The 55,573-nt window shown below is 56.3% G+C and carries 51 protein-coding genes and 1 tRNA gene; 31 read left to right on the top strand and 21 right to left on the bottom strand.

The features are described from left to right. The first annotated feature begins 79 nt into the window (after window positions 1-79). The 5 genes from AC0969_RS17865 (at window position 80) to AC0969_RS17845 (ending at window position 3,770) form a co-directional block, all read left to right on the top strand. Complete coding sequence (locus AC0969_RS17865; RefSeq protein WP_479625510.1) at window positions 80-685, top strand: DUF2199 domain-containing protein; 606 nt, start codon at window positions 80-82, stop codon at window positions 683-685. Window positions 686-800: 115 nt separating this feature from the next. Then, on the top strand, window positions 801-1,244 hold the full coding sequence (locus AC0969_RS17860) for a DMP19 family protein (protein WP_479625509.1): 444 nt from the start codon (window positions 801-803) through the stop codon (window positions 1,242-1,244). A 100-nt stretch (window positions 1,245-1,344) separates the two neighbouring features. Further along, the gene (locus AC0969_RS17855) at window positions 1,345-1,734 is read left to right on the top strand and encodes a hypothetical protein (protein WP_479625508.1); all 390 of its coding nucleotides are present in this window, start codon (window positions 1,345-1,347) and stop codon (window positions 1,732-1,734) included. A 260-nt stretch (window positions 1,735-1,994) separates the two neighbouring features. Continuing rightward, a complete protein-coding gene (locus tag AC0969_RS17850; protein WP_479625507.1) occupies window positions 1,995-2,540 on the top strand; it encodes a hypothetical protein in 546 nt (181 codons plus the stop codon). Between the two features lie 918 nt (window positions 2,541-3,458). Beyond that, the gene (locus tag AC0969_RS17845; protein WP_479625506.1) at window positions 3,459-3,770 is read left to right on the top strand and encodes a hypothetical protein; all 312 of its coding nucleotides are present in this window, start codon (window positions 3,459-3,461) and stop codon (window positions 3,768-3,770) included. Window positions 3,771-3,911: 141 nt separating this feature from the next. Here the strand turns inward: AC0969_RS17845 and AC0969_RS17840 are convergent, their stop codons facing one another. The 3 genes from AC0969_RS17840 to AC0969_RS17830 all read right to left on the bottom strand — a co-directional run bounded on the left by AC0969_RS17840 (window position 3,912) and on the right by AC0969_RS17830 (window position 10,474). Next, a complete protein-coding gene (locus AC0969_RS17840) occupies window positions 3,912-4,805 on the bottom strand; it encodes a YihY/virulence factor BrkB family protein (protein ID WP_479625505.1) in 894 nt (297 codons plus the stop codon). A 69-nt stretch (window positions 4,806-4,874) separates the two neighbouring features. After that, window positions 4,875-5,912, bottom strand: coding sequence for an HD-GYP domain-containing protein (locus tag AC0969_RS17835; RefSeq protein WP_479625504.1), 1,038 nt, complete (start codon window positions 5,910-5,912; stop codon window positions 4,875-4,877). Beyond that, window positions 5,909-10,474 (bottom strand): PAS domain-containing protein, encoded by a 4,566-nt coding sequence (locus tag AC0969_RS17830; RefSeq protein ID WP_479625503.1) that lies wholly within the window; start codon window positions 10,472-10,474, stop codon window positions 5,909-5,911. Before AC0969_RS17830 ends, AC0969_RS17835 begins: the two co-directional genes overlap by 4 nt. A gap of 575 nt (window positions 10,475-11,049) precedes the next feature. Between AC0969_RS17830 and AC0969_RS17825 the strand changes: the two genes are divergently transcribed. From AC0969_RS17825 to AC0969_RS17815, 3 genes are read left to right on the top strand one after another with little or no spacing between them, the layout of a single operon-like run. Next, a complete protein-coding gene (locus AC0969_RS17825) occupies window positions 11,050-11,430 on the top strand; it encodes a DUF4398 domain-containing protein (RefSeq protein WP_479625502.1) in 381 nt (126 codons plus the stop codon). A 25-nt stretch (window positions 11,431-11,455) separates the two neighbouring features. Next, window positions 11,456-12,364 (top strand): OmpA family protein, encoded by a 909-nt coding sequence (locus tag AC0969_RS17820; RefSeq protein ID WP_479625501.1) that lies wholly within the window; start codon window positions 11,456-11,458, stop codon window positions 12,362-12,364. Between the two features lie 17 nt (window positions 12,365-12,381). Further along, entirely contained in the window at window positions 12,382-12,963 is a 582-nt protein-coding gene (locus tag AC0969_RS17815) for a BON domain-containing protein (protein WP_479625500.1), read from the top strand. A gap of 130 nt (window positions 12,964-13,093) precedes the next feature. On the opposite strand, the gene AC0969_RS17810 is transcribed toward AC0969_RS17815, so the two are convergent. The 5 genes from AC0969_RS17810 to AC0969_RS17790 are packed head-to-tail and all read right to left on the bottom strand — an operon-like array spanning window position 13,094 to window position 16,518. Beyond that, a complete protein-coding gene (locus tag AC0969_RS17810; protein WP_479625499.1) occupies window positions 13,094-13,594 on the bottom strand; it encodes a dihydrofolate reductase in 501 nt (166 codons plus the stop codon). Next, entirely contained in the window at window positions 13,591-14,403 is an 813-nt protein-coding gene (locus AC0969_RS17805) for a thymidylate synthase (RefSeq protein WP_479625498.1), read from the bottom strand. Before AC0969_RS17805 ends, AC0969_RS17810 begins: the two co-directional genes overlap by 4 nt. 33 nt (window positions 14,404-14,436) lie before the next feature. Beyond that, on the bottom strand, window positions 14,437-14,661 hold the full coding sequence (locus AC0969_RS17800; protein ID WP_479625497.1) for a type II toxin-antitoxin system CcdA family antitoxin: 225 nt from the start codon (window positions 14,659-14,661) through the stop codon (window positions 14,437-14,439). Between the two features lie 4 nt (window positions 14,662-14,665). Beyond that, window positions 14,666-16,105 carry an FAD-binding oxidoreductase gene (locus AC0969_RS17795; protein ID WP_479625496.1) on the bottom strand — a complete coding sequence of 480 codons (1,440 nt, stop codon included), beginning with the start codon at window positions 16,103-16,105 and terminating at the stop codon, window positions 14,666-14,668. 17 nt (window positions 16,106-16,122) lie between these two features. Further along, the gene (locus tag AC0969_RS17790; RefSeq protein WP_479625495.1) at window positions 16,123-16,518 is read right to left on the bottom strand and encodes a DUF2069 domain-containing protein; all 396 of its coding nucleotides are present in this window, start codon (window positions 16,516-16,518) and stop codon (window positions 16,123-16,125) included. A gap of 21 nt (window positions 16,519-16,539) precedes the next feature. Between AC0969_RS17790 and AC0969_RS17785 the strand changes: the two genes are divergently transcribed. Then, window positions 16,540-17,787 carry a YihY family inner membrane protein gene (locus tag AC0969_RS17785; protein ID WP_479625494.1) on the top strand — a complete coding sequence of 416 codons (1,248 nt, stop codon included), beginning with the start codon at window positions 16,540-16,542 and terminating at the stop codon, window positions 17,785-17,787. A gap of 25 nt (window positions 17,788-17,812) precedes the next feature. Here the strand turns inward: AC0969_RS17785 and AC0969_RS17780 are convergent, their stop codons facing one another. Then, window positions 17,813-18,448, bottom strand: a complete 636-nt coding sequence (locus AC0969_RS17780; protein WP_479625493.1) for a phosphatase PAP2 family protein — start codon at window positions 18,446-18,448, stop codon at window positions 17,813-17,815. Between the two features lie 159 nt (window positions 18,449-18,607). Between AC0969_RS17780 and AC0969_RS17775 the strand changes: the two genes are divergently transcribed. Continuing rightward, window positions 18,608-19,060, top strand: a complete 453-nt coding sequence (locus AC0969_RS17775; protein WP_479625492.1) for a CBS domain-containing protein — start codon at window positions 18,608-18,610, stop codon at window positions 19,058-19,060. A 149-nt stretch (window positions 19,061-19,209) separates the two neighbouring features. On the opposite strand, the gene AC0969_RS17770 is transcribed toward AC0969_RS17775, so the two are convergent. Further along, entirely contained in the window at window positions 19,210-20,433 is a 1,224-nt protein-coding gene (locus AC0969_RS17770) for a polyhydroxyalkanoate depolymerase (RefSeq protein ID WP_479625491.1), read from the bottom strand. A gap of 153 nt (window positions 20,434-20,586) precedes the next feature. Here AC0969_RS17770 and AC0969_RS17765 point away from each other — a divergent pair, with 153 nt between their 5' ends. Further along, window positions 20,587-21,243 (top strand): glutathione S-transferase, encoded by a 657-nt coding sequence (locus tag AC0969_RS17765; protein WP_479625490.1) that lies wholly within the window; start codon window positions 20,587-20,589, stop codon window positions 21,241-21,243. A gap of 6 nt (window positions 21,244-21,249) precedes the next feature. Here AC0969_RS17765 and AC0969_RS17760 read toward each other — a convergent pair whose 3' ends face one another. Beyond that, window positions 21,250-21,672, bottom strand: a complete 423-nt coding sequence (locus AC0969_RS17760; protein WP_479625489.1) for a cupin domain-containing protein — start codon at window positions 21,670-21,672, stop codon at window positions 21,250-21,252. 98 nt (window positions 21,673-21,770) lie between these two features. Here AC0969_RS17760 and aroC point away from each other — a divergent pair, with 98 nt between their 5' ends. From aroC to AC0969_RS17680, 16 genes are all read left to right on the top strand, one after another. After that, window positions 21,771-22,868, top strand: a complete 1,098-nt coding sequence (aroC, locus tag AC0969_RS17755) for a chorismate synthase (RefSeq protein ID WP_479625488.1) — start codon at window positions 21,771-21,773, stop codon at window positions 22,866-22,868. 520 nt (window positions 22,869-23,388) lie between these two features. Beyond that, window positions 23,389-24,222 carry an ABC transporter permease gene (locus tag AC0969_RS17750; protein ID WP_479625487.1) on the top strand — a complete coding sequence of 278 codons (834 nt, stop codon included), beginning with the start codon at window positions 23,389-23,391 and terminating at the stop codon, window positions 24,220-24,222. Window positions 24,223-24,226: 4 nt separating this feature from the next. Next, complete coding sequence (locus tag AC0969_RS17745) at window positions 24,227-24,961, top strand: ABC transporter ATP-binding protein (protein ID WP_479625486.1); 735 nt, start codon at window positions 24,227-24,229, stop codon at window positions 24,959-24,961. Beyond that, entirely contained in the window at window positions 24,961-26,343 is a 1,383-nt protein-coding gene (locus tag AC0969_RS17740; protein ID WP_479625511.1) for a phenylacetate--CoA ligase family protein, read from the top strand. The genes AC0969_RS17745 and AC0969_RS17740 overlap by 1 nt, the downstream gene beginning before the upstream one ends. Then, complete coding sequence (locus AC0969_RS17735) at window positions 26,340-27,926, top strand: polysaccharide deacetylase family protein (protein ID WP_479625485.1); 1,587 nt, start codon at window positions 26,340-26,342, stop codon at window positions 27,924-27,926. The genes AC0969_RS17740 and AC0969_RS17735 overlap by 4 nt, the downstream gene beginning before the upstream one ends. Next, window positions 27,923-29,050 (top strand): non-hydrolyzing UDP-N-acetylglucosamine 2-epimerase, encoded by a 1,128-nt coding sequence (gene wecB, locus AC0969_RS17730; RefSeq protein WP_479625484.1) that lies wholly within the window; start codon window positions 27,923-27,925, stop codon window positions 29,048-29,050. The genes AC0969_RS17735 and wecB overlap by 4 nt, the downstream gene beginning before the upstream one ends. Further along, window positions 29,043-30,227 carry a glycosyltransferase gene (locus AC0969_RS17725; protein ID WP_479625483.1) on the top strand — a complete coding sequence of 395 codons (1,185 nt, stop codon included), beginning with the start codon at window positions 29,043-29,045 and terminating at the stop codon, window positions 30,225-30,227. The genes wecB and AC0969_RS17725 overlap by 8 nt, the downstream gene beginning before the upstream one ends. A 54-nt stretch (window positions 30,228-30,281) precedes the next feature. Next, complete coding sequence (locus AC0969_RS17720; RefSeq protein ID WP_479625482.1) at window positions 30,282-31,475, top strand: glycosyltransferase; 1,194 nt, start codon at window positions 30,282-30,284, stop codon at window positions 31,473-31,475. Between the two features lie 2 nt (window positions 31,476-31,477). Next, a complete protein-coding gene (locus tag AC0969_RS17715; protein ID WP_479625481.1) occupies window positions 31,478-32,086 on the top strand; it encodes a histidine phosphatase family protein in 609 nt (202 codons plus the stop codon). Next, complete coding sequence (locus AC0969_RS17710) at window positions 32,083-33,048, top strand: glycosyltransferase family protein (RefSeq protein WP_479625480.1); 966 nt, start codon at window positions 32,083-32,085, stop codon at window positions 33,046-33,048. The genes AC0969_RS17715 and AC0969_RS17710 overlap by 4 nt, the downstream gene beginning before the upstream one ends. A gap of 2 nt (window positions 33,049-33,050) precedes the next feature. Next, complete coding sequence (locus tag AC0969_RS17705; RefSeq protein ID WP_479625479.1) at window positions 33,051-34,214, top strand: glycosyltransferase; 1,164 nt, start codon at window positions 33,051-33,053, stop codon at window positions 34,212-34,214. A gap of 36 nt (window positions 34,215-34,250) precedes the next feature. After that, window positions 34,251-37,823: a glycosyltransferase gene (locus AC0969_RS17700; protein WP_479625478.1), complete on the top strand. Its 3,573-nt coding sequence runs from the start codon at window positions 34,251-34,253 to the stop codon at window positions 37,821-37,823. Between the two features lie 10 nt (window positions 37,824-37,833). Next, entirely contained in the window at window positions 37,834-40,905 is a 3,072-nt protein-coding gene (locus tag AC0969_RS17695) for a glycosyltransferase family 4 protein (protein WP_479625477.1), read from the top strand. A gap of 55 nt (window positions 40,906-40,960) precedes the next feature. Then, window positions 40,961-41,998, top strand: a complete 1,038-nt coding sequence (gene gmd / locus AC0969_RS17690) for a GDP-mannose 4,6-dehydratase (protein ID WP_479625476.1) — start codon at window positions 40,961-40,963, stop codon at window positions 41,996-41,998. Beyond that, window positions 41,995-42,870 carry an NAD-dependent epimerase/dehydratase family protein gene (locus AC0969_RS17685; RefSeq protein WP_479625475.1) on the top strand — a complete coding sequence of 292 codons (876 nt, stop codon included), beginning with the start codon at window positions 41,995-41,997 and terminating at the stop codon, window positions 42,868-42,870. Before gmd ends, AC0969_RS17685 begins: the two co-directional genes overlap by 4 nt. Window positions 42,871-42,895: 25 nt before the next feature. Beyond that, entirely contained in the window at window positions 42,896-44,032 is a 1,137-nt protein-coding gene (locus tag AC0969_RS17680; protein ID WP_479625474.1) for a glycosyltransferase, read from the top strand. A gap of 212 nt (window positions 44,033-44,244) precedes the next feature. Here the strand turns inward: AC0969_RS17680 and AC0969_RS17675 are convergent. The 6 genes from AC0969_RS17675 to ureE form a co-directional block, all read right to left on the bottom strand. Beyond that, a tRNA-Ser gene (locus AC0969_RS17675) sits at window positions 44,245-44,332 on the bottom strand. A gap of 36 nt (window positions 44,333-44,368) precedes the next feature. After that, a complete protein-coding gene (locus AC0969_RS17670) occupies window positions 44,369-44,734 on the bottom strand; it encodes a 6-carboxytetrahydropterin synthase (RefSeq protein WP_479625473.1) in 366 nt (121 codons plus the stop codon). A 15-nt stretch (window positions 44,735-44,749) separates the two neighbouring features. After that, window positions 44,750-45,397, bottom strand: a complete 648-nt coding sequence (queE, locus tag AC0969_RS17665) for a 7-carboxy-7-deazaguanine synthase (RefSeq protein ID WP_479625472.1) — start codon at window positions 45,395-45,397, stop codon at window positions 44,750-44,752. 36 nt (window positions 45,398-45,433) lie between these two features. Next, a complete protein-coding gene (gene ureG, locus AC0969_RS17660) occupies window positions 45,434-46,090 on the bottom strand; it encodes an urease accessory protein UreG (protein ID WP_479625471.1) in 657 nt (218 codons plus the stop codon). A 47-nt stretch (window positions 46,091-46,137) separates the two neighbouring features. Then, window positions 46,138-46,884, bottom strand: a complete 747-nt coding sequence (locus AC0969_RS17655) for an urease accessory protein UreF (RefSeq protein ID WP_479625470.1) — start codon at window positions 46,882-46,884, stop codon at window positions 46,138-46,140. Continuing rightward, window positions 46,884-47,453, bottom strand: coding sequence for an urease accessory protein UreE (gene ureE / locus AC0969_RS17650; protein ID WP_479625469.1), 570 nt, complete (start codon window positions 47,451-47,453; stop codon window positions 46,884-46,886). The genes AC0969_RS17655 and ureE overlap by 1 nt, the downstream gene beginning before the upstream one ends. 66 nt (window positions 47,454-47,519) lie before the next feature. Between ureE and AC0969_RS17645 the strand changes: the two genes are divergently transcribed. Further along, window positions 47,520-47,744, top strand: a complete 225-nt coding sequence (locus AC0969_RS17645) for an AbrB/MazE/SpoVT family DNA-binding domain-containing protein (RefSeq protein WP_479625468.1) — start codon at window positions 47,520-47,522, stop codon at window positions 47,742-47,744. Beyond that, window positions 47,741-48,139: a type II toxin-antitoxin system death-on-curing family toxin gene (locus AC0969_RS17640; RefSeq protein ID WP_479625467.1), complete on the top strand. Its 399-nt coding sequence runs from the start codon at window positions 47,741-47,743 to the stop codon at window positions 48,137-48,139. The genes AC0969_RS17645 and AC0969_RS17640 overlap by 4 nt, the downstream gene beginning before the upstream one ends. 3 nt (window positions 48,140-48,142) lie before the next feature. On the opposite strand, the gene ureC is transcribed toward AC0969_RS17640, so the two are convergent. The 4 genes from ureC to AC0969_RS17620 are packed head-to-tail and all read right to left on the bottom strand — an operon-like array spanning window position 48,143 to window position 50,673. Next, entirely contained in the window at window positions 48,143-49,861 is a 1,719-nt protein-coding gene (gene ureC, locus AC0969_RS17635) for an urease subunit alpha (protein WP_479625466.1), read from the bottom strand. Then, window positions 49,861-50,190, bottom strand: coding sequence for an urease subunit beta (locus AC0969_RS17630; protein WP_479625465.1), 330 nt, complete (start codon window positions 50,188-50,190; stop codon window positions 49,861-49,863). Before AC0969_RS17630 ends, ureC begins: the two co-directional genes overlap by 1 nt. After that, window positions 50,187-50,363, bottom strand: coding sequence for a hypothetical protein (locus AC0969_RS17625; RefSeq protein ID WP_479625464.1), 177 nt, complete (start codon window positions 50,361-50,363; stop codon window positions 50,187-50,189). Before AC0969_RS17625 ends, AC0969_RS17630 begins: the two co-directional genes overlap by 4 nt. 7 nt (window positions 50,364-50,370) lie before the next feature. Continuing rightward, window positions 50,371-50,673, bottom strand: coding sequence for an urease subunit gamma (locus tag AC0969_RS17620; protein ID WP_479625463.1), 303 nt, complete (start codon window positions 50,671-50,673; stop codon window positions 50,371-50,373). A gap of 98 nt (window positions 50,674-50,771) precedes the next feature. Between AC0969_RS17620 and AC0969_RS17615 the strand changes: the two genes are divergently transcribed. After that, window positions 50,772-54,281 carry an ATP-binding protein gene (locus AC0969_RS17615; protein WP_479625462.1) on the top strand — a complete coding sequence of 1,170 codons (3,510 nt, stop codon included), beginning with the start codon at window positions 50,772-50,774 and terminating at the stop codon, window positions 54,279-54,281. Window positions 54,282-54,402: 121 nt separating this feature from the next. Next, a complete protein-coding gene (locus AC0969_RS17610; protein WP_479625461.1) occupies window positions 54,403-55,401 on the top strand; it encodes a response regulator in 999 nt (332 codons plus the stop codon). Window positions 55,402-55,573: the final 172 nt, after the last annotated feature.

Below are 55,573 nucleotides of genomic sequence, written 5' to 3'. Positions count from 1 at the left end.
CCATAATTTGCACCATAGGCAGGGGGAGTTTGAGTAATCCCCTATCCCTCTCACCCACTACCAACGGCCATTGCGGGCGTTGGTTTCAGTCCAACAAGGTTTATCCGCCGCGTATGAAGTTCGCTACTGTTTCTTGCAGCGCTGCGCGGCGGATAAACGCTATTCGTTATGGCTCATGACCGATCCCGCTGATTCTTTCGTTTGCGCCGTTTGCGGAGAGTCGCATAGCGGGCTGCCCACCGATACGGCGTTCACACTTCCGGACGTTGTTTGGGCGATTCCCGAGCCCGAACGCGAGCTGCATGCCAAATGGGACGCCGACCTTTGCCAAATGGGCGAGCGCTATTTCATTCGCTGCATGTTGCCAATCGACTTCATTGATCGACCGGGCTACTACGGTTGGGGGGTGTGGGCTGAAGTCGATTGGCTTGTCTTCAAACGCTACCTTGAGCTCTATGAGGCAGACGGATCCGAAGAACCTCCAGCGGCGGGTCAACTGTCCAACGAAGTTGCCGCTTACCGAGACACCGTCGGACTCCCGGTAAGCATTCAGTTTGGTCCAAGCAGCAAGAGGCCTAATCTCTCGTTTTCCAAAGGTGTGGCCCATAGCTTCGCAATTGAGGCTACGAGCGGCATGTCTGACTCGAGATATCACGAGGTTCTTGCCATTCGGGGGCACAAATGAGCCATAACCCATCGTTCGAGCCGACTCGCAACGGCTGGTCACTGCAGGCCCCCATTTCATTCTGGGCCTTCCGTGCCCAGCCGCCGCTCGCGGCTCAACTTCGACGTTATGCGGCATGAACCAGCAGCTTCTTGATCGAGCGATCGCGTACTCCATCGCATGCGTGGAAGCCGCGTCGGGTGACGTGTTCAAGCTCCCGTTGCCGGTTCAGACGGTTGCGGTCGTCCAAACGGCACAGGGCATCATCGACAACGGCGGGCTTGAGTACTTCTACGAGAGCGACTTCGATGGCACCCCGCCGTACTCTTTCTTTGTCGAGACATTTAGGCGAATTGGCGCAGAGGCCGCTGCCCAGCGTGTTGAGGCTTCTTCGCGGCTGTTCCCCTTCTCTGAGCCGCACTTGCACGAGGAAAAGCGTCAGCGCTGGTTGGACACAGTGAAGGAGAATGAAACGCATGAATTTGTCGTCCTCAGCAAAAAGGCCTGCGGTGACGAATCCGTTTTTGCGAAGCTGGCCGATTATGTGGAGAGGAATCGCGATGCCTTCGCTGCCGCATAACGGGTTCGTCGAATGGACCCACAACGGCGGCCAACTTGGTCGCCATTCTTCAATGCTGAGTGCGCCGTTGCGGCCCATTCACGGCCGACGTTAGATAGCTATGATTTCGCGCATCGTTCTTTATTCAATCGCTCTCATTGTTGGCCTGGTGAGCGGTCCCTGGTTACTGCAAAGTACAGCCCAGAGCGAACCGCCCCTGACTTGGGCAGTACTTCCCATAGTGTTCGTCGGTTGCGTTGTTGGAATTGTCTTTGTTGTCGGGTTTCAAATGGTGGCCGGTAACAGCCGCGCAGCGCTGTTTGCGTCTCGTGCATTTCGGGCAATCGGTATCTTCTTCGCTGGCGCAGGCTTCACAGCCGGAATTTGGGAGATGGTTTTTGGTGGCGGCGCGGTTCCCCACGCCTTCATGTTCCTAGTCATGGGTTTCGGTGTGTCGGTTGGTGTGACCGTCTGCCACTTACTGTTTGCGTCCAAATGGTCCGCCATCTAACTGGTCATCCCATCGGATCGCCTGCGGCGCCCGCTGGATTTCGACGTTAGCTCTCAAAAAACGTCACACATGTGCGCGCGCACAGTAGAAAAGTTCTTGCTGCCTTGGCCGCTGCTCTTTGCCTTGGTATTACAACGCTCTTCTATGCCGCCTATGCCTTCCCCAGTGACGTAGTGTGTCTGTTTGTTAAGTCCGTGGCACTAGAAGCTCTTCCTGATGGAACACTCGTCGAACCGGGCAGTTCCGAGTCGGAACGCGCCATGTTTCTCGAACTCCAATCACAGGCCAGAGTGCGAATAGAAAAAACCTTTGGCGCTCCGCGCTCTCGCCCCATCGTCGCATTCTTTCGTGATTCGCGAACCTTTTGGCCTTTGAAGGTCAACAATTACGGCAGTTCGGGTTCCGTCGGAAATTACACCTGCGTCATCATTGGCCCGAAAGGTCAAAATGTCGATGTTGTCGCTCACGAGCTCGTGCATCAAGAACTACACGAACGGGTTGGCTCTTGGCGTATGTTAAGGGAGGTTCCAGTATGGTTCGACGAAGGCGTTGCAATGCAGGTTGATTTTCGGCCACAGTACACGCTTCCGAAAGAAGCGGGTAGCGCGAGAAATACAAGTGAGGTTCGAGGACTCAAATCGGTTAGCCAGTTCAATCATGGCAACGACGAACAACTAACGCAGCACTACGCATTCGCCAAAGCTGAGGTTGCGCAATGGCTGGTCAATATTGGGCGCCATGATCTTTACCCGCGCTTAGAGCGCATTCGTGCTGGAGAGAGTTTTGATGCGGTTGTGGACAAGTGAGTTGAGAGCTAACTGGTCGGCCCACACTGACAAGCAACGTCAGGATGCCGCTTTGCGGCGCATCCAAGGCGTTTCAAAGGCAAGAAACCACAGCCGCAAAAACTACCCACCGCCGTCTGGATTAACCCGCCTTCAATGGAGAACAATCAACCTTCAATTCCGATCTCTGCACTGTAAATTTATTTATTCGGTGTTGCAAAGTCATTGACAGGTTCCGCCGGTTCAAGATGCGCGCCGAACGATCGGACAGATTTCGCACTCCCTGATCGAGCACGCGAATGTCATCGCAAACCCAGGTGTGCCTTCAGAGGAGGTAATGTGAGAGACGGCGCAACACCTACGGAAGCTGTCATCTCAGTCGCAGAGTCACCTGTATCTGGTCCCGCGCTACACGACTACAGCAAGGGTTTTCGCATTGCCTTCGCGAGACCAGCTCTTGTTGGCCAGCAAGTACCTGATCGGACTCTCAAACAGCGTCTATCGGGCAACAGATCGGGTGTATGAACACAATGCGTCTCGCGTCGAGAATATCTGTGATGCGCTGTCAATTTACATGCCGGATGACGAACGCATTTCAAAGGTGGAGCAGTTACGCCTAACCCCTCGCTCAAGCGGAGCGCCAACGGCAGGCCACCAGGCCCGGGCCGGTGGTACGCGGTACATTTTCGCCAGCCCGGGCCTGGTGGCCTGCCGTTGTCACCCGCTTAGCTCCAACGTTAAACTGTAAAAGTCGTACCAAGTTGCAGTGCAACTTTCACAGCGCGCTGATGTCTCTGTACCTGCTGACACTGTGTGCCAAAGGCGACAAGGCCCATCTATCCGGCACTCCTCCGCTTTCGCCCATCCACCACAAACAACACCCATGCCTTTTACTTTATGCCACCCCACCCGTTCAACAGCCAACCGCAAGGAGCTCGCATGACCCCGCGCAGTTCCCAAAACCTATTGGTGCTGCGCCTGCTGGCCACCCTGATCAGCCTGACGGTGGTGGGCCTGGGCTCCCTGGCGGTGTGGACGGCGCATTACTACGGCCGCACCAGTAAGCTGGGCGGGGCGGAGGTGGTGCTGGACGGCGGGCCTGCGGTGGCGATTGGCTGGGTGCTGGTGTCATTTGGTTTGCTGCCGCTGGCGCTGTGGTTCTCCGGCAAGCGGCCTGCGCTGGTGTGGTGCGGGATGTGTGCGGTGGCGGCGGGTGTTTTCTTGTACCTAGCGCTTTTTGCGGCCCGCTGAAAGACGGCTCCCATGTATTTACGCCGCCTTGTGGCCCTGTGTTTATTCGTGCATCCCGGGCTAAGCGCCTAGAGTAATTTATGTCAAATTGGCCTCAAGCGCATATTCCGTATGCGCAAGAAGCTATAAAAATCATAGTATTCAGTGGAGTGGCTGCACCAGCGGCGGCGGCGCACAGTCTTTGCGTGAGCCAAATGCGTTGGCGTAGCACCAGGTGAATTCGGCCCCAATGAGGAAGATTTGCGCCGAGTAGTACACCCACACCAGCAGCACCACCAGCGAGCCCGCTGCGCCAAAGGCCGATGCCACGCCGCTGCGGCCCACGTACAGGCCGATGAGCGATTTGCCCAGCGTGAACAGCAGGGCGGTGACGACCGCGCCAATCCACACATCCTTCCATTCCACCCGGGCGCGGGGCATGATTTTGTAGATCAGGGCAAACATGGCGGCGATCAGCACGAAGCCGCCCACGGCGTTGGCAATGGCCGCCACGGCCAGCCAGCTGCCAAAGATGGGTTGCAGCCAGCGCTCGGTGGTGGCCAGGGCGGCGCTGACCAGCAGCGACACCATCAGCAGAAAGCCGATAGCCAAAATCATGCCAAACGACAGCAGCCGCGCCCGCAGCATGCCGACCCAGCCCGGCTGGTTGCGGTGGGCGGGCACGCGCCAGATGCGGTTGAGTGCGTCTTGCAGCTCGCCAAACACGGTGGCCGCGCCCACAAACAGCAGTAGCACACCGAGTGCGGTGGCGGCTATGCTTTCGCCGGGTTTGTGCACGCTGACCAGCAGGCTTTGCACGGCGCTGGCGCCTTGGTCGCCCATCAGGGCGCGGAGTTGTTCGGCGATTTCGCCGCGTGCGGCTTCTTCGCCAAACACCAGTCCGGCCACCGAGATGGCGATGAGCAGCAGCGGTGCCAGGGAGAAGGTGGTGTAGTAGGCCAGCGCGGCTCCCATGCTGGGGGCGTAGTCGTCTACCCAAGAGCTGGCGACTTGCTTGATGAGCCGCCCGTACGGGGCGATGGCATTTAACGGCATGGCCGCATCATCGCCTGCGCGGGCGCTGCGGTCTGGCGGAAGCTGCCGCTTTGGTGTGTCAGAAGCGGCCTACACACCCAGGGTGGTGGGGGCGGTAAATTGCACGGTGTGGGCGGTTTCGGCCCAGCGGTCTTTGATTTCGAGGATGGCGGGCAGGTTGGCCATGAACAGTTCGACCAGTTCGGGGTCGAAGTGTTTGCCGCTTTGTTCGCGCAGCAGGCCCAGCGCGGCATCTACCGTCCAGGCGTTTTTGTAGGGGCGCTCGCTGGTGAGGGCGTCAAACACATCGGCAATGGCGGCGATGCGGCCGGAGATCGGGATGTCTTTGCCCTTGAGCCCAAGGGGGTAGCCACTGCCGTCCCATTTTTCGTGGTGGCTGATGGCCATTTCGCGGGCGACTTGCATCAGGCCGGGGGGGTGGTCACCCAGAATTTCGGCCCCGATCTGGCTGTGGGTGCGCATGATGGCCCATTCCTCGGGGTTGAGCGCGCTTTTTTTCAGCAGCACTGCGTCGGGGATGCCGATCTTGCCAACATCGTGCATCGGGGCGGCGTTGAAGAGGTTTTCCACATCCACCGGGCTCAAGCCCGCTGCCTGCCCGAGGATGCGCGAGAAGTAGCTCATGCGGATGACGTGCATGCCGGTTTCGTTGTCTTTGAACTCGGCCGCCAGGCCCAGGCGGCGGATGATCTCTAGCCGGGTTTCGCGCAGCTCGTCTACCTGCACCAGCGACAGGTGGTTGCGCACCCGGGCTTTGACGATGGCCGGGCTGGCGGGCTTGGTTAGGTAGTCCACCCCGCCCACGGCAAAGCCCCGGGCTTCGTCTTCGGTGTCGGCCAGCGCGGTAACGAAGACGACCGGGATGTGCCGGGTCTGGGTATCGCGTTTCAGGGCTTCGCAGACTTCGTAGCCGGTCATGCCGGGCATCATGATGTCGAGCAGCACCAGGTTGGGGTGTTCGCGCTGGGCCAGCTCGATGGCTTTGGGGCCGTCTTTGGCAAACACCAGCCGGTAGTCGTCTTGCAGCACGTGGCGCAGCATTTGCAAGTTGGTGGCTTCGTCGTCAACGACCAGAATTTTGGGACGGTTGTCTGCGGTGTGGGTCATGGTGTGGTTTCCTCTGCTTGGGCGGCCAGGGCTTTCAGCAGTATGTCTAGAAGTGTCTGTGCCGTGTCAAATTCAAAGGCCATCAGTGCGGCCTCTAGCGGTGGCGCATACAGGCCCTGGCCCGTGCTGTGCAGGGCCTGGCCCAGCTGCTCTAGCGTGGCTTCGTCCAGTTCGTTGCGCATAGTGGCTTGCCGCATGGCCTGGGCCAAGGCCCGGCAGCGGGCCCGGTCGGCGTGTGCAGCAGTAGTGGCGGTGGCGGCGGCGGCGGGTGCTGCCGGGGCTGTGGCTGGGGGGTGGGCGGCATCTTCGGTGTCTGACAGTTCCAGGCATACCGCTGTCATGGCGGCAGACACGTCCTCTAGGGCCAGCCGGGCTTGTTCGGGGTGGTCGGATTTCAGCGTGTCTTCCAGCATGCTGCTGCCGTGCAGCAGGCTTTGCAGGCACAGGTTGCCTGCTGCACCGCGCAGTTTGTGGGCCAGGTAGCGGGCGGCGTCCAGGTCGTTTTGCTTGAGCAGGGCGGATATTTGCAGTGGTATGGGCTGGTTTTCGTCCAGAAACCGGCGGATGGCTTTGCCCAGCGTGGCGGCGCTGCCCCAGAGGTCGGTGCCGCGCTCCCAGTCGATGGCGGGGGGGCGGCTTTGGTCGTGCCGGATGGCGTGGGTGGTGGCACCTTCGGCATCGGGCAGCTGGATGCCCATGACGCGGGCCATTTCGGCAAAAAGCTGGGGCATGTCTAGCGGCTTGGTGGCAAAGCCGTTCATGCCCGCGTCGGTGGTGGCGCGGCGGTCTTCTTCCATCACGCTGGCGGTCAGCGCCACGATGGGGGTAGCGCGCAGTGCACGGGTTTTTTCTACTTGGCGAATGCGGCGCGTGGCCTCTAGTCCGTCTACACCGGGCATTTGCACGTCCATCAGCACGATATCGAAGGTCTGCTGGATGAAGGCTTGTACGGCTTCGATCCCGCCGGTTGCGGTGGTCACCATGTGCCCGGCCTGGCCCAGGGCCAGCGACAGCAGCTCCAGGTTTTGCGGCACGTCGTCTACCGCCAAAATCCGCAGGCCGGGTAGCTCGTACAGCAGCACGTCGTGGACGGCTTCCACCCTTTGGCCCGGCTGCAAAGGCAGGCGTACGTGGAAGCTGCTGCCCACATCCAGTGTGCTTTCAACCTGTAACTGTCCGCCCATCAGCTCTACCAGTTGGCGCGCAATGGTGGTGCCCAGACCGGTGCCACCAAAGCGGCGGCTCATGGAGGCATCGGCCTGCGAAAACGGGTCGAAAATTTTGTCGATACGCTCCTCGGCAATGCCGATGCCGGTGTCGGTGACGGTGATGTGCACCAGCCCCAAATCCATGCGCATGCGCATGTGTACCGAGCCTGCGTGGGTGAACTTGACGGCATTGCCCAGCAGGTTGGTCAGCACCTGTTGCACCCGCATCGCGTCGCCTTTGAAGAACTCGGGCAGCGTAGGCGGGTAGTGCACCTCCAGATCCAGGCCTTTGCTTTCGGCGGTCAGCCGCTGGGCATCGGCCACTTCGGTCAGCAGGGCTTTGAGGGAGAAGTCTTGGTGCTCCAGCTCGACCGCGCCTTTCTCCAGCTTGGCGGTGTCCAGAATGTTGTTCAGCAAGCCCAGTAACGAGCGGGCCGACTGGCGCACGGTGGTCATGTGGCGGCGTTGCAATTGCGACAGGTCGGTGCCCAGCAGCAGTTCGGTAAAGCCGATGATGGCGTTCATGGGGGTGCGGATTTCATGGCTCATGTTGGCCAGAAAGCTGGTTTTGGACTGCGCGGCCGCCTCGGCGTTGCGCTTGGCCTCGCGCAGGGCGACCTCCATCGTGTGGCGTTCGTGGATGTCCATGATGAAGGAGTCCACCCACAGCGGCTGGTTGTGCGCATCGTAGGTTGCGGCACCCCGGCCCCACACCCAGCGGTAGCTGCCGTCGTGGTAGCGCAGGCGGTATTCAATGGAGTAGATGGTGTGGGCGGCTATGGCTCTGCCCACGATGGGCAGTAGTGCCGCCAGATCATCGGGGTGGATCAGGGTGGCCAAGTCCATGCTGCCAGACATGAATGTCTCTGGCGCGTAGCCGGTGAAGTCCTCTACCGCGCCGCTGATGAATTGGATCGGCCAGTCGTCTTTGACGATGGCCCGCAAGGCGATACCCGGAATGCTGCGGATCAGCGAGGTGACCTGCGCCTCGCTGCTGACCAGCGCGTGTTCTATGGCCTTGCGCTCGGTGATGTCCAGGGTGATGGAGTCCATCCACACCGGCTCGCCTGCATCGTTATAGCTGGCACTGCCTTGGCACCAAACCCAGCGGTAGCTACCGTCGCGGTGCCCGAGCCGGTACTCAAATACATAGCTGGTGTGGTTGGCGATGGCCTGCTGCACGCAGAGCAGAGATGCATTCCAGTCGTCTGGGTGGACCAATTGGGCGATGGTTTTTTCCCCCACCATGAAGACAGCGGCGGGGTAGCCGGTGAAAGCGTCCACTACCTCGCTGATGTAGTGGGTGGGCCACCGGGGGGTGACCAAGGTGCGGGCAACAATACCCGGAATATTGCGGATCAGCGATTGAAGCTGCCGCTCGTTGTCATGCAGGGCCTGCTTGGTCTCCATGCGCTCGGTAATGTCCATGATGATGCCGTCTACCCACAGCGGCTGGCCTTGGTCATCGTAGGTGGCACTGCCGCGCGCCCATACCCAAAAGTAATGCCCGTCGCGGTGCTGCAAGCGGTGTTCGATGTCGTAGGTGGTGTGCCCTACCAGCGCCTGGTGCAGCTGGGCCAGCACTTGTGGCCGATCGTCTGGATGGGTCAGCATGGGCAGCGACACCTCGCCGGACAGAAATGCCGACACCGACCACCCGGCAATCTCGGTCACCGCATCACTCATGTACTGGATGCGCCATTGCTCGCCGACCAAGGCGCGCAACACAATGCCCGGAATGCTGTGCGTCATGCTCTGCATTTGCTGCTGGCTGGCGCTGAGTGCCTGCTCGGCTGTTTTGCGCTCGGTGATGTCGGTCATCATGCCGTCAAACCAGCGCGGTGTGCCGCTGTCATCGGCCACGATGGAGCCGCGCGACAGCACCCAGCGGACGCTGCCATCGCGGTGAACCAGGCGGTATTCGTGCTCGTAGGCAATGTTGATTTGGCGGGGCTGGTTGATTTTTTCCATCACCCGGTCGCGGTCGTCCGGGTGCAGGTGGTCAAGTAAATCGCGCTGGCGGTGTATGAAATCTGCCGCTGGCCAGCCAATCAGCGTCTGTACGCCATCGCTGACAAACACAATTTTTCGCTCCGCCGTCAGCTCTCGGCGAAACGCCAGCCCCGGTATGTGGCGCAGCAGCGTGCGGTGCTGTGATTCGCTGGCATGCAGCGCCTGTTCTATGGCTTTACGCTCGGTGATGTCGCTGATCAAGCCGTCAAACCAGCACGGCAGACCTTGCTTGTCGCAGACCACGCTGCCGCGTGATAGCACCCAGCGCACACTGCCGTTGCGGTGGACCAGCTGGTACTCCGTCTCATACGGGAGCCGGTGGGCGCAGGCGTGCTCCACGGCGGTGAACACGCGTAGCGCGTCGTCTGGGTGGATTTGGTCCCGGAAGTCGCGCCCCTCGGCCATGCATTCTTGGGCCGTCCAGCCCGTAATGGCCAGCGCGCCGTCGCTCACAAACACTAGTTCGCGGGTGTCCAGACGCCGCCTGTAAGCCAGGCCGGGAATGTTGAGCAGCAGCGAGCCGTACTGTGACTCGCTGGCCCGCATTTGCAGGTACAGCGTGCGGTAGCGCAGCAGGATGTAACTGACGGCGGTAACCGCAATGGTGAGCAGCACGGTTGCCAGCGCAATTTGCAGGGCCATCGCGTTTGATCCTGCCACCCCGGCATGGTGTGCCAATGCGATGGGCGTCGTAAAGTGCGTGGCCAGTATGCCCAGGTAATGCATGCTGGCGATGGCCAGACCCATGACCGTGCCGCTAACCAGAATGGTGCGATTTTCGGCACTCCGGCCTGTGCCAAACCGGCCGCGCAGGCCAAACCGAATCCACAGCGCCAGCATGGCCAGTGCGATGGCCGCTGCGATGGACAGCAAAAACCAACCTATCTGGTAATGCAGCTCGGGCCCCATTTGCATGGCCGCCATGCCGCTGTAGTGCATGCTGCCAATCCCGCCGCCCACCAGCACCCCGCCCAGCACGATGTGCCGTGCGCCCACCTGCGCACGGGCCACCACGCGCAGCGTGACCCACGATGCCAGCAGGGCTGGCAGCATCGACAGCAGGGTGTAGCCCAGGTGGTAGTCCACTAGCGTGCCCAGGTCTAACGCCAGCATGCCAATAAAGTGCATGGCCCAAATGCCGCCCCCCAGGGTGACCGTGCCCGCCAGCCGAGCCAGGTTACGGTGCCGGGTTTCCGTTAGCGCCTGCGCAATACCGGCGATGTGCAAGGCCATGCATGCGGTAAATATGGCGATGAAGACAGACAGCAGCACCAGCCAGATATTGTGGTTGCTATGTAACAGCAGGCTGGCATCTTCAGAGTGGGTAAATAGTAATTGCATGCAGATTTTGTTTTATTTTTTGGTGCATTCTTGATGCGGGTGTATACGAAATATTCTGCACTCCGGGTTGGTTTTTGGCTAGCATGTAAACCAGAAATATAGATCGCGGCTTTTGTAATAGCCGCATACAGAAAGCCACGTGGTTGCCGAGGACGCAGATTCTGCCCCTGCCGTGGCGTGCTTTATGTGGGCTGTTTTTTGTGCTTAGTTTTCGACCTTGGCGCTTGTTCTATATGCGCTTATAGCTATTAAAAATATAGCTATTTACCGCCGTGCCAGCCAGCATCTCCGTGTGGCTGTTGTGCCGTGGAATCCCTGCTCCGGGTGTCTCGCCGCCCCGACATTCCCACCCGCATAAGTGCCGCCCACGCTGTAGGAGGATGCCGATGGCACCTGCGCTGCCCCGTCCTACTGTGCGGCGCGGGGCTGTCTGCTGGGTACCGGGCCGGGCTATTTCTACACTGCATCCACACCAGATTTTTGGGCCACCCCGCCCCCTGCATGTGCTCTGTGGCTGCTCTGGCGACAGGCTGGCACAGGCGGTTCGGCACTTTATTTATCCACAGGAGACAGATATGAAGCAACACACATGGGCCTTGGCCTTGAGCGCCACCGCACTGGCATTGCTGGTGGGCTGTAGCAGCATGAAAACCCCTGCCACGGCCGATGTCGCGGTGTCTAAGGCGGCGGTAGACAGCGCCGTGGGCGCAGGCGGGGCGGAATTTGCCCCGCTGGAGATGGATTCGGCCCGCACCAAGATGGCTGCCGCCAACCAAGCGATGGCCAAGAAAGACTACAAGCTGGCCGCCACCCTGGCCAACGAAGCCCAGGCCGATGCCAAGCTGGCCCAAGGAAAAGCCAACAACGCCAAGGCCCAGGCGGCAGCCGATGCGCTGCAAGACAACCTGCGCGTGCTGCGCGAAGAGCTTGACCGCGCTAGCAAAACCAACCCATAAAACCAATTAATCCAGGACTATAAAAATGAAAAATCTCTACACACCCCTCGCCCTGGCCGTTGCCGTGCTCTTGGGTGCTTGCAGCTCCGTGCCCACCAGCACCAGCCTGCTGGAGCAAACCCACAGCGAGTACCGCATGGCCCAAGCCAGCCCGAACGTGAATCGCTACGCCCCGCTGGAACTCAAGCAGGCCGGTGATGCCCTGGCCCGCGCCGATGCGTCGGCCAACGACAAAGACAAACCCGCCAAGGTGGATGAACTGGCCTACCTGGCCCGGCAAAAAATCGCGCTGACGCACGAAGTTGCCAACCAGAAGTTCGCCGAAGACGAAGTGCTGCGCACCGGCAAAGATGCCGACCAGCTGCGCCTGCAACAGCGCTCGAATGAAGCCGACATGGCCAAGGCCAAAGCCGCCGAGGCCCAGCAGGCCGCGCTGCTGGCCCAGAGCAAAACCGCCGAAGCGCAGCGCAGCAACGATGAAGCCCGCCGGGTTGCAATGGAAGCGCAAGCCCGCAACCTGCAACTAGAAGCCCAACTCGCCGAGCTGGCCGCCAAAAAGACCGAGCGCGGCATGGTCATCACCCTGGGCGACGTGCTGTTTGGCACAGACCTGGCCCGCCTCACGCCTGACGGCATGCGCACCGCCCAGAAGCTGGCCGACGTGCTGCAACAAAACCCGCAGCGCAAAGTGCTGGTGGAAGGCTTTACCGACAGCACCGGCAGCAGTGCCCATAACCAAGAATTGTCAGACCGCCGCGCGGCTGCCGTGCGCAGCGCCTTGACGGGCATGGGCATCGCCAACGACCGCGTGCTCACCCGGGGCTACGGTGAAGGCTATCCCGTGGCCGCCAACGACACCGCCCAAAACCGCCAAATGAACCGCCGCGTCGAGATCGTCTTGTCCGACGCAACCGGCCAGACCGTACAACGCTAATTTTTTAGGAGAACGCTATGCAACTAACCCCTTTTGAACGTTTCGCCGCCATCGCTTTGGTGAGCGCCATGTCCTTGTCTATCGTGGCCTGTAGCAAGCCGGCCGATACCGCTGCCACTGCCTCTGCGCCCAGCACCACCGTGGGCACCGAAATTGACGACACCGTGCTTACCGCCAGCGTCAAGTCGGCCCTGTTGGCCGATGCCGATGTGAAAGGCCTGGACGTGAAGGTCGAAACCCGCAAGGGCGAGGTCATGCTCAGCGGCTTTGTGGACAGCCCAACCCAGATCGAGCGCGCCACCGCCTTGGCCAAAGCCGTGTCCGGTGTGAAGCGCGTGGACAACAAAATGGCCCTGAAAGAGGCCGACACCACCGTGGGCACCAAGGTGGACGACAGCATCGTCACCACCCGCGTCAAGGCCGCGCTGCTCAACGATGCCAGCATCAAAAGCCTGGACATCGCCGTGGTGACCCGCCAGGGCGAAGTGCAGCTCAGCGGCTTTGTAGACAACCAGGCCCAGATCGACAAAGCCCTGCAAATCGCCAAAGCCACGCAAGACGTGAAGAGCGTGGGCAACGAGATGCTGGTGAAGAAGTAGGCTGGGGGGGCGTTGCGGCGCCCCCCATCTTTGCCGTTCCTAGATGACTTTAGGGACGGCTTTTTTTATATGTTTTTTAGGCCTCTAGCGCATATTTTGTATGCGGTAGTAGCTATAAAAAATATAGCGTTTAGTGGGCGCGCAGGTAGCGCACAAAGCTAAAGCCTAACCCGGTGCTGCTGGTGTGCGCCTCGCGGCTGGCCTCGGTCCAGGTAGGGTCGAAGCTGGGGGCGAAGGCATCGCCGTCAAAAGCGGCGTCGATCTCGGTCACCACCGCCGACTGTGCCAGCGGCAAGGCCTGGGCGTAGATCTCGGCCCCGCCAATCACCCAGGCATCGCTGTTATCGCTGTTATTGGGGCACAGCGCCAGCGCTTCGGCGATCGACCCGGCACGCAGCGCACCCTCGGCCTGCCAATCTGCTTGCCGCGTCACCACAATATTCACGCGCCCTGGCAGCGGCCGAAACCGGGCCGGTAGCGAATCCCAGGTCTTGCGCCCCATGATGACTGGGCAGCCCAGCGTGGTGCGTTTGAAGTGCGCCATGTCCTCGGGCAAATGCCAAGGCAGGGTGCCGTGCGCCCCAATCACACCGTTGGCGGCGCGGGCGAAGATAAGGTGCAACTGCGTCATACCGCCACCGGGGCTTTGATGGCCGGGTGGCATTGGTAGTCCACCATCTCGAAGTCTTCAAACTGGTAGCTGAAGATGTCCGCCGGGCGGCGCTTGATATGCAGGGTAGGGTAGGGGTAGGGTGCGCGGCTGAGCTGCTCGTTCACCTGGTCCACGTGGTTGCTGTAGATATGGCAGTCGCCGCCGGTCCAGATGAAGTCGCCCACCGCCAGGTCGCACTGCTGGGCCACCATGTGGGTCAGCAGGGCGTAGCTGGCGATGTTGAAGGGCACGCCCAAAAAGATGTCGGCGCTGCGCTGGTACAGCTGGCAGCTCAAGCGGCCATCGGCCACATAAAACTGGAAAAACGCGTGGCAGGGCATCAGCGCCATCTTGTCCAGGTCGGCCACGTTCCAGGCGCTGACGATGATGCGGCGGCTGTCGGGGTTGGTCTTCAGGGTTTTGATGACTTCGGCGATCTGGTCGATGTGGCTGCCGTCCGCCTTGGGCCAGCTGCGCCACTGCACGCCGTAGACCGGGCCCAGGCTGCCGTCAGCGCGGGCCCATTCGTCCCAGATGCTGACACCGCGTTCTTTCAGCCAGGTGTTGTCGCTGCTGCCGGTTAAAAACCACAGCAGCTCCTGGATGATGGAGCGCAGGTGGACTTTCTTGGTGGTGACTAGCGGAAAGCCCTCGTTCAGATCGAAGCGCATCTGGTGGCCAAACAGGCTGCGCGTGCCGGTGCCGGTGCGGTCGGCCTTATCCACGCCGGTGGTGTGCACCAAGCGCATGAAGTCTTCATATTGGGAGCGGATGGGGCGGTCAGTCATAGCGGAGGGAGTAAACGTCAAATAGGGTCGCACTTAAAAAGTGCGGTACTGTTCTAGGGGAAGGCCTTCGGCTGCGATGCGGGCGTTGTAGTGGTCGATGGCATCTTTGTTTTCGGCGTTCCAGCGCTCCCAGTAGATGTGCTGGACCTCGGCAGTCCGCAGTGCATCCTCTGTTTGCTCCAAGGGGATGCCCAGACTGCGGGCCATCGCCAACATCTTGGTGTTTCCCCGGAAGCCGTGCACAAGGTGCGAGCGCATTATTTTAAAACCCCGCGTTCGCCACCCGCACCACCCGCCCCGGATTCATCAGGTTCTGCGGGTCCAGGGCTTCCTTGATGCTGCGCATCAGGTCCATCGCCACGGGGGATTTGTAGTGCTCCAGGTGGCCCACCTTCAGGCTGCCCACGCCGTGCTCGGCAGAGATGGAGCCGCCATGTGCCATGACGGCATCGAACACCAGGGTGTTGACGTTGTCCTCTTGGGTGCGCAGAAACTCGGCACTATCTCCCTCGTAATCGCCCTCGGCGGGGGCTTGCACGTTGTAGTGCAGGTTGCCGTCGCCCAGGTGGCCGAAGTTGACCAGCCGCACGCCGGGGATTTGCGCGGTCAGCAGCGCATCGGTGCTGCGCACAAATTCGGGAATGCGGGACACGGGGATGGAGATGTCGTGCTTGATGTTCAGCCCCTCTTCGGCCTGGGCCATAGAAATGCTTTCGCGCACATGCCACAGGGCGTGGGCCTGGGCGATGTTTTCGGCCACCACGGCATCGGTCACGCAGCCTTGTTCCATGGCCAGCTCCAGCAGGTGCTCGAAGCGTTCGCGGGCGTGGGTTTCAGACTCGCTGTCGGAGTTTTCCAGCAGCACGCACCAGGGCGTATCGAGGTACAGCGGCACGCGCTGTTGCGGGTAGTGTTTGGCCACCAAACCCAACGCAAACTGGGCCATGACTTCAAAGCCGGTGAGCCCTGCGCCCAGGTGCTGGTGCGCCAGCCCGAGCAGGGTGACGGCGTGGTCCAGGCTGGGTACGGCGGCCCAGGCGGTGAGGGTGGCGGTGGGCTGGGGCACCAGCTTCATGGTGGCGGCGGTGATGATGCCCAGCGTGCCTTCGCTGCCGATGAACAGGTTGCGCAGGTCGTAGCCAGTGTTGTCTTTGCGCAGGCCGCTCAGGCCGCTCCAGATCTCGCCGTGTGCGGTGACCACTTCCAGCCCCAGGCAGAGTTCGCGGGTGTTGCCGTAGCGCAGCACCTGGGTGCCGCCTGCGTTGGTGGCCAGGTTGCCGCCAATGGTGCAACTGCCCTCGGCGGCCAGGCTCAGGGGGAACATAAAACCGGCTTTTTCGGCCACGTCTTGCAGGTTTTGCAAAATGCAACCGGCCTCTACCGTCATGGTCAGGTTGGCCGCATCCACGCTGCGCACGGCTTGCATGCGTTGCAGGCTGAGCACGATTTGCGTGCCGGAGTCATCCGGCGTGCTGCCCACCACCAGCCCGGTGTTGCCACCTTGCGGCACGATGCTGACACCGGCTGCCGCGCAGGCTTTGACGACCGCTGCCACTTCCAAGGTGTTGCCGGGGCGCACCACGGCCAGGGACTTGCCCCGGCTGCGCTTGCGCCAGTCCAGCTCAAAGGCGCTGAGGTCGCCATCGGTGAGTACGTGGGACGCGCCCAGGGTCCGGCGCAGGCTGTCGATCAGGTCTTGCATGGCAGAAATCTCGTGTGTTAAGCGGGCAGGGCGGCGGCCTTGGCATTCTTGAAGCGCAGCCGCACATGCATGGCGCAGGCGACGAACAGGGCCACGCACAGCAGCGCCTCGCCCAGTGCGTACCAGCGGCTGGGCGCGGCATCGCTGTAGGCGCGGACCACGCCTTCGGTGAAGTACAGCCACACCATCAAGCTAACCCAGCGGTAGGTGTACATGCGGTTTTTCAGCAGGCCGATGAGCGGAAAGCACAGCGGCACGGCCTTCAGCGCCAGCACCACACTGCCGGGGCGCAGCGGGGCCAGCACCAGTTCCCAGGCCAGGCTGAGGGCAATCAGGCCCAGCAGGCTGCCGACGGCCAGGGTGCGGGTCCAGCCAACTGTGTGGGCGAGGGGGGCGTGTTCGGTGGTATTCATAGCGGTGGCATCATAGCGGGCATGCGTTTAACCCTATCTGCCTTGTCCCAGCGCTTTGACCAGTTCCTGAAAGACCTGTCCCGCTTCCCCTGGAAAACCACCGCCCACACCTTGCGCGAGCGCTTTCGCGAAGACCAACTGGGCCTCACGGCCAGCAGCCTGACCTTCACCACCTCGCTGGCGCTGGTGCCGTTTTTTACCGTGGCGCTGGCCATCTTCACGGCTTTTCCGATGTTCAGCAAAGTGCAGGGGGTGCTGCAAAAGTGGTTGGTGCAAAGCCTGATCCCCGAGAGCATTGCCCGCCAGGTGCAGGGCTACCTGACCCAGTTTGCCAGCCAGGCCAGCAAGCTGGGCTCGGTGGGGCTGGCGATTGTGCTGTTTACCGCGCTGGCGCTGATTTTGACCATCGACCGCACGCTAAACGCCATCTGGCGCGTGCGCCGCCCCCGGCCCCTGGGCCAGCGGGTGCTGATTTACTGGGCTGGTATCACCCTGGGGCCACTGCTGCTGGGGGCCAGCCTGGCGCTGACGTCCTACCTCATCTCTAGCTCGCAGGGGGTGGTGGACAGCCTGCCTGGCGGCGTGCGGCTGCTCTTCAGCCTGCTGCAAATCACCCTGCTGGCGGGCGGCATGGCCGCGCTGTACCGCTATGTGCCCTACACCCGGGTGAAGTGGGGCCACGCCTGGGCTGGAGGCGTGTTTGTGGCCATCAGCATCGAGCTGGCCAAGCGGCTGCTGACGTTTTATTTGTCCGCCGTGCCCACCTACTCGGTGGTGTACGGGGCCTTTGCCACGCTGCCCATCATGCTGGTGTGGATCTACCTGGCCTGGGTCATTGTGCTGCTGGGGGCCGTGATTGCAGCCTACATGCCCAGCCTGCTGGAGGGCGTGCCACGCCGCTCCACCCCGCACGGCTGGCCGTTTTTGCTGGCCATCGAGGTGTTGCAGCACCTGCACCTGGCCCAGGTGCGTGGTGACAAAGGCCTGAGCGTGGCCCAGCTGGCACAGACGATGCAGGTCGATACGCTGCAACTGGAGCCGGTGCTGGCCACGCTGGGCGCGCTGGACTGGGTGGGCCGGCTGGACGAGGCCGACCCGCTGGACGCAGCCACCACCCCGCGCGAACCGCGCCTGCTGCTGCTGGTAGACCCCGGCACCACCTTGCTGCTGCCGCTGGTAGACCAGCTGCTGCTAACCCCCGCCCCGGCGTTGGAAAATTTATGGAAAAACAGCGGTAGGCGCAGTATGTACCTGCACGAAGTGCTATAAAAATAATAATTTCAGCTGGCTGAATTTACTGGTCTGTGGCATGCAGATCGGCCCGTTTAAACGCCTGGTCATGCGCCGACAGTTGCAGTGCCAGCCGCGTCACCATGTCGTGCGAACGGGAGGGCGCGGCGTGCAGCGGCATCACGGCCAGCCAGCCGAGCAGGCCCAGCAGCACCCAGCGTGGGGGGCCTGGCGGAGGGAGTGCCGGGGCCTGGGCCATGCGCCATACCGTCCAGCCGCTGGCGCTAGCCCCCAGCGCAAAGCCCGCGACCACCTCGGACCAGGAATGCACCTCAATGTGGACCCGGCTCCAGGCAATCAACGCGGCCAGCCCGTAGCCTGCCAACAGGGCGTTGCGGCGCAGCTGGGGCGCCAAGGCGTAGGCCAATACCGGGTAGATCGCTGCCGAGAACATGGAGTGGCCCGAAAACCCGGTGAAATCCAGCGCCGCAATGCCCAGGCCCCAGCCTATAAAGGCAATTTTGGATACCGATGTGATGCCCACTGCCAGCCCCAGCGGCAGCAGCCAGCGCAGCACTGGCCCGAGTGCGCGGGTGGTGCTGGCAATCCATAGCGTGAACACGGCTGCTAGCGGTAAGACGATGCCCATTTCGCCAAAACGGGTGATCCAGAACGGGGCTTTGGCGAGGAAGAATTGCATGCTTCAATTTTATTGCAGTGCAGCAAAAATCCATTTCCATGCGCCAGGGCGTATTTCATGCTGCTCTATGGTTTGCCCTAGGCCTTTGTGGGCTATATTGCAAGTGCATCCGTCACGAATCACCCCATTACCCCACTACTGCGTTACCAGGAGAAAACCATGAAAGTCAGCGACATTCTGCGTGTGAAAGGCAATACGCTCTATACCGCCAATCCCGACGAGCTCCTGGCGACGGCTTTGGCCACCATGGCCGACAAAGACATGGGTTCGTTGGTGATCATGTCGCAAGGCGAACTGGCCGGCATGCTGACCTTTCGCGAAGTGATCCAGCTGGTGGTGAAGAACAGCGGCAGCATAGGCAACACCCTGATCCGTGCGGCAATGGATGCCCAGCCCCTGACCTGCGGCCCCGACACCGAACTCGACGACGTGCGCCGCATGATGCTGGAGAGCCACGCCCGCTATATGCCGGTGATGGACGGCAAGATGCTGATGGGCGTGATCAGCTTCTACGACGTGGCCAAGGCCGTGGTGGACAGCCAGAACTTCGAGAACAAAATGCTCAAAGCCTACATCCGTGACTGGCCTGCGGGCGAAGAAGAAGGCTCTTAACACGCGCCTAAGCCTACTGAGGCGGTATGGGTCTTTTAGGCTGTTTTCGCTTATTCCGTGTGCGGTAGTAGCTATTGAATATGTAGCAATTTATTTTTAACATAAAAAAGCCCGGCTGGTTCAGTCGGGCTTTTTGCTTGTGGGGACGTTCAGCGCTGATTGGCGTAAATCATGTCCCGCACGCGCGGGTAGATGTGCTGGTTCCACTTCTTGCCGCTGAACACACCGTAATGGCCCACACCGGTTTGGATATGGTGGGTGCGCTGGCTGGGTCGCACGTTGCTGGCCAGATCCTGGGCGGCCATCGTTTGGCCTACCGAGCAGATGTCGTCGCGTTCGCCTTCTACCGTCATCAGTGCGGTGCGGCGGATGGCGGCAGGGTTGACGATGCGGTCTTTATAGGTCAGCACGCCCCGGGGCAGGTCGTAGGTTTGGAATACCTTGGCCACGGTTTCCAGGTAGAACTCGGCGGGCAGGTCGTTTACCGCCAGATATTCGTCATAGAAGTTGCGGATGGTGTCGGCCTTGTCGATATCGCCTTCCAGCAGGTATTTGTACATATCCTTGAACTGGGCTTTGTGGCGCGCCGGGTTCATGCTTAAAAACGCACTCAGCTGGATGAAGCCCGGGTACACCCGGCGCATGAAGCCCTTGTGGGGCAGGGGCACGTGGGTGATCAGGTTTTTTTCAAACCATTCGATGGGCTTGCTGGTGGCCAGGGTGTTGACCCCGGTGGGGTTGATGCGGCAGTCCACCGGGCCCGCCATCAGCGTCAGGCTGCGCGGCTGGCAGGGGTTGTCGTCCTCGGCCATGATGGCGGCGGCGGCCAGCGCGGCCACGCAGGGCTGGCACACCGCCACCACATGGGTGCCGGGGCCGATGGCCTCGATGAAGCGGATCATGTGCTCGGTGTAATCGTCCAGCGAAAAACCGCCTTCGGTCAGCGGCACATCGCGGGCGTTGTGCCAATCGGTAATGAAAACATCGTGGTCTTGCAACAGGGTGCGCAGGGTTTCACGCAGCAGCGTGGCAAAGTGGCCCGACAGCGGGGCCACCAGCAGCACCGGGGGTTGGTCGGCCATGTCCACTGCGTCACCGGTGCGCTTGAAATGCAGCAGGCTGCCAAAGGACAGGGCGAGGGTGACCTCTTCGCTCACGGCCACCTCCACATCCCCCACTTTGACCGACGTGATGCCGTAGCCTGGCCGTGCATGCGTGAGCCGCAGCCGTGAAAACACGTCGCAGGCGGCGGCCATTTTGCGCACCGGGCTGTTCTCTGTGTCTTTGAACCAGAGGGCTGAACTAAGGCCTTGTGCCATGAGGCGCAGTGGCGACATCAAGTCGGATTGGAATTGGTAGGCCTGGTAGAGCATGTGTGTTGTTCCTGACTTGGTGCGGGGTGTGCACCAACTACAGGCAAGTTACGGGCCAGTTACTGCGGGTGGCATGTGTTGCGATGCGAATGGGTCGGTGCGCAGGATTTGGCACAGCCCTTGCTCAACACTTTTACAACACAAGGAGATCCCATGCGCAAAGCAGAGTTGACGATCAGTAGCAAAAACTACGGTGCCTGGGCCCTGCGTGGTTGGCTCGCCGCCAAATTTGCGGGACTAGAGTTCACCGAGCACGTGGTCTCGCCCGATGATCCGGCGATGAAGGCCGAGATGATGTTGCTGTCGTCCTCCATGTTGGTGCCCTCCTTGCAGCACAACAAAATCAAGGTCTGGGACACTCTGGCGATTGGTGAATATCTGAATGAAATCAAGCCCAAAGCCGGTTTGCTTCCCGCCGACCAAGCCGCCCGCGCCCACTGCCGCGCCATCTGCGGTGAGATGCATTCGGGCTTTTCGTCGCTGCGCACCGCGCTGCCGATGAACATCAAGGCCCACTTCGCTGAATTCAAAATCTGGTCGCGCGCCCAGAGCGATATCGACCGGATTGTGGAGATCTGGAAAGAGTGCCTGGCCAACTATGGCGGCCCGTATCTGTTCGGCGAGCAAGTCGGCATGGCCGATGCCATGTACGCCCCGGTGGTCACGCGCTTTTTGACCTACAGCGTGGCGCTGGACCCGGTGTGTGCCGCCTACTGCCAGCGCATCATGGCTCTGCCCGCGATGCAGGAGTGGGTGGCCGAGGCGCTGAAAGAACCGGATGAAATCGACGAGTTGGATGCCGAGTTTTAAGGAGCCCTAGGCCCAGGGCGTCGGGTCGGGGATTGCACATACCGGTTCCACGTCGATCGACTTGAAATCGGCCGGCGACACGATCTCCAGGTACTCCATATCCGGCGAGTAATCGAACAGGAAGTGGCGGATACCCGGGCGCTGGTGCACGCAATCGCCCGCCTGCACCAGCGTCTCTTGGTCCTCGTACATAAAGCGCGCCCAGCCCTTGAGCATGATGACAATCTGGAAATCCGCCTCATGCAGGTGCCATCCCGTTCCCTTTTCTGGGGCCATGTTGGCCTTCACCAGGTGCGCAATCACCTTTCCGTGCGTGGCCTCGGCAACCCCCAGGTCGCGGTACAGAAAAAAGTCGCGCAAACCGCCTTGCACGAAGTCGGTATCGCCGGATTTGATGTGGGAAAACGCGGTCGTACGGTGCTCTGGCATGGGACTCTCCAATTTAAATGTGGGTAGACGCGGTCGCATAAGCATGAACCGTTCCCAGCGCCGCGCAGGAGGCCTTGGGTCGGGGATAATCAGAGGCTATGAGCGGAAACACCTTCGGAACCCTATTTGCAGTCACCAACTTTGGTGAATCCCACGGCCCAGCCATCGGCTGCGTGATTGACGGCTGCCCGCCCGGCATGGCCTTGTGTGAGGCCGACATCCAGGCCGACCTGGACCGCCGCCGCCCCGGCACCAGCCGCCACGTCACCCAGCGCAACGAGCCCGACGCGGTGGAAATCCTGAGCGGCGTATATGAGGGCAAAACCACCGGCACCCCCATCGCGCTGCTGATCCGCAATGCCGACCAGCGCAGCAAAGACTATAGCGCCATCGCCCAAAGCTTTCGCCCCGGCCACGCCGACTACACTTACTGGCACAAGTTTGGCATCCGCGACCCGCGCGGCGGTGGCCGCTCATCCGCCCGCCTGACCGCGCCCACCGTGGCCGCCGGAGCCGTCGCCAAAAAATGGCTGGCCGAAAAATACGGCATGGTGTTTCGCGGCTGCATGACCCAGGTCGGCGACCTGGTGATTCCGTTCGAGAGCTGGGACCACGTGCCCCACAACCCCTTCTTCGCCCCGGTAGCCGACGTATCGGCACTGGAAGACTACATGGACGCCCTGCGCCATGCCCAAGACTCGTGTGGCGCGCGCATCCGCGTCACCGCCACCGGCATGCCAGTGGGCCTGGGCGAGCCGCTGTTTGACAAGCTGGATGCCGACATCGCCTTTGCCATGATGGGCCTGAACGCCGTTAAAGGCGTGGAGATTGGTGCCGGTTTTGCCAGCGTGGCCCAGCGCGGCAGCATGCATGGCGACTCGCTGTCGCCGCAGGGCTTTAAGTCGAACAATGCAGGCGGCGTGCTCGGCGGCATCAGCACCGGCCAAGACCTGGAAGTGTCCATCGCCATCAAGCCCACCAGCTCCATCACCACCCCCCGCGAAACGATAGACACGGCAGGCAACCCCACCGAAGTCATCACCAAAGGCCGCCACGACCCCTGCGTAGGCATCCGCGCCACACCGATCGTGGAAGCACTGCTGGCTCTGGTAGTAATGGAGCACGCCTTACGCCAGCGTGCGCAGAATGCCGATGTGGTGCAGGCGGTGGGGCCGATTGCGGCATCGGCGGGGTGATGCGTAGGAATTTGTGCGCAGCGGTTGTTTAGCGGACAACTGCGCTCCTTTGAACTATGGGAGAGGTGATCACAAGCAACGGATTCGTCAACAGCCTGCTGACTAAGTGCATCACCAAGGGTAATGGATGGCTGGCATTGGATATGCCACCGGTTTACGCGTCCGATCTAAATCCAATCCTCAGGTTATGTTCATTGGGGTGGGAGTATCCCAAGAGGGTGTTAAAGCTCTGCATGTGTATCTGGTTTACAACAGACTAAGTTGCGCGAACTGGATGTTACGAAAGATAAGGTAGTTGGCCTGCATGGTATCTGTGCGGCGGTTGCTAAACATGACGTTTAGGTGACCTCGCGTCTGACATAATAGGATTCGATAGGATGGCCGTACTGGTTAAAAAGTCAGGTGGCAGATATGGAATTTAAAGCCCTACTATTAAGCGCCTTAAATGGTTAAATAAGATGTTTATAAAAACGCTCGGTGAAGATGATTTTTTCAGTTTCCAAGATAACTACACTCAGACATGATTTCTGAAGTTGCGACACACAGCAAGGGCGGAGTTGAAAAAGGTCTTGCAGACCACAATCCCTCCAATGATCTTTTTTTGGGTATTGCTGCCTATACAGTTTGGGGAACACTTGGCTGGCATGATATCCGTCAACGTTACCGTCGTTCCGTACTTGGCCCCTTCTGGTTTACGCTGAGTACGCTCATTATGGTGGTCGTTTTGGGATTGCTGTATTCGCAGTTGTTGCATCAGGAAATTAGTACTTACTTGCCTTATTTGGCTGTTGGCCTTGTTGTATGGCAGTATCTGGCCTCGGCGGTAAATGAGGGGTGTACATCATTCATTGGCTCTGCTTATCTGATTAAGCAGATACGGTTGCCTCTTACTGTACATGTATGTCGAATCGCATGGCGTAATTTTGTTATTCTTCTGCATAGTTTACCGGTGGTGATACTTACACTGCTGATGTTTGGGCGTTGGCCGACTACCGAGATACTTTTGCTGCCATTTGCATTGCTTATTCTTTGGTTGCAGGGGGTATGGATAGGTGTTGCATTGGGTGTGCTCTGCGCACGCTTTAGAGATATCGCGCCCATTGTTACAAATCTCGTACAGGTCGCCTTTTTCTTTACGCCCGTGATGTGGTCGCCGGACATATTGGTAGATCGCGCCTGGGTGGCTGAACTTAATCCACTCTACCATTTAATTGAAATTGCGCGGGGCCCAATTATTGGTCGCCCAGTTCCCTTGGAGTCTTGGGTATGGGCTATTGGGCTTCTAGTCGTAGGATTTATTTTTGCGCAATTTTTGATGAAACGGTATCGCAATCGCGTGCCATATTGGTTGTAATAACGTGAGTACTTCAATTGTTGCCAGCGGGTTGTGTGTCGAGTTTCCAATTTATGAAAATTCACACCGCTCTCTCAAAAAAGCCGTTTTAAATATTTCTACCGGTGGAAAAATTGGCCAAGACACGGGTAAGCACTCGATCGTTACCGCACTGGATAGTTTGAACTTCCGGTTTGAAGAAGGTACGCGAGTGGGACTGTTGGGGCACAACGGTTCGGGCAAGACAACTTTGTTGCGAGTCCTATCCGGGGTTTATGCGCCTGTGCGTGGCCAGCTCAAGGTGACAGGGTCGATTGCATCGTTGTTGGATGTGTCCATGGGGCTCGATCCGGATGCCACTGGTTTTGAAAATATCTATCTCCGGGGTATTCTGGACGGATTGAAACCTGCCAAGATACGTTCCAAAATTGACGAGATTGCAGATTTCAGCGAACTTGGCGATTACCTCAATCTACCCGTGCGTACGTATTCCAGCGGCATGATGCTGAGGCTTGCGTTTGCAATTTCGACCAGTATCGAGGCAGACATCATCATCATGGATGAGTGGCTTAGCGTAGGTGACGCAGCATTCAGTGCCAAGGCCGCTATCCGACTTGAAAGTCTTGTGGGTAAGGCTTCGATTCTTGTGGTGGCATCGCATGACCCAAGTCTTATCCAGCGTATCTGTAACCGCAAGATCACCATTGAGCATGGGCGGATTATTTCGGATGAGCCAGTAACGACTGTAGTTGACGCATGATTAGTGCAGACCATCCGGTTCTTCGTGCAGGAGAAATTGCATTCTCCTACCAGCCGCTCAAGTTACTTAAGGGGCTGTTCAGCGCCAACATTGCATATCCGTACGCTGAAAAGCGAGAGCATCGTGAAGTTCGCCCCAAACTTGAAGACCTGAGACGCTTTTATAGCCAAGACAAAGCCCAGCGCCGCAGCATCGCTACCAATCGCTTGGCCGATGCCCTTGGTTTTGCCGGAACTTCGGTGCCTTATTACCGAGACCTTTTTGCCCAGCACGCATTCAATCCCGAGAAGGTCCGCGCGGATGTCCGGTACCTGAATGATCTTCCCTACTTAACCAAAGACATTATTCGCGAACAGGGCGACCGCATGCTGTCGCGCGCGCTGAACCAAACTCGCCACCACATCTGCAAGACGGGTGGTTCAACTGGGCTGTCATGTGTCATTTATTACGATCAGGAAGGTGCTGATTATTCGGCCGCTGTTACCTTGTATGCGCGGGAGCGCATCGGCAAACGCAAGTACAAAACAGAACTGCATTTCGCCTGTCGCTTTCCTGATGCCACTGTGCCCCAATGGCCTACGCGCGAAGACTTCAAATGCTTTGCGATGAACCGCAGCAATATTTTTTTCAGCAGCGTCGATGATGATGGGCTAGAAGAAATATGGCAGACACTTCTTCGCCGTCGCCCCTACTTGGCGCACGCACACCCCTCCACCATTTATGCTTTGGCATGTTATGTGGAGCGTAAATACGGTGGAGGTAAAGCCTTTGAGGTTTTTGAGTCTAGCGGTGAATTGTTGGAGCCTTATCAGCGAGAAGCTATTAGCCGTGCGCTGCGGTGTCGTGTTGTAGACCGTTATGGCCTGGCGGAGTTGGGGGTTGTTGGTTACGAACTGTCTGGCGCAGGTAATGGGCAGCAGGTGCTTGAGTCTGAAGCCTGGCCAGAGTCATTTGAAGTAGATGGTGCGGAAAACGGTGAACATGAACTGGTGTTTACCGGGTTTCGCAACAAACTCATGCCACTCATTCGCTATCGTACTGGTGACCTTGCCAAGGTGGGAGATGGCCCCCAGGGGTTTTTCTTGACCAACGTGGTTGGGCGCATACACGATCTGGTGCCCATCAATGGCGTCGATCATCCAACACACCATATCCAGGACATGCTGGATCATCGTGTGGGCGGTATCCAAGAGTTTCAGATAGACCTTCGATCAACACCGCCTGTACTGAAAATCGTGCCAGAGGTGTTTGCTGATAAAGAAGAAATACGCCGTAAGGTCACCAGTTTTTGGAGGCAAGGTTTTGAGCTACAGTTTGTAGACCACGACGCATTTGTTCGAGTTGGCCGTCACGCTAAATTCAGGCATGTCGTTCATCCATGATTAATGTCATTTGCCCGGGCTCACGCGCCCAAGCGGGAGAGGTTGTTGCTCTTGCATTCGTGCGCAGTTGCAGCACCCATCTGGTGACGCGCTCATCTATCAGCCAGATGGCCTCTCCGGTCCGGGTTGACACATCCTGCTGTTGGGTTCTCATCGACCCTCTGAACGATTGGGTCGACAGCATCATTGCCACATTGGGCGTCACCAACAGTAAGGTCATTGTTTTTGGTGCTTTGCCGCCCAAGTTGGCGCAGTATTTAAATGTTGCAATATCACCTATAAGCGACGCATTGGTGGATGCCGCAAATTGTGCCCCAGCCCTTTCTGGCCGGTTTTCGCAAAGTGCGGCTGCTGTGCGCTATACCGCTGCCTTGGGCAGCAAGGCGTCTCCTGTGCAAGAGCGGCCATTTCTGCGATATGACTTTACCGACGAGTGGAACAATCTGGGCTATGGGCCCATCCACGTGGATGCAACGCATTCTTCCATTTGGGCATTAGCGCAAACTGCCGCTGCCCCTCTTTCCAACGTGATTGCCGAAGTGCACGCCAATCACGTAGTTTTGAGTACCTATGCTGGGGTTTGGGACACTCCCCAAAGCAGCCTGCTGTGGTTTAACCGTGCGGTAGGTCCGGTGGACTCGCAGGAGTGGGCCTTGGTCGAACACTTTATTGCCAGCTACCGATCTGTCGATTTGTCTTGTTGGCCGGTGCTGCGCGAAATACCGTACGGGTTTGATGCTGCCGTCACCATGCGTTTGGATTGTGACGAAGATGTAGAGTCTGCTCGCCCGCTGTGGGAGGCTTACCGTGCGCTGGGTGTGCCGTTTTCATTGGCACTCCACGCCAAAGTGTTAGCTGACACTATCCACCATACATTGCCCAAGGAAGTACTGGCCCATGGCGGTGCGTTACTGTCACATACTGCTACGCACGCACCCGACTGGGGAGGTAGTTACGAGGCTGCATTTATTGAAGGCACTGCCTCTGCGGCATGTATTGATGATGCCATTGCCTATCGGGTCAAGTATGCGGTGTCTCCATTTCACCAAACGCCAGGTTATGCCCGTGCTGCATTGGCTGACGCAGGATATGCCGGTTGTATCGGTGGCATCATCCGCAATGATCCAGATTTTTTGACAGCGCGCTCCGGCCAAGTGCCCGCAGCGGGTGAAGGCTTTATTGGGCACAGCCAACAATGCATGCTGCATGGTGACTGCGTACTACAGGATGCAGATCCACACGCAGTATTCAAGCAAGCGTTTGACATCTCTAAAGCGGGCGGTGCCTTCTTTGGCTATCTAGACCACCCGTTTTCACCCAGGTATCAATATGGGTGGCAGACAGAAGCGCAGCGAATTGAGTTCCACCAGGTGTTTATTGCCTACATGAAGCAGACAAAGAACGTGTTGTTCTGTAACGAGACCGACGCAATGGACTTTCTGCACTATCGCGCCTTTATAAAGCTATCAGTTACAGGCGCTCAATATGCAATAGCTCCTGGTGCCAAGGTGACTCCGTGGGCAGTTGCTGTTGAATATCGCGGTAACCTGCTTGAGGTCACGGAAGATGGTGTTCTGTTATGAAGTTGATGGTCATTTTTGGCACCCGTCCAGAGGTCATTAAGCTTGCGCCTGTCATTGCGGAGGTTCAAAAGCATCCTTCAGCCATCAACTTAATCGTGTGTTCTTCTGGCCAGCATCGCCATATGCTGGACCAGGCGCTGGCCGTTTTTGGTATCACCCCGCAGGTGGACTTGTCGGTCATGCAAGAAGGCCAAACTTTGGCCGGATTGACTGCCAAGCTCGTGGAACGCGTGACAGCCGCATTGCTTGAGCACCGCCCTGATGTGCTGATGGTGCAAGGAGATACCACCACGGCATTTGCATCCGCATTGGCTGCGTTCTATTTGCGCATACCGGTTGCACATGTAGAAGCCGGCTTGCGCACTGGTATTTGGGATAGCCCGTTTCCAGAAGAGTTCAACCGTGTTGCCATTAGCCGCATTGCAAGCTGGCATTTCGCGCCTACCCGTAGCGCGGCAAACTGCTTGCACGCAGAGGCAGTAGATCCGGCAAAGGTTTTTATCACCGGCAACACCGTGGTGGATGCCATTGGCATGGTTCAACGTCGTTGGGCGGAACCGGGCCATGAGCACAAGTTTCCGGTGTACTTTGAAAACAAACGCATGGTGCTCGTCACCACGCATCGCCGAGAAAACTTCGGACAAGGCTTAGGGCAAATTTGTGCCGCTATCAAAATGCTATGTACCCATCATCCGGAAGTCGGTTTTGTGTTCCCGGTGCACTTGAATCCTGAGGTACGCAAGGTGGTGTTCATGGAGTTGGACGGATTGCCCAATCTGAGGTTGATTGAACCCGTGGACTTTGAAGCCAACCTGCATTTGCAAAGCCAGTGCGCACTCATCATCACAGACTCTGGCGGCATACAAGAAGAAGCACCAAGCTTCGGCGTGCCGACCGTTGTGATGCGAGAACACACAGAGCGTAGTGACGGCGTTACGGCAGGTTTTGCCACTTTAACCGGTACAGATACGCGTTTGATTGTTTCTACTGCGGAGCGATATTTGGGTAACCCTGGCCTGAAAGCCGAATTGCAGCAAAGAGGCAACCCCTACGGCGACGGCCTTGCCAGTCAACGTATTGTTGGCATACTTTCGGGCAGCAACGTAGAGGCCTTTAATGGCTGAACCAGAATCACCCAACACCAAAGACTGCGTGTTATTTGCTACGGCAGACTGGGATACCCCCTATTGGACCAACAAGCAGCATACGGCTCACCACCTCGCACTTGCGGGATACCGAGTTTTGTATATCGAGAGCATAGGCTTGCGCGCGCCCACCATGAATGGGCGGGACCTTAAGCGTATTTGGCAAAGGTTAAAGCGGGGGCTGCGACCCGCAAAACTGGTAGAGCCTAATGTGTGGGTTATGTCGCCACTGGCTATACCCTTTAAGCAACACTTGCCGATGGTTCGGGCGATCAACCAAGGCTGGCTCAGAACACGCATAAAGCTGTTTATGCTGCGTCAGGGTTTTAAGTTACCCATGATCTGGACTTACCACCCTTTCATGCGGGAAACGATATCCAAACTACCCCATGGCAAGCTCGTCTATCACTGTGTTGACGACCTGTCGGCTGTACCCGGCATTGATCCTATGGGCTTCAATCAAGAAGAGCAGCGGTTGCTGGCTGAATGCGCTGTGGTATTTGTTACCAGCCTTGCGCTTAAAGAAAAATGCGCACCGTTTAATGCCATTACGCATTATTTTTCTAATGTTGCAGATTTAGACCATTTTGGCCGTGCGCATCACCCTGGCACATTGCCGCCAGATATTGCTGCCATACCGTCGCCACGAATCGGCTACGTGGGGGCACTATCGGACTTCAAAGTGGACTTTGCACTAATGCGGAGCGTGGCTATTGCTCGGCCGGATTGGCATTGGGTGGTGATCGGTGCAGAGCGCGAAGGGCAGCAAAGTCCTTTGGTTGAAGCATTGCGTGCATTGCCGAATGTCCACTTTTTGGGGGACAAACCGTATGCTGTATTGCCCGACTATCTGCGTGGTTTCGATGTCGGCACGCTTCCAACGTTGATCAATGAGTACACCCGATCGATGTTTCCGATGAAGTACTTCGAGTACCTAGCGGCGGGGGTCTCGGTGGTGAGTACGTCACTAGAATTCACGAAAACCAATCAGGCCGGTCTACTGGTGGCAGACACGGCAGAAAATTTCATCGTACAAACAAATGCCCAACTGGTTCGCGGCCGTCTCACTATCCTGGAATCCCGCGAGTTTGTCGGCGACAACACGTGGGCGGCGAGACTTAAAAAAATGCTCGAACTACTATTTGCACATCCATGACAACTCCTACGATTCAAAAAATGCCAGGCCAATACCAGGAAGGGCCTACCGCGAATGTTTAACGGTAAAAAACCAGGGGTCAACTTTTTTGGCCCTTCTGAGACTGCAGACGGCATTGGTCGCGCTGCGTCACTGAACCTACAGTGCTTGAGTGGTACGGAGTTCGGCGTAGAGAAATTTGTGTTGTCTCGACCCGTTGCCCTGCAAAAGACCAGCCAGTTGGTCATCACTGACGTGCTGGTCAAAAGTCTGCCTTACAAGATTAACTACTTTCACTTCAGCGCACGCTGGGTTCCTCACTACTTTGCGCAGCTGTCTGCCGGTGCGCTGGATGGTTTTCACAACATCGGCTACTGGGAATGCGAAGTTCCCGATATTCCCGAGCAATGGGCTAAGCAGTTTCGGTTTTTTGACGAGGTGTGGACAGGTTCAGCTTTTTGTCAGCAAGCCATGTCTCGGTCATCCAACATCCCTATCCTGCTGATGCCTCATCCCATCGAGGAATTTTCGGTCACCGATCGAATGATCGATCGCAGGGCTGGCGTCGATTGCGGAGTGTTTTCATTTCTCACTATTGCCAACGTCTATAGCGATGCAGAACGTAAGAACATCCTGTTCACCGTTCGCGCTTTCCTCAATGCTTTTGGCGACCGCCAGGACATCAGGCTGGTTGTCAAGATCAGCAACCTGGAATACGACGCGCTGCTCGAAGCCAAGCTTAAGTCGATAAGCGAAAAGCACCTTAATGTCCTGGTAGTCCCCGGGTATGTCGAAAACGAAGTGATCCATGGCCTGTATGACGAAACGGATGCCTATGTTTCGTTGCATCGGGCAGAAGGCTTTGGCTTCACTATCTCGGATGCCATCAGTCGTGGCATCCCTGTGATCACTACGGGCTACTCCGGTAATGTTGACTTCTGCGATGGTGCCGACACCATGCTGGTCGCCTACAAACTTCGAGAGATCGGCCACGAACGTCTTCGTTACAAAAAACAAGACACGTGGGCCGAACCAGATATGGCATCCGCAACGCGATGCTTCGTCGATATGGTTGAGTGTTACGGAGAGCGTTTGATTTTCGCTGACCATGCAAAGATTCGCGTAAATCATGACTTTTCCTTGCGCAGCGTAAGCAAGCTCATGCAAGCCAGACTCTCATTGATCGACAGACAGTTCAATTTTGACAATGACCTTGATGGCCGCGTTCTGGACCACGAAGTCGGCGTCAACGAAACATACGGCTTCTGACCATGAACATTTACCTGTTGCGACACGGAATCAGTGTCTCCAACGAAAAGCGCATTGTTTGCGGAGCGTCTGACTACCCACTTTCCATACGCGGTCTAGCCCAGGCCGTAGCCATCTGCACTGAACTCGACAAGCTGACCTTTTCCCGCATCTATTGCTCGCCGCTGCAACGCGCCCAACAGACCATTGCGCACCTGAAGCAACAGATCACAGTTACATCGGTTCCTGCACTGGTCGAGTTGGACACTGGCGACGTGAGTCACATCACCGTGGCTGAGTTGTATGCGCACTCTCCGCGCTACCAGTACCAAGGCCTGAGTCCGGACCTCAAATACCCAGGTGGTGAATGCCTCAACGACATGATGTCCCGTGTCACCGGCTGGTTCGACCATGAAAAGAAGAGCTGGACCGATGACGAGGACATACTGATCGCAGGGCACGAAGGCACTGTGTGCGCCATCCTGCATCACCTGCTTGACCTCGATATCAGCAACTACCCCACGTTTGCCATTGGCAACTGTGACCATGTCCACATCCATGTGGCAGCTGGCGGGCAGACACGGTATCGCTTCGTTAATTTCGACGATCCGACTTTGAGGGCCATGCCATGAAACGTATCTTGCTGACGACTTACCCCGGCGCCTACCTGTACCACGGTGGCGGTGAGCGGGAAATCTTTCTGCTGCGAGACGCCTTGAATAAGGTTGGCCTTATTGCGGACCTTTACGGCCCCGATTCACGTCCGGTTTCCGAATACGACACTGTGATTCATTTCTCCCTAGCGGGTGGTACTGAGCAGTTGCTAGACCAGTTAGCGGGAAACGACCGCCAGATGATTCTGTGGCCGAACCTATGGTTTGTAGAAGAACCGTCAAAAGACACCGTGGCACACGTGCAAAAATTGGTAAACCGATTTGACGTGATGGTGTTCAAGTCCAATGCTGAATGTATACACTTTAAAAAGTACTTCGCTATTGAGGATAAAAAAATTATTTTTGTGTTGCCGGGGGTTTCGAATGAGTTCGCGACCGCCAAGCGGACCACGCTCTTCACAGACGTCTATGGTGTGAAGGATTACATATTTTGGCCCGGTATCATCGAGCCACAGAAAAATCAGCTGAAAGCCATTCGGGCACTTTCTGATCTAGATGTCCCTTTGGTCATAGCGGGTAGTGTTAGAGATAAGGCTTATTTCAAACTTTGTCGTGAAAGCGCCGGAACAAATACGATATTTGTTCCGGAAATGCCTTTTGGCTCCGAGATCTATATTTCAGCACTAACAGGTTGCAGAGTATTCTTGGAGTTACCCCTAGACTTTCCTGGTGTTTCCGCTGTGGAGGCCTACCAAGCAAATTGCGAATTGATTCTTTCGGAGTGTGATTGGTCAAAAGAATTTTTCAATGAGACGGCTACGCTCGTAGATCCAAGATCAGAGATCGAAATACGCCAAACTGTACTACAGTATTTGGAGAAGATACCTGAAACTGTTTTTCGAAAAAAATCAGAAAATTTCCTTCTTCCACGTGCTTTCTCCAATCTTTACGATTACTTAGCTCAAGAACCTCGCACCTAATAATGCCGACAATTTTTTATGATGTGACGGAGATTTCACGCCTGAATAGAAAGACGGGAATTCAGCGTGTCACTTGGGAAATATACCAAGCATTAGAAGGCATGATGTCACTTGGACCTTGGAAAATAGAGCCAGTGATCGGTAGCGCCGGTTCAAAGAACTTTTATAAAGCCGATATCGATACAAGGGCAGAAAACTTCTTAGCTACTGTCGACAAGATCGCTATCTACCCGTCATCTTTGGATATATTTCTGGGGGTCGATCTTCATTACAAAATAGAACCAGAACTTGTGTCGGTGCTTGATAGCTATAGAAGTAATGGATGCTCGATATTCTTTGTTGTCTATGATATTCTTCCTATGACACATCCGGAACTATTTTCCGTCAGTGATAAGTGGTTTGGCAACGAAGACTTCCTGGCTCAATTTATTTTCTGGCTATCTGCTGCCGCGACCTTATCCAGTGCATTGATCTCCATTTCTAGTACCACCCAGTCTTACGTTGAAACTTGGCTTGATAGGCAGCTTATTTTCAAAAATAAACGCCCACGTTTATCTCACTTTCGGCTGGGTACCACTCAATCACAACGCCTCGAAAAACCACACACAACCCGGCTTATTAGTGCCTTTGAATCGATAACGACATTTCTTATGGTCGGAACGCTTGAACCCAGAAAAGGGCATGCACTGGCTCTCGATGCTTTTGATTTACTCTGGAGTGAAGGGGGGAAACAAAAACTTGTGGTTATTGGAAAACCTGGCTGGAAATCCGAAGCACTGATACTGCGGATTAATACCCATCCCCATCTGGGGCGAAATCTTGTTTACATGGATTCGGCTACGGACGAAGAGCTTGCCTACAGTTATATCAACGCGAATGCCCTTTTATCAATCTCTGAAGCCGAGGGTTTTGGGTTGCCGAACATTGAGGCTGCGTCATATGGTTTGCCAATACTGGCACGGGACATTAATGTATTTAGGGAGGTCTGTGGTGAGGGTGCCTACTATCTGCCAAATGATTTAAATTCAGGCATCCTAGCCCAGCACTTGCAAACTTGGATTAAGCTTGCTGCTGCAGGTCATGCACCGTCCTCTCTCCATGTAAAACTGCTTTCATGGCGAGCCAGTGCGCTTGAGTTACTCAATGCGATGAACGTAAAAATTTGATGCATGCCCATAGCATGTCTGCCTTAGATTATAAAAATGAATATTCTATTTAATACCTATCCGATGGCATTTCATACTCCGGGCGGAGGTGAGGTTCAATTAAAATCCTATCAAAAATATCTTCCAAAGCTTGGTGTGTCTGTCGAGTTATTTGATCTTTGGAATCCGCGATTCCATGAGTTCGATCTTGTGCATTTTTTTTCTTGTATTTCCGGTAGCCAGCAGTTTTGTGCGTATGTAAAATCACTTGATATACCACTTCTGATATCGCCAAATTTATGGATTACTGAAAAAACTAAGCATCTTTATCCGATGGAGGAAATTCGTAATCAACTGCTTACGGCTGATCTAATCGTGACGAACTCAAATATGGAAGGAGACAAACTGGCTCAGATTTTTAATATTCCGAGAGAACTATTCGCTACCGTATACAACGGTGTAGACGAAGATTTTTATTCCTATGTTACTCCCGATCTGTTTCGAAAATATTTTGGAATAAATGGACCTTTTGTCTTGAATGTTGGAAATATTGAACCAAGAAAGAATCAGTTAAATTTGATTCGCGCTATGAAGCTGTTGCCTGAGTATACGCTGGTACTGATTGGATATAAGCGTGATATAGAATACGCAAATGCTTGTATTGAAGAGGGCGGTGCGCAGTTGCGTTACCTTGGCGCGTTACCACATGACTCTGAATTGCTGCGGTCTGCATATGCAGCTTGCAGCTTATTTGCGTTACCAAGCACCCTAGAAACCCCTGGACTAGCTGCGCTAGAGGCTGCAGCGGCGGGCGCTAAAGTTGTGGTGACTTCTGAAGGCAGTACGAGAGAGTATTTTGTAGATGCGGCTGAGTATGTTGCACATGAAGATTATGAAAATATCGCTAGAGGTATTAAAAATCTCTTAGAAAAAGATAAATCCTTAATTAATAATGATTGTCTAAATTCTTCATTTACATGGACTAATGTTTCGGCTACATTAGCTGGATTGTATAAAGCTGTTAAATCGGGGGAGATAGGCGGTCGATACATTTCAAAATTTCATGCTATTAAGCAAAATTTTAATGAGTATTATGCCTGGGGGCAGAATTTAGTCGAATTTGACTCGCCAGCGGGGCGTCTATACTTTATTTGGCGCTCGTTAAGCGGTGCAATAGTTAATGTTTATATTGATGGACGACTAGCTTTTGAAAAATTGGAGGTTGGAGCGGCGTGGATAGAATTTCGCCTAGATCTATTGGTACATACCGAAAAAGACATTATTCATGTAAAAATTGATGCAGGCCCTATTTCGGAAGAAATTAATAGTAATACGCGGTTTTTGGGTGTCGATATCAAAGACCTTGCATCGGTGCATTGGACTGCGCTTGAATTAGATAATTTGATACGAGCAGACATTGCTTGGAATAGATCGAGTAATAGCTCCCTAGAGGAGGCGGGTCCGATTAAATTGGACGTGAAGAATAATGCGCTCATCTCTAATTTTTACCCCATCGAGAATGATGGAAATAATTTTTTCGCGTGGGGTAAATATCATATTGAGTTTGAATGGCCAAAGGGACGCCTATGCTTTTGGTGGCGTTCAGCGAATGGAGCTTCAGTTCAAATTTCCTTAAATGGAGCTTCAATTCTAAATCCAATTATGGTTGGAAAAGAATGGTCGGAGTTCACGTTAAATCTAGCTGCTGAAAATTCAGATTCTGAAACCATTCATGTGCAATTAAATGTTACCCCCACAATACTTCCCGCTAATGGTGACTCTCGGGAATTAGGTTTCGCTCTTCGTGATGTTATTTTTTTTCGTGAAACCAGTTTAGATAAAATTCTGCTAGCGAGTTCTATTTGGAATAAGTCAGATCTAATCTTGGATACGGAAACACGATCAATCCATGAAAATGAGAACAATGAAAAAAATTTGACCGGATTTTATCCTATAGAAAAGAACGAAAACGGATTTTTTGTATGGAGTAAGTCTCATGTTGAGTTTGATTGGACAGCAGGCCATCTGTCCTTTTGGTGGCATTCAGCTAGTTTAGCTTCAGTCCGAATTCGCTTAAATGGAGTGTCAATTCCAAATCCCATCATGGTGGGGACAGAATGGTCTGAGTTTACGTTAACTCTAGCTGCTGAATCTACAGAGTCTGAAAAAGTTCATGTCGAGATCGATGTCACTCCTGAGATACCCACGACTAGTGGTGACTCTCGTAAATTGGGTCTCGCTATCCGCGATGTTGTTTTTTTTCGTGAAACCACTTTAGATAAAATTCTGCTGGCGAGTTCTATTTGGAATAAGTCAGCTCTAATCTCTGATATGGAAACTCGATCTATCCATGCAAATGAGAATGATGAAAAAACTGCGACCGGATTTTATCCCATAGAAAAAGATGGAAATGATTTCTTTGTATGGAGTAAATCTCATGTTAAGTTTGATTGGCCAGCAGGCCATCTTTCCTTTTGGTGGCATTCAGCGAGTTTAGCTTCAGTTCGAATTCGCTTAAATAGAGTTTTAATTCCAAACCCCATCATTGTGGGGACAGAATGGTCTGAGTTCACGTTAACTCTAGCTGCTGAATCTACAGAATCTGAAAAAGTTCATGTCGAAATCGATGTCACTTCTGAGATATTCACGACTAGTGATGATTCTCGTAAATTGGGTCTCGCTATCCGCGATGTTGTTTTTTTGTGTGAAACCACTTTGGATAGGATTCTGCTGGCAAGTGCTGTTTGGAATAAGTCTGCTCCTCTCATGCAAAAGGGAGTTCAATCAATCTCCGAAAATATGGACGATGACAAAAATTCGTCTGGTTTTTTTCCTATAGAAAGAAATGGAAATAACTTTTTCGCGTGGAGCAAATATCGTATTGAGTTCGACTGGCCGGTGGGCCATCTTTGTTTTTGGTGGCATTCAGTCGATGACGCTACAGTTCGCATTCAAGTGAATGGAAAGCAGCATCTTGATGTAATCAAGGTTGGAAAAGAATGGACCGAACTCACACTACCTCTTTTTGCTGATGATATTTACTCTAATAGCGTTCATCTTCAAATGGATGTGATTTATGTAATGCCGATAGTGCATGGTGACACGCGTCAGTTAGGTGTGGTGATACGTGACGCTGCATTTCGACCCAAGACTGAACTCGATAGAATTCTAATTGCAAGCTCTATTTACAACGAATCCAATATTCAAATTTCAGAGACGGCTAGTCTAGAGCAGTCGGCCGTGATAGAGCAAAAATTATTTTTCGGGTTTTATCAGATAGAAAAAGATGAAAGTGATTTTTTTGCCTGGAGTAAATATCATGTCCAATTTGATTGGCCCGCAGGTGATTTATCTTTTTATTGGCGTTCCGCCAGCGGAGCTGCTATTTACATTTTTTTAGATGGCGAACTTGTCTTTGACTGTATAGAGGTTGGATCCGACTGGACTGAATTTATCTTAAATCTTCCCGTCAAAAAGGCACTGCCTGGAACTATTCACATCCAAATGAATGTTACTCCAGCTATACCAATTGTCAATGGTGATGCTCGTTACTTAGGGGTTGCCATAAAAGCCGTTAGGTTCGCACCGAGTTCGCTGCCTTTTGCTAATTTGGCGTCCAATTTTAATTAGGAATGATTTAATGCGTATTATTATTGATCTCCAAGCATGCCAATTTTTGAGTCGTTTTCGTGGTATCGGTCGGTATTCAATGTTGCTCGCCCAAAGCATGGCGAGTCAATTAACTAAACGGGACCATGAAGTATGGTTGCTGCTTAATGATAAGTTTCCTGAAACTATAGAATTAATTACCTCGTGCTTTTATCCATGGATCCCTCATAATAAAATTGCAGTATTTTCTACTCCTCATTCAGTTGAAAGTGTCAACTCTGAAAATCATTGGCGCATAAGAGCGGCAGAACAAATTCGTGAGCATTTTATTGCGCAACTTGAACCGGACTTCGTTCATGTTGCGAGCTTGATGGAGGGGTGGCTCGATGAATCGGTGGTTTCCATTGGTCTCAGCGATATCAATCAGGCCACTGCTGTGACGCTTTACGATCTAATTCCGCTAGTTTTAAAAGATAGTTACTTAACTGATCCTGCATACAAAGAGTATTATTTTCGTAAAATTGAATCAATGAAAAGGGCGGATATTTTATTTGCCATTTCGGAAAACTCACGGCATGAAGTCGTTGAGTTGTTGAACTTTGCGCCCGAGAATGTTATTAACATTTCTACCGCTATAGATAGCAAATTCATACGGACCGTGTACACCCAAGAAGAGCGTGCAGAAATATTTGACCGTTATAAAATAACCAAAAATTTCGTTCTTTATGTGCCGGGTGGTTTTGATCCGCGCAAGAACTTTGATCGACTTCTTGAGGCCTTTTCCGCTCTTCCTGAGCCGTTAATAAATACGTATCAATTGGTTTTATCTAGCAAACTACACGGTAGTGAAAGAGAATTTATTGAGACATTAGCAACGAAGTATGGACTTAATTCTGAGCAATTTATACTCACGGATTACGTGTCCGACGACGATCTTATCGCGCTATATAATCTTTGCTCTCTAAAGGTATTTCCCTCACTTCACGAAGGATTTGGCCTTCCCGCACTCGAAGCCATGGCTTGTGGCGCACCAGTCATTGGATCTAATACAACCAGTATTCCGGAAGTAATCGGCCGTAAAGATGCCTTATTTGATCCCCACTCTGTTGAAAGCATAACTAATAAAATTTATGAAGCCTTGACCGATGAGCCATTCAATAGGGATTTAAGAGAGCACGGATTAGTTCAATCCAAAAAGTTCTCATGGGATGGTTCCGCTGCTGCAGCAGTAAGTGCATTAGAGTCTAAGTTTGGATGCCAGAAGCTGTCCGATTGCAGAGTTTTTTCCTCAGATGTAGCGAAAGTCACCAGTTTAATTTTAAGAAATATTTCTCAAGCGGTTGATGTTGATCAGCCTAGCTTAGAGGATATTAGGCAATTAAACAATTCTATTACACGTAACAACTTTCGTGTCGGACAGAGGCAGTTGCTAGTTGATGTTTCTGAGTTGGTGAGAAGTGATGCTAAGACTGGAATCCAGCGAGTGGTTCGCAGTATATTATTGCAACTGGTAAAATCACCTCCTGCCGACTTTAAGGTGGTGCCCATCTATTCGAGTGAGGGTCTGATATTTCAATATGCGCACTCATTTATATCTGAATTTTTGAACGTCGATTTTGATACAGGTGCTGATCTTCCCATAGAGTTCTCCAGGGGCGACGTTTTTCTTGGATTGGATTTGTCTGCCCACTTATTCCCATCTTTAAATAGCGAGTTAAAGAAGATGCGAGAGTATGGGGTTTATATTAATTATGTTGTTTATGATTTGACTCCTTTGACTCATGCCCATTGGCATGTCCCAGGTATGAATCCGGCTTTTAAGCAATGGATGTCCTCACTTTCTTATTATGCTGATAATCTCATCTGTATATCTCAGTCGGTTGCTCAAGATGTGAAAATTTGGCTAATGGAGCATTTCCCAGACCAAGAAAAAAGAATCGTTCGTACTTATTTTCATCTAGGTGCCGATATCAGTAATAGTGTACCTAGCGTTGGTATGCCACAAGATGCTGATTTCGTGTTGAACGCAATGCGGAGTCGTCCGAGTTTTCTGGCTGTTGGTAGTATAGAGCCGCGAAAAGGATACTCACAGCTTCTGGCAGCATTTGAGTTGCTGTGGAGCGAGAATCTGAATGTTAATTTGATTATTGTTGGGAAATCAGGTTGGCATGTAGACGAAATTACGCAACGTTTAATAAGTCATCCCGAGTTAAGTCGCCATCTATTCTGGCTAACTGGCGTCAGTGATGAGTATCTAGGGAAAATATACGGAGCTGCATCATGCCTCATTGCTGCTTCTGAGGCTGAAGGTTTCGGCCTGCCATTAATCGAAGCGGCGCAACATAAGCTGCCTGTAATTGCTCGAGATATATTGGTGTTCAGAGAGGTGGCTGGGAAATATGCATTTTATTTTGATGGTATGCAAGACGCGGATCTATCCGCTGCTATTAAAGTGTGGTTGAAGTTATTCCGAGAGAACCTGCATCCTGCCTCGGATGATATGCCGTGGTTAACTTGGTCGCAAAGTGCTAAGCAACTGAAGGATAAAATTTTGGGACTTAATGTTTCGAATGTTTCACTATTAGGCGAATCTACGCAATTTTTAAAGAATAGATTTATTCGAGTTAATTCCGGGTTGGTGCAACCAGTACCCGCTTATGAATTGGGTACTGAGGTTGATTTCTCCACTAAAGGAACTGCTAGAATTTATACTCGTGATGGTTGGTCGCATTCTGAAGATTGGGGGTGCTGGACTGCTAGCAAGACAGCGACTTTAGATCTAAGAGTAATTGCATATAAGAGAATGCCTTTTTCATTACGATTATTGGTTAAGTCGTTTGTAAGTGGACGGTATCCAAGACAAAAATTAGATATTTTTGTTAATAATATACTTGTTGATGAATTTTTCTTATATGCTGATAAAAATCATAATGATTTGCATGAGGTTTCCATAGAAATACCTATTGATATGATAAGTGATAGCGGGGAATTGAAACTGCAGTTCAGTACGCCGGATTCTGAATCTCCGCTAACACTTGGAATGAGTCCAGATAATCGACTACTCGGGGTTGGAGTCGCCTCGATGCGACTTCTCCAAGAGTGAAAGACTTGATCATGGCAATAACTACTAATTTAGATCTATTATTTGGAGAATTAAATTGAAGAAAACTGCATTGATTACCGGAATTTCCGGTCAAGACGGCGCCTATCTCGCCGAACTCCTCCTTGAAAAAGGATATACCGTGTACGGCACCTACCGGCGTACCAGTTCAGTAAACTTTTGGCGGATGGAGGAACTGGGTATCCAGAATCACCCTAATCTCCACTTGGTAGAGTTTGATTTGACCGACCCTGGCTGCATCATCAATTTGCTGCAAAAAGTCCAGCCCGACGAGGTCTACAACTTGGCTGCGCAGAGTTTTGTGGGGGTGAGTTTTGACCAGCCCGCAACCACGGCTCAGATCACAGGTGTGGGGGCCTTGAACCTTCTAGAGGGTATTCGCTTGGTGAGCCCGAAGACCAAGTTCTACCAAGCCAGTACGTCTGAGATGTTCGGCAAGGTGCAAGCTATTCCGCAAATTGAAGAAACACCTTTTTGGCCTCGTAGCCCCTATGGTGTCGCCAAGCTATATGCGCACTGGATCACAGTCAATTACCGTGAAAGCTACGACATATTTGCCTCCAGCGGTATTTTGTTCAATCACGAAAGTCCGTTGCGTGGGCGTGAGTTTGTAACGCGCAAGATCACTGACGCTGTGGCAAAGATCAAGCTTGGCAAATTAGACTGCCTTGAGTTGGGCAACATTGATGCCAAACGCGATTGGGGCTTTGCCAAGGACTATGTTGAGGGTATGTGGCGCATGCTGCAGGTGGATGAGCCAGACACATTCGTGTTGGCAACCAACCGTACCGAGACCGTTCGCGACTTTGTTGAAATGGCCTTTAAGGGCGTAGGTATCAGCGTGGAGTTCCGAGGTTCAGCAGAGTCCGAAGTTGCAGTGGACACTGCAACGGGCAAAACGGTAATGCGCGTTAACCCAAAATACTACCGCCCGGCGGAAGTCGAGTTGTTGATTGGTAATCCTGCCAAGGCTAAGGCCAAGCTCGGCTGGGAGCCCAAAACAACGTTGGAGCAGTTGTGCCAGATGATGGTTGCTGCTGACTTGCGCCGTAACGAGCAAGGGTTTTCGTTTTGAAAATTCTGTTGACAGGAGCCAGTGGTTTCACGGGTCTGCACTTTGCCAAGCTTGCGCAAGGTGAGGGGCATGATATCTTGGCGTGTAGGGTTGATTTGACAGATCTGTCGGCCGTACAAAATGCTGTTATGGATGCACAGCCCGATGCCGTTGTGCATTTGGCGGGTATAAGTTTCGTAGGGCATGCGGACGACACAGCGTTTTATGCCGTTAATGTGGTTGGCACTACCAATTTGCTCAATGCCTTGGTCAAACTCCCACACAAGCCGCGCTGTGTGTTGTTGGCGAGCAGTGCCAATGTGTATGGCAATTGCATCAACTCTCCTATTGTTGAGAGCCAATTACCCTCTCCGTTGAACCACTACGCGAGCAGTAAGTTAGCCATGGAACAAATGGCGCTCACCTTTCGGGACCGGCTCCCCATTGTCATCACCAGGCCGTTCAACTACACAGGGGTTGGGCAGCACATTAATTTTGTTATTCCCAAACTGGTGGATCACTTTGCCCGGCGGGCAGACAGCGTGAGTCTGGGGAATTTGCAGGTAGAACGTGAATTCAATGATGTGCAAATGGTCTGCAATGCTTACCTGGCACTGCTTCAATACGGGCAGCCGGGAGAGATTTACAACGTGTGTTCGGGCAAGCCCTATGCGTTGGTAGATGTGGTTGATGTGCTTTCACGCATATCCGGGCATACGCTGAAGGTTGAGGTCAATCCTGCGTTTGTGCGGCTGAATGAATTGCACCGTTTGTGCGGTAGCCCTGATAAGCTGTGGTCACTCATGGCGCAACATGGTGTTGAATTGCCTGTGCCCACGGTGGAAGATACTTTGCAAAGCATGTTGCTAGCAGCTGGTGCAGATCACTCCTGATCATTAACATTTTGTCTCGGCCACCATGAAGGTTCTTCACGTTTACCGGACGTATTTTCCGGATCCTCCTGGGGGGTTGCAGGAGGCTATTAGGCAGATATGCCTGGCCACAAGCGCCTTTGGTGTGGAATCAACGGTATTTACACTTTCTCCGCAGCCGGACCCAAAGCGCTTGATGCGGCCAGAGGCGGTTACGGTGCGTTCCCGTTCATGGGCGGCTCCCGCATCTTGTGATTTGGGGGGGGCGGACGCACTGATGGAGTTTTACCGTTTACAAAAATGGGCTGATGTCGTGCATTTGCATTTCCCGTGGCCTTTTGCGGATGTATTGAATTTGTTCAAAGCTTCAGACAAGCCTGCGGTAATGACATACCACTCAGACATCGTGCGGCAGCAAGTTTTGAATAGGCTATACGGCCCTTTGATGCGACGCACTATGCGGGCCATGTCTGCTGTTGTAGCAACCTCTCCGACCTACGCGAAAACTAGTCCTGTATTGACGCGCGATGTGCCGTCAGGGCGCTTGCGCACCATTCCTTTAGGTATTGTTGATAAGCCGGAGGCTGCGCCTGGCTTTATGGGGCAGCCCGCTTGCATGGACTATGCGGCACACAAGCCTTTTGTGTTGGCGTTGGGTGTGCTGCGTTATTACAAGGGCTTGCACACCCTGGTACACGCAGCCCGCCAGATTAATGGAAACATTGTGATTGCCGGTTCCGGGCCGGAAGACGCAAACCTTAAGGAGCTTGCAAGGCAACTAGGCGTTATAAACATTGTTTTTGCGGGTCAGGTGACAGACGCGCAAAAAACCGAGCTTCTGCATCAATGTACGGCGTTAGTGTTGCCTTCGCACCTACGCTCAGAGGCCTTCGGCATGGTGCTGGTGGAAGCCGCCATGTTTTCCAAGCCGATGGTGTGTTGTGAAGTTGGGTCTGGCACATCCTATGTCAATTTGGATGGTGTTACGGGGTTGGTTGTGCCACCAGAAAGTCCGTCGGAGCTTGCAAATGCGTGCAACCGGATTTTTGAAGATCCCGTGTTGGCCAAGGCCATGGGCATTGCGGCAAGAGCGCGCTATGAGAACCTCTTCTCCGGAGAAGCTTTGGGGCGCGCTTACTCTAACCTATACCGCGAAGTAAGGCTGGCTCCGGTTACACGGTAGGTATTTGGGCTTTTTTAGCTGAAGAATATCTACCTGGTGCGGCAGGTAAATATCCGCTTCATGGCTTGATATAGACACCGAAACGTGGGGGGCAAGGTTTCGTGTGGATGCCGGTTCGACACAACGCGCAATGCGGTGGTGGCCGCAGCTACTTTAGCGACGAAGGGCAGGTCGGTTGCGTAGTCGAAAAATGACGCAACCTATTGATTTATTGGCGGAAGCTTAGGGATTCGAACCCTAGAAACTTTTCAGTTTGCCGGTTTTCAAGACCGGTGCAATCGACCACTCTGCCAAGCTTCCAATCCTACAATTCTAACCCGGTGTGACCGGCGATTTTCAGACCAGGTCGAGGATGCAGCTGTCACCCAGTGCATCGCGCCACACGCGCACGCGGCTCACTGTGGGGCGTACATCGGCCAACTGGTGGGCGATGTACGCGCACAGGTTCTCCAGCGTGGGCGTGCCCAGGTTGGGGACTTCATCCAGTAGATGGTGGTCCAGTTGCTCACGCACTACCGCCAGGCGTTGGCGCAGAAAGCCCAGGTCTAGCACCATGCCGTTGGCGGGATCTCGCGGGCCTGACACGCTGACTTCGGCGTGGTAGGTGTGGCCGTGGATGCGGCGGCTGCTGGCGGCTTCGATCTCGCGTTGCAGGGTGTGGGCCGCGTCAAAGTAGAAGCGTTGGCTGATAGTGAACTGCATGGATGGGCCGATTAATTAGCGTATCTGGGTAATCTTGTGGGTTTGCAGGCTCAGTCGCCAGCCGGGGTGCTGCATGCAGGTGTCTATGCACAGCGCGATGTTGGCGGCTTGCTGTGGGCCGTCCATGGGTTGCAGAAAGCGGTGCTGGAACTGTCCGGTGCGGGCCAGGGTGTCCAGGTCCATGCTGGGCTGGGGCCACACCAGTTTGAGTTCTTGCCCTTGCTGCTGGATCCAGGGCGCACCGGCTTTGGGGCTGATGCAGAGCCAGTCGATGCCTTCGGGGGCGCGTACTGTGCCGTTACTTTCCACCGCGATGCGAAAACCGCGTGCGTGCAGGGCCTGGATGAGGGCGGGGTCTACTTGCAGCAGGGGTTCGCCGCCGGTCAGCACCGTGAGCCGGTTGTGGCTGTCGATGGGGTCGTGGGTGGGCCACTGCGCGGCGATCTGGTCGGCCAGGGCTTCTGCGGTGGCAAATTTGCCGCCCAGCGTGCCGTCGGTGCCCACAAAGTCGGTGTCGCAAAACTGGCAGACGGCGGTGGCGCGGTCGCTTTCGCGGCCGGTCCAGAGGTTACAACCGGCAAAGCGGCAGAACACGGCGGGGCTGCCGGCTTGGCCGCCTTCGCCTTGGAGGGTGTAGAAAATTTCTTTGACGCTGTAGGTCATGGAGTGGGTGTACGGGAGCTTGCTAAGTCCTTGATTTTACGAGGCCAGCATGCCCTTCGTCTCAATGAAGTTAACCACCTCGGCCAAGCCTGCCAGCGTCTTTAGATTGGTCATCACAAACGGCTTGAGCCCTTGGGCGTTGGTGCGCATACGGCGGGTGTCGGATTCCATCACGTCCAGGTTGGCGCCCACGTGGGGGGCCAGGTCGGTCTTGTTGATGACGAACAAGTCGCTCTTGGTGATGCCGGGGCCGCCTTTGCGGGGGATTTTTTCGCCAGCGGCCACGTCGATCACGTAGATGGTGAGGTCGCTGAGTTCGGGGCTGAAGGTGGCGGCCAAGTTGTCGCCGCCGCTCTCGATAAACACGATGTCGGCATTGGGGTGCTCGACCAGCATGCGGTCGATGGCTTCCAGGTTGATGGAGCAGTCTTCGCGGATGGCGGTGTGCGGGCAGCCGCCGGTTTCCACGCCCATGATGCGGTCGGCGGGCAGGGCACCGCTGACGGTCAGGATGCGCTGGTCTTCCTTGGTGTAGATGTCGTTGGTGATGGCCACCAGGTCGTATTTTTCGCGCATGGCTTTGCACAGCATTTCCAGCAACGTGGTTTTGCCGGAGCCCACCGGGCCGCCGATGCCGACGCGCAGCGGGGGGAGTTTTTTGGTGCGGTTGGCGATGTGGTGCAGGGTGGTCATGTGATTTGCTATTAAAAAAAGAGCTGCTTGCGCAGGTGAGATAAGCGCTAGGAGCGAAAAAGCCTTGAATATTGCACTTCGTGCTGGCTGCTCAGAATGGTCAGCATGGGCGAAAACGCCTGGCGCTGGCTGTCGGGCAGGGCGATGGCCTGGTCTACGGCGGCGGGGATGTCGGCGGCCAGTCTGGCCAAAATCCGCTGGCCCGCGCTTTGGCCCAAGGGCACAGATTTGATGGCCGACTGCGTCATGTTCTCGGCCCAGCCAAAGGCATAGGCCAGCAGGCAGTCGCGCAGCGGGGCTTGGGTGGCGGCAGCGGCCAGGGCGTAGGCGATGGGGTAGGTGGGCTGCATCTGGGCACAGGCTGCTATTTGGGCCGGTGTGGCGGTGTGGTGGTTGCGCAGCCATTCCAGCAGGGAGCGGCCCATTTGCTCGGTTTGTAGCCGGAATTCGCTGGTTTCACGGGTGTGTAGCACCCAGGCGTTGAGTTCGGCCACACGGGCCAGGTCAGCGCGCCGCCAGGCGGGGATGGCTTTGGCTATGGTCGCCAAATCGCCCCGGGTGAGGGTAAGGTGCAGCTGGTCGATCAACCAGTCGGATGCTGCACTTTCTGTAGCTACTCCTGCACGGTCTACGGCCGTTTCAAGCCCTTCGGAGTATGAAAATCCGCCCACTGGCAAGGCGGGCGATGCCAGCCAGATCAGTTGTAATAGGCTGGGGGTGGCCGATTCTTGGGGGGCGGCCACTTTGGCGGCCCGCCTGCGGATCGGCGTAACTTTGGGGATAACGCGGCGCATCAATGCGAATGGCCGTGCCCGTGGTCGTGTCCGCAACTGGGGCCATGCACGTGGGGGGCGGCGGTAATCGGGATGCTGATGGGTTTGGGGGCAGCATGCGCGTGGCTGTGGCCAGCAGCGGCATAGGCCCCGCCTTCGGGTTCAAACGCCACGGTGGCTTCCACCACGGTCAAATGCATGGCGCGCAGCATGTCGGCCAGCACGTGGTCGGGCTCGATCAACAGGCGGTCGGGCTGCAATTCAATCGGTACATGGCGGTTGCCCAGGTGGTAGGCGGCGCGGGTCAGGTCAAAGGGCGTGCCGTGGTCCGCACAGGCGGTAATGACCAACACGGCTTGTGGTGCAGCCAGCACCTGCACCAGCGAGCCATCTTCCACCACCAGCACGTCGCCGCCGCGCACCAGTGTGCCGCGTGGCAGGAACACGCCGAGCTGGCGACCCAGCGAGTCGGTAGCGTCGAAGCGGCTTTTTTGCCGCACGTCCCAGTCCAGTTCGACGGTGCTGCCGCGTTTGAGCAGGGCAGGGGCCAGGCCTTTGCCTTGGGGGATGAGTTTGGAGGTTTGGAGCATGGTGGGCTTGTGTAGGGGAGATGATTGGAGATAATATAACAAACGTTATAACTTCAGGGGTTCGCTATGTCTGCACTCAAATTGACCCAAATCGGCAACTCGGTGGGGGTGATCTTGCCTAAAGAACTGCTCACGCTGCTCAAGTTGGAAAAGGGCGATTCGGTGTTTTGGACCGAGGCCGCGAACGGGGTGATGTTGACTCCGTACGACCCCGAGTTTGAAGACCAGATGACCGAGGCGCGCAGCATCATGAAGAAGCGCCGTAACGTGCTGCGGGAATTGGCCAAATGAGCCCGTCCGCCCACACTTGGCGTTGGCTGAGCCTTGAAGTCATGCGGGCTGTGCACGAAGAGCAATTGGCTGAGCATGGCGGCGGCACGGGCGTGAGGGATGCGAATCTGTTTGCCTCTGCCATGGCGCGACCCCAGCAACTGGCGAACTATGCCGAACCCGATGCAGCAGACCTGGCGGCCAGATACGGCGTGGGTATTGCCCGCAACCATCCGTTTGTAGACGGAAACAAGCGTACGGCCTTTGTGGCGGTGGAGCTGTTTTTGGCGCTGAACGGCTATGCCTTGACCGCGACCGATACCGATTGCGTCTTCACCATGCTGGACGTGGCCACGGGCAAACTGGAAGAGGCTGCCTTCGCAGCCTGGATTCGGCAGCACCAGCAGGCTCTTTGAGTTCTAAAACAAGAAATACCGCTGCGCCATCGGCAAGCTGACCGCCGCCTCACACGTCAGCAGCACCCCATCGGCCCGCACGCTGTAGGTTTGCGCATCAATCTCCATCTTCGGCAGATAACTGTTGTGCACCATGTGCTGTTTGCGTACGCCTCGGATGTTTTTAACGGCGCTCAGGGTTTTGGCCAGGCCGAAGCGTTCCTTGATACCGCCGCTTAGCCCGGCTTGCGACACAAAGGTCAGCGAGCCGCGCGCCAATGCCGTGCCGTACGCGCCAAACATCGGGCGGTAGTGCACGGGCTGGGGCGTGGGGATGCTGGCGTTGGGGTCGCCCATGGCGGCCATGGCGATGAAGCCGCCTTTCAAAATCAGCGCGGGCTTCACGCCGAAGAAGGCTGGTTTCCACACCACCAGGTCGGCCCATTTGCCGACTTCGATGCTGCCCACCTCGTGGCTGATGCCGTGGGCCAGTGCCGGGTTGATGGTGTACTTGGCGATGTAGCGCTTGGCGCGGAAGTTGTCGTTGCGGGATGAATCCTCTGGCAAGGAGCCGCGCTGCTGCTTCATCTTGTGCGCCGTTTGCCAGGTGCGCAAAATCACCTCGCCGACGCGGCCCATGGCCTGGCTGTCGCTGCTCATCATGCTGATGGCGCCCAGGTCGTGCAGCACGTCTTCGGCGGCAATGGTTTCTTTGCGGATGCGGCTCTCGGCGAAGGCTAAATCTTCGGGGATGGATGCATCCAGGTGGTGGCAGACCATCAGCATGTCCACGTGCTCGTCCAGCGTGTTCACGGTGTAGGGCATGGTGGGATTGGTGCTGCTGGGCAAAAAGTTCGCCTCGCCCACCACCCGCAAGATGTCGGGCGCGTGCCCGCCGCCTGCACCTTCGGTGTGGAAGGCGCACAGGCCACGCCCTTTGGTGGCGGCAATGGTGTTTTCGACAAAGCCGCTCTCATTCAGCGTGTCGGAGTGGATGGCCACCTGCACGTCGGCCAGCTCGGCCACGTCCAGGCAGTTGCTGATGGCGGCGGGCGTGGTGCCCCAGTCTTCGTGCAGCTTCATGCCAATCACACCCGCATCGATCTGCTCGTGCAGCGCGGCGGGCAGGCTGGCGTTGCCCTTGCCCAAGAAACCCAGGTTCATGGGGAAGGCATCTGCGGCCTGCAGCATGCGTTCGATGTTCCACGGGCCGGGCGTGCAGGTGGTAGCAAAGGTGCCGGTGGCCGGGCCGGTGCCGCCGCCCAGCATGGTGGTTACGCCGCTGGCCAGGGCTTCCTCGATCTGCTGGGGGCAGATGAAGTGGATGTGGCTGTCGATGCCACCGGCGGTGACGATGTTGCCTTCGCAGCTGATGATTTCGGTGCCGGGGCCGATGATGATGTCCACGCCCGGTTGCACGTCGGGGTTGCCTGCCTTGCCGATGGCCACGATGCGGCCGTCTTTGAGGCCAATGTCGGCCTTGACGATGCCCCAGTGGTCGAGGATCAGCGCATTGGTCATCACGCAGTCCACGGCCCCTTCAGAGCGCATTTTTTGCGACTGCGCCATGCCGTCGCGGATGGTTTTGCCACCGCCGAACTTGACTTCTTCACCGTAGGCACCGGCCAGCAGCGTGTAGTCTTTTTCCACCTCGATCAGCAGGTCGGTATCGGCCAGGCGAACCCGGTCGCCCACGGTGGGGCCAAAAATCTCGGCGTAAGCGCGTTTGCCAATCGTTGCCATCAGAGTTTTCCTTGGACGCTTGCGTCAATGGGGCCATTCACCAAACCGCGAAATCCATACACCATGCGGTCGCCCGCGTAATCCACCAGCTCCACCGTGCGCTGCTGGCCGGGCTCGAAGCGCACCGCGCTGCCGGAGGCGATGTTCAAGCGCATGCCAAGGGCGGCGGCACGGTCAAAGCCCAGTGCGCCGTTGACCTCGGCAAAGTGGTAGTGGCTGCCGACCTGGATGGGCCGATCTGCCGTGTTGTTTACCACCAGGGTGACGCTGCGTCGCCCGGTGTTGAGTGCGTGGTCGCCGTCGTCTACCAGCAGTTCGCCGGGGGTCATTTGCCGCCCCGGGAATGCCAAAAAACAAATGCCGCCACGCCAGCTGCTATGGCATAACCCCACACGTCGGTAGCATGCCAGTGGTTACCCGTCATGCTGTGGCCATCATGGCCAAATACGGCTCCCGTGCTTATAGATAGGGCGATAGCAGCTATTAATTTAGAAGTATTCATGGTGGGCTTACAAAATGGGTTGGTGCACGGTGACCAGCTTGGTGCCGTCGGGGAAGGTGGCTTCCACCTGGATGTCGGGGATCATCTCGGCGATGCCGTCCATCACGTCGGCGCGGGTCAGGATGTTGCGGCCCTCGCTCATCATCTGGGCCACGCTCTTGCCGTCGCGGGCACCTTCCATCACCGCCGCGCTGATGTAGGCAATGGCTTCGGGGTAGTTCAGCTTCAGGCCCCGGGCTTTGCGCCGCTCGGCCAGCAAGGCGGCGGTGAAGATCAGCAGCTTGTCTTTTTCTCGGGGCGTGAGTTCCATAGGATCTTTAAAGTTGTGACTTATTCCACGCATTATTAAGCAAGCTACGGGCCTCCCAAGCCTTGCTATCTACGCCAAATGGCGCACAAGCATGGTGCATGGGCGGGCATAAAAGCTGCGAAGATCCCGCAGTGACCGACCCCGACTCCACCCCCCTGAACGACGCACCCCAGCAGGTGGTGAAGATCCGCCGCGACTACAACAGCTGGGTGGCCAGCGAGACGCTGGAGGACTACGCCCTGCGCTTTGCCCCGCAGCGCTTTCGCAAGTGGTCTGAGTGGCGGGTGGCCAACACGGCGTTTGGGGCGGCTTCGTTTTTGATTTTGGAGGCGGTGGGCGCCACCTTGCTGGTGCAGCACGGCTTTGTAAACGCCTTCTGGGCGATTGTGGCTACCGGGCTGATCATCTTTCTGGCTGGGCTGCCCATCAGCATCTACGCCGCCCGCTGCGGGGTGGACATGGATTTGCTCACGCGCGGGGCGGGTTTTGGCTACATCGGCTCCACGTTCACTTCGCTGATTTATGCGTCGTTTACCTTCATCTTTTTCGCGCTGGAGGCTGCCGTGATGGCCTATGCGCTGGAGCTGTCGCTGGGCATACCGCCGCGCTGGGGCTATTTGATTTGCGCGCTGGTGGTGATTCCGCTGGTGACGCACGGGGTGTCCATGATCAGCCGCTTGCAGGTGTGGACGCAGCCGTTGTGGCTGGTTTTGCTGGTGGTGCCGTTTGCCTATGTGTGGATGCGTGAGCCCGGTGCGTTTACCGGGGTGCTGCACTACGCTGGCGTGTCGGGCCAGAAAAATGGTTTTGACTTGCTGTCGTTCGGCGCGGCGCTCACTGTGGGTATTGCGCTGATCACCCAGATGGGCGAGCAGGCCGACTACCTGCGCTTCATGCCCGCCTACACCCCTGCCACGCGCCGCCGCTGGTGGCTGGGCGTGCTGGCAGGCGGGCCGGGCTGGGTGCTGCTGGGGGTGCTGAAGATGCTGGGCGGCGCGCTGCTGGCCTACCTGGCCATCACCCACATGGTGCCGCCCGAGCGCGCGGTCGATCCGAACCAGATGTACCTGGCCGCGTACGAATACGTGTTTCCGCAGTACGGTTGGGCGGTGGCGGCCACGGCCCTGTTTGTGGTGCTGTCGCAGCTGAAGATCAACGTCACCAACGCCTACGCCGGGTCGCTGGCCTGGTCTAACTTCTTCTCGCGCATCACGCACAGCCATCCGGGGCGGGTGGTGTGGGTGGTGTTCAACACGCTGATCGCCTTCATGCTGATGGAGATGAACGTGTTCGAGGCGCTGGGCGACGTGCTGGGGCTGTACTCCAACCTCGCCATCGCCTGGATCATGGCGGTGGTGGCCGATCTGGTGATCAACAAGCCGCTGGGCCTGTCGCCGCCGGGCATCGAGTTCAAGCGGGCCTACCTGTATGACATCAACCCGGTCGGCGTGGGCGCGATGGGCCTGGCCTCGCTCTTGTCGATGCTGGCCTATCTGGGGCTGTTCGGGCCGATGGCGCAGGCGTTCTCCGCCCTGATTGCGCTGGGCACGGCCATGCTGGTGTCACCGCTGCTGGCCTGGTGGACCCAAGGCCGTTATTACATTGCCCGGGGCCCGCAGTCGGATTGGAAAAGTGTGGCCGCCCCCATGCCCAGCGGTGGCTACCAACGGCTGCAACGCTGCGTGATTTGCGAGCGCGAGTACGAAACCCCCGATATGGCCCATTGCCCCGCCTACCAGGGCGCGATTTGCTCGCTGTGCTGCACGCTGGATGCGCGCTGTGGCGATTTGTGCAAGCCCCAGGCCAGCCTGAAGGTGCAGTGGGCAGGGGCCTTGCGCTGGCTGCTGCCCCAGCGGGCGTGGCCGTACCTGGAAACCGGCTTGGCGCACTTTATTTTGCTGATGCTGGTGGTTTTGCCGGTGCTGGCCACCTTGTTTGGGTTGCTATATTTTCAAGAGCTACAGGCGCTTATGAAGTATGCGCTAGAGGCCGATTTCGATCCAAGTTTTTCACTGCGATCGGGCTTTGTTAAAGCCTATATGGCGTTGACGGTAATGGCCTGCATCGTGGCCTGGTGGTTTGTGCTGGCGCACAAAAGTCGCCAGGTGGCGCAAGAAGAATCGAACCGCCAAACCCATCTGCTGCAACGCGAAATTGCCTCGCACGCACAAACCGACCAAGCCCTGCAAGCCGCCAAGCTGGTGGCCGAGCAGGCAAGGGCGCAAGCCGACCAGGCCAACCAGGCCAAAAGCCGCTACATCAGCGCCATCAGCCACGAACTGCGCACCCCGCTGAACAGCATTCTGGGTTACGCGCAGCTCATGGGCGAGGATGCCAGCGTGCCCCCGCACCGCCAGCAGGCCATCGGTGTGATCAAGCGCGGCGGCGAGCACCTGCTGTCGCTGATTGAAGGCACGCTGGACATCGCCCGCATCGAATCCGGCAAGCTGACGCTGGCCACCCGGCCCATGCCGTTTGCCGATCTTCTGCATGAGATGGCCGAGATGTTCGAGCCCCAGGCCCGCGCCAAGGGTTTGCAGTTCCACTTCGACCCGCAGGGCGTGCTGCCCGAGCAGGTGCGCGCGGATGAGAAGCGCCTGCGCCAGATCCTCATCAACCTGCTGGGCAACGCCATCAAGTTCACCGCCACGGGCCGCGTGCGTCTGCGCGCCCGCTACGCGCTGGAGATGGCCTTTATCGACATCGAAGACACAGGGCCCGGCATGCACGCCGACGAGCTGGCGCAGGTGTTTGAGCCGTTCGAGCGCGGGGCCTCCCCGGGTAGTGGAGGGGCCGGTTTGGGTCTGACCATCGCCAAAATGCTCACCGACCTGATGGGCGGCGAGATGACCGTGGTCAGCACGCCTGGCAGCGGCTCGGTGTTCCGCGTCAAGCTGTTCCTGCCCGAAATCCACGGTGCCGACCTGCAAGGCGTGCGCAACAGCACCCCGCGCCTGCGCCGCGCCTACCTCGGCCCGCGCCGCAAGCTGCTGGTGGTAGACAATGAAGAGCCCGACCGCGAGCTGCTGGTGCAACTGCTGCAACCCCTGGGCTTCGAGGTGCGCACCGCCGCCAGCGGCCACGACGCGCTGGATCTGCTAGCGGCGGGTTACCAGCCGGATGCTGTGCTGATGGACCTGGCCATGCCCGGCATCGACGGCTGGGAAACCATACGGCGGATGCGGGCCGATGGGCACAGGGATACCCATGTGGCGATCGTCTCCGCCAACGCCTTCGACAAGGGCCTGGACAACGATGTCGGCATCCGCGTGGACGACTTCATCACCAAACCCGTGCGCCATAGCGAGCTGCTCGATTGGCTGGAGCGCCGCCTGCAACTCCAGTGGGTAGAGGCACCTGCCGTAGCCGCGCTGCCGCCCGCGCCGGTGCAGCGCGTCTGGCCCGACCCGGCCCGCTTGCAGGCGCTGCGCCAGGTGGTCGAGCTGGGTTTTTACCGAGGTATCCTCAACCAGCTGGCCGCGCTGGAACAGGCGCAGCCCGAATGCCGGGGTCTGGCACAAGAGGTGCGTACCCTGGCCCAACAATTCCAGTTTGAAGCCATCGGCCGTTTGCTGGCCGAGGCCCCTGATACCCACCATGCTCCCTGAATCCGCAATCCCGCCCACCGCCGCTGCCCCCACCCCAGCCCTCCCCCGGCGGGGGAGGGAGCCTGACTTCCTCCCTCCCCCCACGGGGGAGGGACGGGGTGGGGGCGGGAAGCCACCCACGGTGCTTGCAAACATCCAAGAGACATCCCTCCTAGACCGCCGCAACTCCGACGTGGTCCTCATCGTCGATGACGTGCCCGACAACCTGGCCGTGCTGCACGACGCGCTGGACGAATCCGGCTACACCGTCCTCGTCGCCACACGCGGCGAAACCGCCTTGCAGCGTGCCGCCCAGGCCCTGCCCGACATCGTGCTGCTCGACGCCATGATGCCTGGCATGGACGGCTTCGAGGTGGCCCGCCGCCTCAAAGCCAACCCGGCCACCGCCCACATCCCCATCATCTTCATGACTGGCCTGACCGAGACCGAGCACCTGGTGGCCGCGCTGGAGGCGGGCGGGGTCGATTACGTCACCAAACCCATCAAACCCAAAGAGGTGATGGCCCGCATGAACGTGCACCTGCAAAGTGCCCGCCGCGCCCGCCAGCAGGTGCACCAGGCCGGCCAGGCCCGCAATGCGCTGGATGCGTTCGGCTACGCCAGCATCACGGTGCGCGCCAGTGACGGCAAGCTGATGTGGCAAACCCCGCTGGCCCGGGATCTGCTGCGCGATTACTTTGGCACCAGCGCGCCCCAGACCCCCACGGTGGTGGTGGAGTGGCTACAGCAACATGTGTCCGCTGCACAAAACCAGATCGAACCGCCGCGCCTCAGCGTGGAGCAGGGCGCACGCCGACTCAGCTTTCGCCTGCACCAGCAAACCGGTGACGGGGACGGCGGGGGGGATTGGCTGATCGTGATGCGCGAGGTGTCCGACGCGGCCGTCATCGAGGCCATGAGCCTGAGCTTCAAGCTCACCACCCGCGAAGCCGAGGTGCTGTACTGGGTGGTCAAGGGCAAAACCAACCGCGACATTGGCGAGATTCTGGGTAGCAGCCCGGCCACCGCCAAGAAGCACCTGGAGCGCGTCTACGTGAAGATGGGGGTCGAAACCCGCACCGCCGCCGCCGGAGTGGCCATGACCAAGATCCGCCAATTGCACCCGCAGTTTGAAGGCTAGGCTTCAAAGCTTTTTAGGCCTCTGGCGCATATGGTATTTGCGCTGGCAGCTATTAAATAGAGCCACTTGCACAACCACTCAAAGATGTAATTTCCTGTCGATTGGGAGTCGAATTTTTGAGGGTGAAGGTGTAGGCGCAGCCACTGGGAAGTGACATCATCTGGTTTACCAA

The sequence above is a fragment of the Rhodoferax sp. LB1P47 genome, from assembly GCF_056521445.1.
The sequence above is the reverse complement of the archived record's forward strand: the minus strand, read 5'-3'. Positions and strand labels throughout refer to the sequence as shown.

Excerpts from the sequence above, each read along its gene's own strand:
- AC0969_RS17860 (WP_479625509.1), top strand. The coding sequence starts at position 801 with ATGAACCAGCAGCTTCTTGATCGAGCGATCGCGTACTCCATCGCATGC.
- AC0969_RS17855 (WP_479625508.1), top strand. The coding sequence starts at position 1,345 with ATGATTTCGCGCATCGTTCTTTATTCAATCGCTCTCATTGTTGGCCTG.
- AC0969_RS17850 (WP_479625507.1), top strand. The coding sequence starts at position 1,995 with ATGTTTCTCGAACTCCAATCACAGGCCAGAGTGCGAATAGAAAAAACC.
- AC0969_RS17845 (WP_479625506.1), top strand. The coding sequence starts at position 3,459 with ATGACCCCGCGCAGTTCCCAAAACCTATTGGTGCTGCGCCTGCTGGCC.
- AC0969_RS17840 (WP_479625505.1), bottom strand. The coding sequence starts at position 4,805 with ATGCCGTTAAATGCCATCGCCCCGTACGGGCGGCTCATCAAGCAAGTC.
- AC0969_RS17835 (WP_479625504.1), bottom strand. The coding sequence starts at position 5,912 with ATGACCCACACCGCAGACAACCGTCCCAAAATTCTGGTCGTTGACGAC.
- AC0969_RS17830 (WP_479625503.1), bottom strand. The coding sequence starts at position 10,474 with ATGCAATTACTATTTACCCACTCTGAAGATGCCAGCCTGCTGTTACAT.
- AC0969_RS17825 (WP_479625502.1), top strand. The coding sequence starts at position 11,050 with ATGAAGCAACACACATGGGCCTTGGCCTTGAGCGCCACCGCACTGGCA.
- AC0969_RS17820 (WP_479625501.1), top strand. The coding sequence starts at position 11,456 with ATGAAAAATCTCTACACACCCCTCGCCCTGGCCGTTGCCGTGCTCTTG.
- AC0969_RS17815 (WP_479625500.1), top strand. The coding sequence starts at position 12,382 with ATGCAACTAACCCCTTTTGAACGTTTCGCCGCCATCGCTTTGGTGAGC.
- AC0969_RS17810 (WP_479625499.1), bottom strand. The coding sequence starts at position 13,594 with ATGACGCAGTTGCACCTTATCTTCGCCCGCGCCGCCAACGGTGTGATT.
- AC0969_RS17805 (WP_479625498.1), bottom strand. The coding sequence starts at position 14,403 with ATGACTGACCGCCCCATCCGCTCCCAATATGAAGACTTCATGCGCTTG.
- AC0969_RS17800 (WP_479625497.1), bottom strand. The coding sequence starts at position 14,661 with ATGCGCTCGCACCTTGTGCACGGCTTCCGGGGAAACACCAAGATGTTG.
- AC0969_RS17795 (WP_479625496.1), bottom strand. The coding sequence starts at position 16,105 with ATGCAAGACCTGATCGACAGCCTGCGCCGGACCCTGGGCGCGTCCCAC.
- AC0969_RS17790 (WP_479625495.1), bottom strand. The coding sequence starts at position 16,518 with ATGAATACCACCGAACACGCCCCCCTCGCCCACACAGTTGGCTGGACC.
- AC0969_RS17785 (WP_479625494.1), top strand. The coding sequence starts at position 16,540 with ATGCGTTTAACCCTATCTGCCTTGTCCCAGCGCTTTGACCAGTTCCTG.
- AC0969_RS17780 (WP_479625493.1), bottom strand. The coding sequence starts at position 18,448 with ATGCAATTCTTCCTCGCCAAAGCCCCGTTCTGGATCACCCGTTTTGGC.
- AC0969_RS17775 (WP_479625492.1), top strand. The coding sequence starts at position 18,608 with ATGAAAGTCAGCGACATTCTGCGTGTGAAAGGCAATACGCTCTATACC.
- AC0969_RS17770 (WP_479625491.1), bottom strand. The coding sequence starts at position 20,433 with ATGCTCTACCAGGCCTACCAATTCCAATCCGACTTGATGTCGCCACTG.
- AC0969_RS17765 (WP_479625490.1), top strand. The coding sequence starts at position 20,587 with ATGCGCAAAGCAGAGTTGACGATCAGTAGCAAAAACTACGGTGCCTGG.
- AC0969_RS17760 (WP_479625489.1), bottom strand. The coding sequence starts at position 21,672 with ATGCCAGAGCACCGTACGACCGCGTTTTCCCACATCAAATCCGGCGAT.
- aroC (WP_479625488.1), top strand. The coding sequence starts at position 21,771 with ATGAGCGGAAACACCTTCGGAACCCTATTTGCAGTCACCAACTTTGGT.
- AC0969_RS17750 (WP_479625487.1), top strand. The coding sequence starts at position 23,389 with ATGATTTCTGAAGTTGCGACACACAGCAAGGGCGGAGTTGAAAAAGGT.
- AC0969_RS17735 (WP_479625485.1), top strand. The coding sequence starts at position 26,340 with ATGATTAATGTCATTTGCCCGGGCTCACGCGCCCAAGCGGGAGAGGTT.
- wecB (WP_479625484.1), top strand. The coding sequence starts at position 27,923 with ATGAAGTTGATGGTCATTTTTGGCACCCGTCCAGAGGTCATTAAGCTT.
- AC0969_RS17725 (WP_479625483.1), top strand. The coding sequence starts at position 29,043 with ATGGCTGAACCAGAATCACCCAACACCAAAGACTGCGTGTTATTTGCT.
- AC0969_RS17720 (WP_479625482.1), top strand. The coding sequence starts at position 30,282 with ATGTTTAACGGTAAAAAACCAGGGGTCAACTTTTTTGGCCCTTCTGAG.
- AC0969_RS17715 (WP_479625481.1), top strand. The coding sequence starts at position 31,478 with ATGAACATTTACCTGTTGCGACACGGAATCAGTGTCTCCAACGAAAAG.
- AC0969_RS17710 (WP_479625480.1), top strand. The coding sequence starts at position 32,083 with ATGAAACGTATCTTGCTGACGACTTACCCCGGCGCCTACCTGTACCAC.
- AC0969_RS17705 (WP_479625479.1), top strand. The coding sequence starts at position 33,051 with ATGCCGACAATTTTTTATGATGTGACGGAGATTTCACGCCTGAATAGA.
- AC0969_RS17700 (WP_479625478.1), top strand. The coding sequence starts at position 34,251 with ATGAATATTCTATTTAATACCTATCCGATGGCATTTCATACTCCGGGC.
- AC0969_RS17695 (WP_479625477.1), top strand. The coding sequence starts at position 37,834 with ATGCGTATTATTATTGATCTCCAAGCATGCCAATTTTTGAGTCGTTTT.
- AC0969_RS17680 (WP_479625474.1), top strand. The coding sequence starts at position 42,896 with ATGAAGGTTCTTCACGTTTACCGGACGTATTTTCCGGATCCTCCTGGG.
- AC0969_RS17670 (WP_479625473.1), bottom strand. The coding sequence starts at position 44,734 with ATGCAGTTCACTATCAGCCAACGCTTCTACTTTGACGCGGCCCACACC.
- queE (WP_479625472.1), bottom strand. The coding sequence starts at position 45,397 with ATGACCTACAGCGTCAAAGAAATTTTCTACACCCTCCAAGGCGAAGGC.
- ureG (WP_479625471.1), bottom strand. The coding sequence starts at position 46,090 with ATGACCACCCTGCACCACATCGCCAACCGCACCAAAAAACTCCCCCCG.
- AC0969_RS17655 (WP_479625470.1), bottom strand. The coding sequence starts at position 46,884 with ATGCGCCGCGTTATCCCCAAAGTTACGCCGATCCGCAGGCGGGCCGCC.
- ureE (WP_479625469.1), bottom strand. The coding sequence starts at position 47,453 with ATGCTCCAAACCTCCAAACTCATCCCCCAAGGCAAAGGCCTGGCCCCT.
- AC0969_RS17645 (WP_479625468.1), top strand. The coding sequence starts at position 47,520 with ATGTCTGCACTCAAATTGACCCAAATCGGCAACTCGGTGGGGGTGATC.
- AC0969_RS17640 (WP_479625467.1), top strand. The coding sequence starts at position 47,741 with ATGAGCCCGTCCGCCCACACTTGGCGTTGGCTGAGCCTTGAAGTCATG.
- ureC (WP_479625466.1), bottom strand. The coding sequence starts at position 49,861 with ATGGCAACGATTGGCAAACGCGCTTACGCCGAGATTTTTGGCCCCACC.
- AC0969_RS17630 (WP_479625465.1), bottom strand. The coding sequence starts at position 50,190 with ATGACCCCCGGCGAACTGCTGGTAGACGACGGCGACCACGCACTCAAC.
- AC0969_RS17625 (WP_479625464.1), bottom strand. The coding sequence starts at position 50,363 with ATGAATACTTCTAAATTAATAGCTGCTATCGCCCTATCTATAAGCACG.
- AC0969_RS17620 (WP_479625463.1), bottom strand. The coding sequence starts at position 50,673 with ATGGAACTCACGCCCCGAGAAAAAGACAAGCTGCTGATCTTCACCGCC.
- AC0969_RS17615 (WP_479625462.1), top strand. The coding sequence starts at position 50,772 with ATGGGCGGGCATAAAAGCTGCGAAGATCCCGCAGTGACCGACCCCGAC.